Annotated in this window: 57 protein-coding genes and 3 riboswitches (2 of these 60 running past the window's edge); of the genes, 41 read left to right on the top strand and 16 right to left on the bottom strand. The window is 54.2% G+C overall.

From position 1 onward, the window contains the following. The 6 genes from V3851_RS09225 to V3851_RS09200 form a co-directional block, all read left to right on the top strand. Positions 1–1,644, top strand: partial view of a glycoside hydrolase family 13 protein gene (locus V3851_RS09225; protein ID WP_331846233.1) — the 3' portion only. It extends 45 nt beyond the left edge of the window; 1,644 of the gene's 1,689 nt are visible here — the last part of the coding sequence; the start codon falls outside the window, past its left edge; its stop codon occupies positions 1,642–1,644. 103 nt (positions 1,645–1,747) lie between these two features. Then, positions 1,748–2,677 (top strand): DUF7916 family protein, encoded by a 930-nt coding sequence (locus V3851_RS09220; protein ID WP_331846232.1) that lies wholly within the window; start codon positions 1,748–1,750, stop codon positions 2,675–2,677. Between the two features lie 6 nt (positions 2,678–2,683). Continuing rightward, positions 2,684–3,196, top strand: a complete 513-nt coding sequence (locus V3851_RS09215; protein ID WP_331846231.1) for a metallophosphoesterase family protein — start codon at positions 2,684–2,686, stop codon at positions 3,194–3,196. A gap of 230 nt (positions 3,197–3,426) precedes the next feature. Further along, on the top strand, positions 3,427–4,473 hold the full coding sequence (locus V3851_RS09210; protein ID WP_331846319.1) for an ABC transporter substrate-binding protein: 1,047 nt from the start codon (positions 3,427–3,429) through the stop codon (positions 4,471–4,473). Between the two features lie 40 nt (positions 4,474–4,513). Next, complete coding sequence (locus V3851_RS09205; protein ID WP_331846230.1) at positions 4,514–5,428, top strand: ABC transporter permease; 915 nt, start codon at positions 4,514–4,516, stop codon at positions 5,426–5,428. Next, positions 5,428–6,225 (top strand): ABC transporter ATP-binding protein, encoded by a 798-nt coding sequence (locus V3851_RS09200; protein WP_331846229.1) that lies wholly within the window; start codon positions 5,428–5,430, stop codon positions 6,223–6,225. The genes V3851_RS09205 and V3851_RS09200 overlap by 1 nt, the downstream gene beginning before the upstream one ends. 366 nt (positions 6,226–6,591) lie before the next feature. Here the strand turns inward: V3851_RS09200 and V3851_RS09195 are convergent, their stop codons facing one another. Then, entirely contained in the window at positions 6,592–6,948 is a 357-nt protein-coding gene (locus tag V3851_RS09195; protein ID WP_331846228.1) for a DUF2512 family protein, read from the bottom strand. 172 nt (positions 6,949–7,120) lie between these two features. On the opposite strand from V3851_RS09195, the gene V3851_RS09190 reads away from it, so the two are divergent. The 5 genes from V3851_RS09190 (at position 7,121) to V3851_RS09170 (ending at position 11,979) form a co-directional block, all read left to right on the top strand. Next, a complete protein-coding gene (locus tag V3851_RS09190; protein ID WP_331846227.1) occupies positions 7,121–7,414 on the top strand; it encodes an antibiotic biosynthesis monooxygenase family protein in 294 nt (97 codons plus the stop codon). After that, positions 7,395–7,940 (top strand): GNAT family N-acetyltransferase, encoded by a 546-nt coding sequence (locus tag V3851_RS09185; protein WP_331846226.1) that lies wholly within the window; start codon positions 7,395–7,397, stop codon positions 7,938–7,940. Before V3851_RS09190 ends, V3851_RS09185 begins: the two co-directional genes overlap by 20 nt. Then, positions 7,937–8,545 carry a TVP38/TMEM64 family protein gene (locus tag V3851_RS09180; RefSeq protein ID WP_331846225.1) on the top strand — a complete coding sequence of 203 codons (609 nt, stop codon included), beginning with the start codon at positions 7,937–7,939 and terminating at the stop codon, positions 8,543–8,545. Before V3851_RS09185 ends, V3851_RS09180 begins: the two co-directional genes overlap by 4 nt. Positions 8,546–8,657: 112 nt before the next feature. Continuing rightward, positions 8,658–10,631: a type I pullulanase gene (gene pulA, locus V3851_RS09175; protein ID WP_331846224.1), complete on the top strand. Its 1,974-nt coding sequence runs from the start codon at positions 8,658–8,660 to the stop codon at positions 10,629–10,631. Positions 10,632–10,752: 121 nt separating this feature from the next. Continuing rightward, a complete protein-coding gene (locus tag V3851_RS09170) occupies positions 10,753–11,979 on the top strand; it encodes an MFS transporter (RefSeq protein ID WP_331846223.1) in 1,227 nt (408 codons plus the stop codon). Positions 11,980–12,054: 75 nt separating this feature from the next. Here the strand turns inward: V3851_RS09170 and V3851_RS09165 are convergent, their stop codons facing one another. Then, positions 12,055–12,750, bottom strand: a complete 696-nt coding sequence (locus V3851_RS09165) for a metal-dependent hydrolase (protein WP_331846222.1) — start codon at positions 12,748–12,750, stop codon at positions 12,055–12,057. A gap of 122 nt (positions 12,751–12,872) precedes the next feature. Between V3851_RS09165 and V3851_RS09160 the strand changes: the two genes are divergently transcribed. The 7 genes from V3851_RS09160 (at position 12,873) to V3851_RS09135 (ending at position 21,683) form a co-directional block, all read left to right on the top strand. Next, positions 12,873–13,523 (top strand): bifunctional 4-hydroxy-2-oxoglutarate aldolase/2-dehydro-3-deoxy-phosphogluconate aldolase, encoded by a 651-nt coding sequence (locus V3851_RS09160; protein ID WP_331846221.1) that lies wholly within the window; start codon positions 12,873–12,875, stop codon positions 13,521–13,523. 174 nt (positions 13,524–13,697) lie between these two features. Beyond that, positions 13,698–13,945: riboswitch (cyclic di-AMP (ydaO/yuaA leader) on the top strand. A 104-nt stretch (positions 13,946–14,049) separates the two neighbouring features. Next, a riboswitch (cyclic di-AMP (ydaO/yuaA leader) is annotated at positions 14,050–14,232 on the top strand. A gap of 116 nt (positions 14,233–14,348) precedes the next feature. Continuing rightward, positions 14,349–14,765: a hypothetical protein gene (locus tag V3851_RS09155; protein ID WP_331846220.1), complete on the top strand. Its 417-nt coding sequence runs from the start codon at positions 14,349–14,351 to the stop codon at positions 14,763–14,765. Positions 14,766–14,819: 54 nt separating this feature from the next. Beyond that, complete coding sequence (kdpF, locus tag V3851_RS26955; RefSeq protein WP_414859287.1) at positions 14,820–14,897, top strand: K(+)-transporting ATPase subunit F; 78 nt, start codon at positions 14,820–14,822, stop codon at positions 14,895–14,897. Between the two features lie 36 nt (positions 14,898–14,933). Beyond that, complete coding sequence (kdpA, locus tag V3851_RS09150) at positions 14,934–16,613, top strand: potassium-transporting ATPase subunit KdpA (RefSeq protein WP_331846219.1); 1,680 nt, start codon at positions 14,934–14,936, stop codon at positions 16,611–16,613. 18 nt (positions 16,614–16,631) lie between these two features. After that, the gene (gene kdpB, locus V3851_RS09145; protein ID WP_331846218.1) at positions 16,632–18,662 is read left to right on the top strand and encodes a potassium-transporting ATPase subunit KdpB; all 2,031 of its coding nucleotides are present in this window, start codon (positions 16,632–16,634) and stop codon (positions 18,660–18,662) included. A 58-nt stretch (positions 18,663–18,720) separates the two neighbouring features. Next, positions 18,721–19,350: a potassium-transporting ATPase subunit KdpC gene (kdpC, locus tag V3851_RS09140; RefSeq protein WP_331846217.1), complete on the top strand. Its 630-nt coding sequence runs from the start codon at positions 18,721–18,723 to the stop codon at positions 19,348–19,350. A gap of 17 nt (positions 19,351–19,367) precedes the next feature. Then, positions 19,368–21,683, top strand: coding sequence for a histidine kinase (locus V3851_RS09135; RefSeq protein ID WP_331846216.1), 2,316 nt, complete (start codon positions 19,368–19,370; stop codon positions 21,681–21,683). A 61-nt stretch (positions 21,684–21,744) separates the two neighbouring features. On the opposite strand, the gene V3851_RS09130 is transcribed toward V3851_RS09135, so the two are convergent. Continuing rightward, positions 21,745–22,659: a hypothetical protein gene (locus tag V3851_RS09130; protein WP_331846215.1), complete on the bottom strand. Its 915-nt coding sequence runs from the start codon at positions 22,657–22,659 to the stop codon at positions 21,745–21,747. 352 nt (positions 22,660–23,011) lie between these two features. On the opposite strand from V3851_RS09130, the gene V3851_RS09125 reads away from it, so the two are divergent. The 3 genes from V3851_RS09125 to rpoD all read left to right on the top strand — a co-directional run bounded on the left by V3851_RS09125 (position 23,012) and on the right by rpoD (position 25,001). Further along, the gene (locus V3851_RS09125) at positions 23,012–23,167 is read left to right on the top strand and encodes a hypothetical protein (protein WP_331846214.1); all 156 of its coding nucleotides are present in this window, start codon (positions 23,012–23,014) and stop codon (positions 23,165–23,167) included. A gap of 40 nt (positions 23,168–23,207) precedes the next feature. Next, positions 23,208–23,846, top strand: a complete 639-nt coding sequence (locus V3851_RS09120; RefSeq protein WP_331846213.1) for a DsbA family oxidoreductase — start codon at positions 23,208–23,210, stop codon at positions 23,844–23,846. A 258-nt stretch (positions 23,847–24,104) separates the two neighbouring features. Continuing rightward, positions 24,105–25,001 (top strand): RNA polymerase sigma factor RpoD, encoded by an 897-nt coding sequence (gene rpoD, locus V3851_RS09115; RefSeq protein ID WP_331846212.1) that lies wholly within the window; start codon positions 24,105–24,107, stop codon positions 24,999–25,001. A gap of 87 nt (positions 25,002–25,088) precedes the next feature. Here rpoD and V3851_RS09110 read toward each other — a convergent pair whose 3' ends face one another. Then, a complete protein-coding gene (locus tag V3851_RS09110) occupies positions 25,089–26,168 on the bottom strand; it encodes a hypothetical protein (RefSeq protein ID WP_331846211.1) in 1,080 nt (359 codons plus the stop codon). 128 nt (positions 26,169–26,296) lie between these two features. Further along, on the bottom strand, positions 26,297–26,710 hold the full coding sequence (locus tag V3851_RS09105; protein ID WP_331846210.1) for a DUF4183 domain-containing protein: 414 nt from the start codon (positions 26,708–26,710) through the stop codon (positions 26,297–26,299). Positions 26,711–26,904: 194 nt separating this feature from the next. Between V3851_RS09105 and V3851_RS09100 the strand changes: the two genes are divergently transcribed. The 3 genes from V3851_RS09100 to V3851_RS09090 all read left to right on the top strand — a co-directional run bounded on the left by V3851_RS09100 (position 26,905) and on the right by V3851_RS09090 (position 29,443). Continuing rightward, the gene (locus tag V3851_RS09100; RefSeq protein ID WP_331846209.1) at positions 26,905–27,975 is read left to right on the top strand and encodes a DUF4183 domain-containing protein; all 1,071 of its coding nucleotides are present in this window, start codon (positions 26,905–26,907) and stop codon (positions 27,973–27,975) included. Between the two features lie 78 nt (positions 27,976–28,053). After that, entirely contained in the window at positions 28,054–28,473 is a 420-nt protein-coding gene (gene fosB, locus V3851_RS09095; RefSeq protein ID WP_331846208.1) for a metallothiol transferase FosB, read from the top strand. A gap of 85 nt (positions 28,474–28,558) precedes the next feature. Beyond that, positions 28,559–29,443 (top strand): radical SAM/SPASM domain-containing protein, encoded by an 885-nt coding sequence (locus tag V3851_RS09090; protein ID WP_331846207.1) that lies wholly within the window; start codon positions 28,559–28,561, stop codon positions 29,441–29,443. Between the two features lie 296 nt (positions 29,444–29,739). Here V3851_RS09090 and V3851_RS09085 read toward each other — a convergent pair whose 3' ends face one another. The 3 genes from V3851_RS09085 to namA form a co-directional block, all read right to left on the bottom strand. Further along, positions 29,740–30,573 carry a 1,4-dihydroxy-6-naphthoate synthase gene (locus V3851_RS09085; protein WP_331846206.1) on the bottom strand — a complete coding sequence of 278 codons (834 nt, stop codon included), beginning with the start codon at positions 30,571–30,573 and terminating at the stop codon, positions 29,740–29,742. Beyond that, on the bottom strand, positions 30,570–31,319 hold the full coding sequence (locus tag V3851_RS09080; RefSeq protein ID WP_331846205.1) for a futalosine hydrolase: 750 nt from the start codon (positions 31,317–31,319) through the stop codon (positions 30,570–30,572). Before V3851_RS09080 ends, V3851_RS09085 begins: the two co-directional genes overlap by 4 nt. Before the next feature lie 157 nt (positions 31,320–31,476). Beyond that, positions 31,477–32,484: an NADPH dehydrogenase NamA gene (gene namA, locus V3851_RS09075; RefSeq protein ID WP_331846204.1), complete on the bottom strand. Its 1,008-nt coding sequence runs from the start codon at positions 32,482–32,484 to the stop codon at positions 31,477–31,479. A 176-nt stretch (positions 32,485–32,660) separates the two neighbouring features. After that, positions 32,661–32,767: riboswitch (guanidine-I (ykkC/yxkD leader) on the top strand. 111 nt (positions 32,768–32,878) lie between these two features. On the opposite strand from namA, the gene V3851_RS09070 reads away from it, so the two are divergent. After that, positions 32,879–33,217, top strand: a complete 339-nt coding sequence (locus V3851_RS09070; protein WP_331846203.1) for a DMT family transporter — start codon at positions 32,879–32,881, stop codon at positions 33,215–33,217. Between the two features lies 1 nt (position 33,218). Then, positions 33,219–33,533: a DMT family transporter gene (locus tag V3851_RS09065; RefSeq protein ID WP_331846202.1), complete on the top strand. Its 315-nt coding sequence runs from the start codon at positions 33,219–33,221 to the stop codon at positions 33,531–33,533. A gap of 80 nt (positions 33,534–33,613) precedes the next feature. On the opposite strand, the gene V3851_RS09060 is transcribed toward V3851_RS09065, so the two are convergent. Beyond that, a complete protein-coding gene (locus tag V3851_RS09060; protein ID WP_331846201.1) occupies positions 33,614–33,805 on the bottom strand; it encodes a hypothetical protein in 192 nt (63 codons plus the stop codon). Continuing rightward, positions 33,802–34,956: a DUF4062 domain-containing protein gene (locus tag V3851_RS09055; RefSeq protein WP_331846200.1), complete on the bottom strand. Its 1,155-nt coding sequence runs from the start codon at positions 34,954–34,956 to the stop codon at positions 33,802–33,804. The genes V3851_RS09060 and V3851_RS09055 overlap by 4 nt, the downstream gene beginning before the upstream one ends. A gap of 219 nt (positions 34,957–35,175) precedes the next feature. Here V3851_RS09055 and V3851_RS09050 point away from each other — a divergent pair, with 219 nt between their 5' ends. Then, complete coding sequence (locus V3851_RS09050; RefSeq protein WP_331846199.1) at positions 35,176–35,772, top strand: nitroreductase family protein; 597 nt, start codon at positions 35,176–35,178, stop codon at positions 35,770–35,772. A 39-nt stretch (positions 35,773–35,811) separates the two neighbouring features. On the opposite strand, the gene V3851_RS09045 is transcribed toward V3851_RS09050, so the two are convergent. Both V3851_RS09045 and V3851_RS09040 read right to left on the bottom strand, forming a co-directional pair. Beyond that, complete coding sequence (locus V3851_RS09045) at positions 35,812–36,624, bottom strand: ABC transporter substrate-binding protein (RefSeq protein WP_331846198.1); 813 nt, start codon at positions 36,622–36,624, stop codon at positions 35,812–35,814. Further along, positions 36,549–37,469 carry an ABC transporter substrate-binding protein gene (locus V3851_RS09040; protein ID WP_331846197.1) on the bottom strand — a complete coding sequence of 307 codons (921 nt, stop codon included), beginning with the start codon at positions 37,467–37,469 and terminating at the stop codon, positions 36,549–36,551. The genes V3851_RS09045 and V3851_RS09040 overlap by 76 nt, the downstream gene beginning before the upstream one ends. A 159-nt stretch (positions 37,470–37,628) precedes the next feature. On the opposite strand from V3851_RS09040, the gene V3851_RS09035 reads away from it, so the two are divergent. The 7 genes from V3851_RS09035 (at position 37,629) to V3851_RS09005 (ending at position 44,556) form a co-directional block, all read left to right on the top strand. After that, positions 37,629–37,805 (top strand): hypothetical protein, encoded by a 177-nt coding sequence (locus V3851_RS09035; RefSeq protein ID WP_331846196.1) that lies wholly within the window; start codon positions 37,629–37,631, stop codon positions 37,803–37,805. A gap of 35 nt (positions 37,806–37,840) precedes the next feature. Next, the gene (locus tag V3851_RS09030) at positions 37,841–39,292 is read left to right on the top strand and encodes a spore germination protein (RefSeq protein ID WP_331846195.1); all 1,452 of its coding nucleotides are present in this window, start codon (positions 37,841–37,843) and stop codon (positions 39,290–39,292) included. After that, the gene (locus V3851_RS09025) at positions 39,292–40,512 is read left to right on the top strand and encodes a Ger(x)C family spore germination protein (RefSeq protein ID WP_331846194.1); all 1,221 of its coding nucleotides are present in this window, start codon (positions 39,292–39,294) and stop codon (positions 40,510–40,512) included. Before V3851_RS09030 ends, V3851_RS09025 begins: the two co-directional genes overlap by 1 nt. Positions 40,513–40,768: 256 nt before the next feature. After that, a complete protein-coding gene (locus tag V3851_RS09020; protein ID WP_331846193.1) occupies positions 40,769–41,866 on the top strand; it encodes a GerAB/ArcD/ProY family transporter in 1,098 nt (365 codons plus the stop codon). Positions 41,867–41,952: 86 nt separating this feature from the next. Then, positions 41,953–42,411: a MarR family winged helix-turn-helix transcriptional regulator gene (locus V3851_RS09015; RefSeq protein ID WP_331846192.1), complete on the top strand. Its 459-nt coding sequence runs from the start codon at positions 41,953–41,955 to the stop codon at positions 42,409–42,411. 22 nt (positions 42,412–42,433) lie between these two features. Then, positions 42,434–43,678, top strand: a complete 1,245-nt coding sequence (locus V3851_RS09010) for an MFS transporter (RefSeq protein WP_331846191.1) — start codon at positions 42,434–42,436, stop codon at positions 43,676–43,678. Between the two features lie 200 nt (positions 43,679–43,878). Then, on the top strand, positions 43,879–44,556 hold the full coding sequence (locus V3851_RS09005; protein WP_331846190.1) for a succinylglutamate desuccinylase/aspartoacylase family protein: 678 nt from the start codon (positions 43,879–43,881) through the stop codon (positions 44,554–44,556). A gap of 290 nt (positions 44,557–44,846) precedes the next feature. Here V3851_RS09005 and V3851_RS09000 read toward each other — a convergent pair whose 3' ends face one another. The 3 genes from V3851_RS09000 to V3851_RS08990 form a co-directional block, all read right to left on the bottom strand. Continuing rightward, positions 44,847–45,023 (bottom strand): hypothetical protein, encoded by a 177-nt coding sequence (locus tag V3851_RS09000; protein WP_331846189.1) that lies wholly within the window; start codon positions 45,021–45,023, stop codon positions 44,847–44,849. 66 nt (positions 45,024–45,089) lie between these two features. Then, positions 45,090–45,929: an AraC family transcriptional regulator gene (locus tag V3851_RS08995; protein WP_331846188.1), complete on the bottom strand. Its 840-nt coding sequence runs from the start codon at positions 45,927–45,929 to the stop codon at positions 45,090–45,092. Positions 45,930–46,098: 169 nt separating this feature from the next. Continuing rightward, a complete protein-coding gene (locus V3851_RS08990; protein WP_331846187.1) occupies positions 46,099–49,446 on the bottom strand; it encodes a DEAD/DEAH box helicase in 3,348 nt (1,115 codons plus the stop codon). Between the two features lie 177 nt (positions 49,447–49,623). On the opposite strand from V3851_RS08990, the gene V3851_RS08985 reads away from it, so the two are divergent. Then, positions 49,624–50,607, top strand: a complete 984-nt coding sequence (locus tag V3851_RS08985) for an aldo/keto reductase (RefSeq protein ID WP_331846186.1) — start codon at positions 49,624–49,626, stop codon at positions 50,605–50,607. Positions 50,608–50,707: 100 nt separating this feature from the next. Here the strand turns inward: V3851_RS08985 and V3851_RS08980 are convergent, their stop codons facing one another. Next, positions 50,708–51,199 (bottom strand): AAA family ATPase, encoded by a 492-nt coding sequence (locus V3851_RS08980; RefSeq protein WP_331846185.1) that lies wholly within the window; start codon positions 51,197–51,199, stop codon positions 50,708–50,710. 225 nt (positions 51,200–51,424) lie between these two features. Between V3851_RS08980 and V3851_RS08975 the strand changes: the two genes are divergently transcribed. The 6 genes from V3851_RS08975 to V3851_RS08950 form a co-directional block, all read left to right on the top strand. Beyond that, complete coding sequence (locus V3851_RS08975) at positions 51,425–52,183, top strand: MerR family transcriptional regulator (protein ID WP_331846184.1); 759 nt, start codon at positions 51,425–51,427, stop codon at positions 52,181–52,183. Between the two features lie 252 nt (positions 52,184–52,435). Continuing rightward, positions 52,436–53,830: a protoporphyrinogen oxidase gene (gene hemG, locus V3851_RS08970; RefSeq protein WP_331846183.1), complete on the top strand. Its 1,395-nt coding sequence runs from the start codon at positions 52,436–52,438 to the stop codon at positions 53,828–53,830. A gap of 249 nt (positions 53,831–54,079) precedes the next feature. Further along, positions 54,080–55,042 (top strand): glycosyltransferase family 4 protein, encoded by a 963-nt coding sequence (locus V3851_RS08965; RefSeq protein ID WP_331846182.1) that lies wholly within the window; start codon positions 54,080–54,082, stop codon positions 55,040–55,042. A 3-nt stretch (positions 55,043–55,045) separates the two neighbouring features. Next, positions 55,046–55,609, top strand: a complete 564-nt coding sequence (locus V3851_RS08960) for a methyltransferase domain-containing protein (RefSeq protein ID WP_331846181.1) — start codon at positions 55,046–55,048, stop codon at positions 55,607–55,609. A 25-nt stretch (positions 55,610–55,634) separates the two neighbouring features. Further along, on the top strand, positions 55,635–56,756 hold the full coding sequence (locus V3851_RS08955; RefSeq protein ID WP_331846180.1) for a class I SAM-dependent methyltransferase: 1,122 nt from the start codon (positions 55,635–55,637) through the stop codon (positions 56,754–56,756). Between the two features lie 23 nt (positions 56,757–56,779). Continuing rightward, positions 56,780–56,804 carry the start of a galactosyltransferase-related protein gene (locus V3851_RS08950; protein WP_331846179.1) on the top strand. 671 nt of this gene lie beyond the right edge of the window, so only the first 25 of its 696 coding nucleotides appear in the window; it begins with the start codon at positions 56,780–56,782; the stop codon falls past the right edge of the window.

Below are 56,804 nucleotides of genomic sequence, written 5' to 3'. Positions count from 1 at the left end.
CCGATCAGCTTCATGGACTCGAACGGGGACGGCATCGGCGATCTGCGCGGAATTATATCCAAGCTGGATTACCTGAAGGATCTCGGCGTCGATGTGATTTGGGTATGCCCGATATACAAGTCACCGAATCATGACAACGGTTATGACATCAGCGATTACTGCGACATTATGGCGGAGTTCGGCACGATGGAGGACTTTGATCTCATGCTGAAGGAGATCCATCTGCGGGGCATGAAGCTTGTTATGGATCTTGTCCTGAATCATACCTCGCACAAGCATCCGTGGTTTCTCGAGTCGAGGCGGTCGAAGGACGATCCCAAGCGGGACTTCTACATATGGCGCAAAGGCAAAAACGGCGGTCCGCCGAACAACTGGGAATCGTATTTCAGCGGCTCGGTCTGGGAGTATGACGAGCAAACCGACGAATATTATCTTCATCTATACTCCAAATACCAGCCCGATTTGAACTGGGAAAATCCGCAGGTGGTCGAGAAGCTGCACGAAATGGTCGCCTGGTGGCTGAAAAAAGGGGTGGACGGCTTCCGCTTCGACGCCATCGCCCATATCGTCAAGCAAAAAGGGCTGCCCGACGCCGATAATCCGCATCGGGCGCCGACGGTGCGCGCCTATGAGATGTTTTCCAACCTGGAAGATGTTCACACCATGCTGCAAAACTTGTACGATAAGGTGCTGTATTTTTACGATATTATGACCGTTGGCGAAACCTCGGGCCTGGGGCCGGAGCAGGCGCTGGATTACGTGGGCGACGGGCGGCGCGAACTCAATATGACGTTTCAGTTCGAGCACATGTTTCTGGATGCCGCTTCCGCCGGCAGCGGAAAATGGGATGTCGTCCCGTGGAGCTTGATCGAGCTTAAGAAAATTATGACTAACTGGCAGACCGTTCTGCACAACCGGGGGTGGAACGCCAACTATTTATGCAACCACGATCAGCCCCGCTCGGTATCGCGTTTCGGCAATGACATGGTTTGCCGCGTCCCGTCCGCCAAGATGCTGGCGACATTCATTCATACGCTGGAGGGTACCCCGTATATTTACCAGGGCGAAGAGATCGGCATGACCAACGTCGCGTTCGATTCGATCGACGATTACCGGGATGTCGAAACGTTGAATTATTATGAGGAGCAGCGGATGAACGGCGTCCCGGAAGAGGAAATCATGAAGGCGATCCACAAAAAAAGCCGGGACAACGCCCGGACGCCGATGCAGTGGGACGGGACCGAGCACGCCGGATTTACGACGGGAACTCCCTGGCTCAGGGTCAATTCCAACCACATGGAGATCAATGTAGTCAACGCGGTCAAGGATCCTGACTCGATCTTCCATTATTACAAAAAGCTGATCGCGCTGCGCAAACAGCATAAGGTGATCGTTTACGGCGAGTATAAGCTATTGCTGCCGGAACACGAGGAAATTTACGCCTATACCCGAACGCTGGAGAACGAGCGGCTGCTGGTCATCTTGAACTTCTTCGGCAAAGAGCCGATGTTGGAATTGCCGGATGAATTCAATCCCGACGGGATTGAACTGCTGATATCCAACTACGAGCCCCGGAAAGGCGAAGATTTCCGGAAGCTGAAGCTTCGGCCGTATGAGGCGCGCGTCTATTTGCAGCGGCTGTGAGGCCTAAACCTACGGAAAGCCCAAGCCTTAGGCGGTTTCGGTAGCCACCGCGCTTTTCCTGGTGATAAAATGAAGTTACTGGAAAAGAATGTGAGGTGACCTTATGAAAAGAGTGCTGGACTGCCGGGCCTCGGATTTCCGGCAGATGGGCCGGGAGCAGCTCAAAGGGGCCATACTCGCGGCGGAAGGCCGCACGGTCATGGCCGAGACGGTCGTCGTCTCGCAGCCCTTGCTGCCGGAAATTACGAACGCGGAGCTGGCGAAGGCGTTCGGCGCCGACCTGATTTTGCTGAATGTGTTTGACGTCTTTCGGCCCGAGGTGAAAGGAATCGTCCCGTTCAATATGTTTATGCCTGGCAGCGGGGAGCAAACGATCGCGAATCCGATTGCCGAGATCAAACGGCTGACCGGATTGCCGGTCGGGATCAATCTGGAGCCGGTGGACGACTCGGCGGACGCGGTGGAAGCGCTCGCCGCGCTGCCGGAAGGACGCCGCGCCACGGCCCGAAGTCTCGCCAAGGCGCGGGAACTGGGCTGCGATTTCGTCTGCCTGACCGGCAATCCGAAGACCGGGGTGACGTATGCGCAAATCCTGCAGGCGATTGACACCGCGCAGCGGGAGTTCGGCGGCCTGATCATCGCCGGGAAGATGCACGGGGCGGGGACGCGCGGCTCCGTCCTCGACCGGGAGGCGGCTGTTGCTTTCGCCGAGGCGGGCGCCGACGCCGTGCTGCTGCCGGCGCCGGGAACCGTGCCGGGCGCAAGGGAGGCGGAGCTTGCGGACATCATCGCCGAGGTCAAGAATAAAGACGCTTTGGTGCTGGCCGCGATCGGCACGAGCCAGGAGGGAGCCGACGAGGACACCGTGCGTTCCATCGCGCTCAGCGCCAAGCGGGCGGGCGCCGATATGCTGCATATCGGCGATGCCGGATACGCCGGAATGGCCAATCCGGAGAACATTATGGCCCTGTCCGTGGCGATCCGGGGACGCAGACATACGTACGTCCGCATGGCCGCTTCGCCATTGAGGTAGCGGAAGATGAAGATCGGGGTATTATCGGATACGCATATGCCGCGAAAGGCAAAGACGCTTCCGCCGCCTTTGGTCAAGGCTTTTCGCCGGGCCGATTTGATCATCCATTTGGGCGACTGGACCTCGCTCGAAGTGCTTGATCAGCTTGTCGCCCTGGCTCCGGTAGAGGGGGTGGCGGGAAATAACGACCCCGCGGACATCGTCCGCCGGTTTGGCTATCACAAGGTGCTTACGCTCGGATCGGGCCGCTTGCAAATCGGCCTGACCCACGGCTTTTTGCCGGAAGGCCGGGGAACCGCCAAGGACAAGGCGCTGCGCACTTTCGAAGGCCGGCCGCTTCATGCCGTATTGTTCGGCCATTCGCACCAGCCGCTGCTGGAGAAGAAGGATGGCCTGCTGCTGTTTAATCCGGGCTCGCCGACGGACAGACGAAGGGCGCCGAAATATTCCTTCGGAATACTGGAGGTCAGCGCCTCCGACATTAAGGCTAAACATTACTTTTTCGACTCGAAGACTTGAGAGCCCGATTTTGGGCTCTTTTTTCATGCTTACAGCGGATAAACCGATTGACGGATAATTGACCACCATTTAATATAGGAATAATACAGCCGCTGAGCGGGTGAAGGAGATTGGCGCCTTCTCGCTTTAATACTTTTATCGATAAAAGCGGTAACAGGTTTATGCTTTCATGGTTTAAATGACCATACGACAATGTTTTCATGATGAGAGAGGGGTTATGCAAAATGAAAATGGGGAAAAAAATGAGCATGTTGTTGGCGGTGACCGCATTGCTGATCGGCGTTATCGGCTGCGGAAACAATGGAAACGGAGCGGGGAACGAAGGCTCCGCGAGCGGAGGAAACAATGCTTCCGGGGACTCGGCTTCTTACAAAATCGCGATTTCGCAGTACGTTGAGCATCCTTCCTTGGACGCTACCCGCCAAGGGTTCATGGACGCGCTGATCGATGCGGGACTCGTGGAAGGCCAGAACCTCACGGTTGACTATAGCAACGCGCAAGCGGATTCAACGAACAATATGTCGATCGCGCAAAAAATCGCCGGCGAGAAGTACGACCTCGTCCTCGCGATCGCGACGCCTCCGGCGCAAGCCATCGTAGGCCAAGTCAAAGAATCGCCGATTCTGTTTGCGGCGGTTACGGACCCGCTCGACGCCAAGCTCGTCGATAATCTCGATCATCCGGGCGGCAATGTATCCGGCGCCTCCGACACGAATCCGGAGGCGATTACGAAGCTGATGGACTTCATCGCCGGGAACTTCCCGGATGTGAAAAATGTCGGCGTCGTGCTCAATCAAGGCGAGCCGAACGCTGTCGTCATGACCGGGATTGCCGAAGAGGCGCTGGCCAAACACGGTATTAAGGTAGTCAAAGCATCGGTAACCAATACTTCGGAAGTGAAGCAGGCCGCCGAATCGCTGGTCGGCCGCGTGGATGCGCTCTATATCACGCTGGATAACACTGTCGTCGAGGCCGTAAATACGGTTATTAAAGTGGCGAACGATAACGATCTTCCTTTCTTCTCCGCCGACCGGGATACGGTGGAAGCCGGGGCGTTCGCAACGGTCGGGTTCAAATACTATGACCACGGTTACCAAGTCGGTCAAATGGCGGTGGATGTGCTGAAGAACGGCAAAAAAGTCGGCGACATGAAAATTACGGTTCCCGACAAGCTGGATTTCATCCTGAACCTGAAGGCTGCCGCGGAGCAAGGCATCGAAGTGACCGATGCGATGAAAGACCAGGTGCAGGACAAGGAAAACAATCTGATCGAATAGTGATTGGAGGGTTTGGCTTAATTTTAGGAGGTTAATCAACATGATGAACTCATTACTCGGGGCCCTGGAATCCGGTCTGATCTACGCGGTCATGGCGCTTGGCGTCTACATTACGTTCCGCATTCTCGATTTCCCCGATTTGACCGTGGACGGAAGCTTCACGACCGGCGGCGCGATCGCGGCGGTGATGATCACGGGAGGCTCCTCCCCCTGGATCGCCACGCTCGCCGCGTTCGCAGGCGGGTTGATTGCCGGAGCGGTGACGGGGCTCCTTCATACTAAAGGAAAGATCAACGGACTGTTATCCGGCATTCTGATGATGATCGCGCTCTATTCCATTAATATGCGGATTATGGGCAAGCCGAATGTCGGGCTGCTCGGCGAGGATACGGTATTCAGTTCGGTTTCGCCGCTGCTGATCATGCCGTTTATCGTTATCCTCGTGAAATTGCTGCTCGATCTGTTTCTGCACACCGATTTGGGGCTGGCGCTCCGGGCTACCGGCGACAACCAGCGGATGATCCGCAGCTTCGGCACCCATACGGACAATACGATCATTCTTGGACTTAGTTTGTCCAACGGTCTGGTGGCGCTCTCGGGAGCGTTGATCGCCCAGCAATCCGGCTTTGCCGACATTTCCTCGGGGATCGGGATGATCGTGATCGGGCTTGCTTCGGTCATTATCGGGGAAGCGATCTTTGGGGCGAGAACGGTGTTCTTCGCCACCTTGGCCGCCGTGCTCGGCTCCATCGTCTACCGGATCGTCGTCGCGCTCGCGCTGCGGATCGAATGGCTGGAGCAAACCGACTTGAAGCTGATTACGGCCGTCATCGTCGTCTTCGCACTCGTTCTGCCATCCATCCGCAGGACCTATAAACAGAAGAGCCTCGCCAAGAAGCGCTCGCTGGAATTGGTCTCGCCGCCCGGACAACAAAATGTGGGAGGTGAGCTCTAATGCTGCAGCTATCCCATGTGTCCAAACTGTTTCATCCCGGTTCACCCGACGAGAAGATCGCGCTGGTCGACGTGAACCTGCACCTTCGCCCCGGCGACTTCGTCACAGTCATCGGGAGCAACGGGGCGGGCAAGTCGACGCTGATGAATATGATCTCCGGCGTCTTGAAGCCGGATACGGGTCAAATCCTCATCGACGGCAACGATATTACTGAGCTGCCGGAATACCGGCGCAGCCGCTGGATCGGCCGCGTGTTCCAGGACCCGATGGCCGGCACCGCGCCGCATATGACGATCGAGGAAAACCTCGCCATGGCTTACAAGCGGGGGAAATCGCGGGGCCTAAGCATCGGAGTGAACGCGGGGCGCCGCGGTATGTTCCGCGAGCAGCTCAGCCGCCTTGGCATCGGCCTGGAAGACCGGCTGAAAGCGAAGGTCGGGACGCTGTCCGGCGGGGAACGGCAGGCGCTCAGCCTGCTGATGGCGACGTTTACGGAGCCGCAGATCCTGCTGCTCGATGAGCATACGGCCGCGCTTGATCCGGCGCGTGCGGAGCTGGTTACCCGGCTCACGCAAAATATCGTCAGCGAACTCAAGCTGACAACGCTCATGGTGACGCATAATATGGAGCAGGCGATCCGCCTCGGCAACCGCCTGATTATGATGGACGGCGGACGCATTATTCTCGATGTGGATGACGAAACCAAGCGGGATTTGACGATGGAGCGCCTGATCGGCGAGTTCGAGCGGATTAGCGGCCATAAGCTGTCCGACGACCGCGTGGTTCTCGGCTCCTGATGAAACACCGAAGCCTATTGCCTGAACGGATGAACCCTTACCGTTCGGCAATAGGCTTTTATAATCCGATTTGGTCAAAATAAGGGCCCAAAATGCCCTTATTTTGCTGCCCCGGGTACTTTTTACGGAAATAGCGGTGAAAAAGACTCTTATTTCTGCTGAATCGCGGTAAATTGCTGCATTTTAGTCTCATTTGGTTCAAATAAGGGCGTAAAATACCCCTATTTTGAAGTCGGGGGCATTTTTTGGGGTAATAGGGGTGTTTTAGGCCGCTATTTCTCGCTATATGAACAAAAGAACACCGCCGATTGATTTCGGTTGGTGCTCTTTTCCTGGCTTGTCTCCCCGTCGATGTGAAATTTATTCTTATCGTACCCGGACACTTGGGTCGCGGCGAATTCCGTCTCTCAGCATCCAGGAGTGCAGCGCGTATTCAAATACGCCTAATATGATTACGGTCGACAGGATTTCACCCAGCGACATCGTCCATCCGGCATTGGCGGAGATGGCCCAAATCAGCGCAAAGGCGAGTACGGCGTCGGTCAGCGTCGCGACGATATTGCTTGTCCTTGGCAAAACGAACAGATCGCCGAACAAATACGCCACGGCCGTCAAGGCGATCGCGGTCAGAAGCGAACCGATAAAACTGGCATTGCTCAGCATCAGCAACATAGCCATGACAATGACTCCGTTACCCAGAAGCTTTACCAAAATTTTATCCATCTTTTCACCTCCCCCCGGGCTTGCAAATGCAAATGAACTTATAAATAGGTTCTCCCCGATCTTTAACGCGTATGCATCCGAACGAAACCGCCAATCCGGAAAAACGCCTCTTCGATATGATTCATTAAGCGCCCGGTCCATGCTATAATCAGAAAACGGAGGGGATGATCCAATGATTCTAGAGGTAGCCGAACTGCGGGTAAAACCCGGTTGTATCAATGATTTTGAAAGCAATTTCCGTAAAGCTTCCAAAATTATTGCGCAAATGCCGGGGTATATCGGTCACGAGCTGCATAAATGCGTGGAGACGGCCGATAAATATATGCTGTTTGTAAAATGGGATTCAATCAAGGATCATGAGATCGGCTTTAGAACATCGCCCCAATATGAAGAGTGGAAAGCGTTATTGCATCATTTTTATGATCCTTTCCCGAAGGTGGAACATTATGTCCAAATCAGAAATTAAAGACTACACGATCGAAGACGCGAAGCCGGAAGACTTAAGCGAGATCGTGGCGATTTATAATGAAACGATCGCCGGCCGGATGGTCACGGCCGATTTGGAACCGATCACCGTCGAAAGCCGGCTTGGATGGTTCGAGGAGCATTCCCCGGATTATCGTCCGCTGTGGGTGATGCGGTCCGGAGGGAAGATCGTCGCCTGGTTAAGCTTTCAGTCTTTCTACGGCAGACCCGCCTATCGGGCCACGGCGGAAATCAGCATTTATATTTCAAGCGACTATCGATCCAAGGGAATCGGAAGCATTTTACTGAAGCATGCTCTTGAGGCTTGCCCGGCGATCGGGGTACAAACGCTGCTCGGTTTCGTCTTTGCCCATAATGAGCCCAGCCTGTTTCTGCTGCGCAAATTCGGTTTTGAAGAATGGGCGTTTCTGCCGCGGGTGGCGAACCTGGACGGCGTGGAGCGAGACTTGGTCATTTTGGGGAAACGGGTATCCGAGAACGTAACGGATGGAGAAGAGCTTCATTGAACGAATGGATTGAACAAATAACCGGGTGGCTGCTCGCGGTCACCGGCATCGAGGGTTTCGGGATCCTGCTCATTACGATTCCGCTTGCCTTATTGCAGGGTACGATCGGATTTTTTCCCTTCGCCACGATCGTCATGCTGAACATCTCCGTACTGGGCGTGATGAACGGGCTGCTCGCCAGTTGGATTGCCGGATCGGTCGCCGGGATGGCCGTCTATTTGCTTTGCAAATTTATGTTTGCGGACTGGTTTAACCGCAGATGGCTGTCCAAGCTGCAAAAATACGAACGCTGGCAGCAGAGCCTGAACCGTTACGGCGTGTGGGCCGTAATCTTTTTGCGGACGGTTCCGATTATGCCGAATAATCTGATCTCATTCATGTCGGCGGTATCCAACCTAAAGACGCATTCCTATACCTGGTCCAATATCGTCGGCAACCTGTCGAGCATTTGGCTGTTCGGGATTCTCAGCGCATCGATTATATTTCCGGGGGAAGACCTGCGTTTGCTGATTTTGTCGTATGTCTTGTTCCTGCTGATGCTGCTCGTTTTGTTCTTTGTGAGACAACGGTCCATGATGAAAAAAGACGGCGGTATGACCGCCTAAGTTCCGTCATTAGGTTTCTCCGACAGACGGCCATGCATAACCTGCCTGCTCAGGGTTCATGTTAGAAAATGAGTTTTCGTGACCATGATTTTACCTTGAGGGAGGAGCCGCTTTGGCAGTTCAGCAGGAAAGAAAGATGGAAACAGACTACGGAGATCCTGCCGTAACCGGGGGGATCTCCGTTTTTTCACAAGAATTTGACGAAGTGTACCGTTATGACGGCGACGATCTCGGCGCGCTCTATACCCCGGAGCGCACCTCGTTCCGGCTGTGGGCTCCTACCGCCTCCGAGGCGAGGCTCCGATTGTATCCGGCCTGGGACAGCCCCGATTACGAGGAGTTACCCATGACGAGGGAGCGGTGCGGGACTTGGGCGGCCGAGGTGGAGCATGATCTGCAAAATACGTTCTATACGTATTATGTGCGGGTGGGGAGGAGCTGGAACGAGGCGGTGGACCCGTATGCCAAGGCGGTGGGCGTCAACGGGGACCGAGGGGTAATTGTGGATTTGACGAAGACGAATCCGGAGCGGTGGACGGTGGAGAAGCCGCAGCTTGCCGCTCCTACGGACGCGGTGATTTACGAGCTGCATGTCGGCGATTTCTCGGTCCATCCCGAGAGCGGAATCCGCTACAAAGGACAATACCTGGGCCTGGCCGAAACCGGAACCCGAGGCCCTGGGAATCTCCCTACGGGACTTGATTATTTAAAGCAGCTGGGGATTACTCATGTTCAATTGCTGCCTGTCCAGGATTACGCCAAGGCGAGCGTGGACGAAATCCGCACCGCGACCGGTGTAGGGAAGGATCAGTACAATTGGGGCTACGATCCCAAAAATTATAATGTGCCCGAGGGTTCCTATGCGAGCGATCCTTTCCTCCCGGCGCTGCGCATCACCGAACTGAAGCGGGCCATCCAAGCCATGCACGACCACGGTCTGCGGGTCATTCTGGACGTGGTATACAACCATATCTATGATGGATATATCGCTAATTTGTCCAGGCTTGTCCCGGGTTATTATTTGCGGTACAAGCCGGACGGAACGTTCTCGAACGGGTCGGGCTGCGGCAACGACTGCGCGTCGGAGCGGCCGATGATGTCGAAACTGATCGCCGATTCCGTCGTCTATTGGGCGGCCGAGTACCATGTGGACGGGTTCCGCTTCGATTTGATGGGTTTGCTGGATGTGGACACGATGAATGAAATCCGCCGCCGATTGGATGCTATCGATCCTTCGATTCTCCTGCTCGGCGAGGGCTGGATCATGGACACCGAATTGCCCGCGGAACGCCGGGCGAATCTTCTGCAGGCGGCGCGGATGCCGGGGATCGCCCATTTCAACGGCGAGCTGCGCAATGCGCTGAAAGGGGAAGTGTTCACTCCCGAGCAGCCGGGATTTATAAGCGGCCGGGCGGGGCTGGAGAGGGAAATTCAAACCGGCGCGGCCGGCAGCATTCATTTTAACGCGAACATTCGCGGCTTTGCGCGAGAGCCGGCGCAGACCGTTAATTTTGCCGAATGCCACGACAATCACACGCTCTGGGACAAGCTGGCTTATTCGGCACCGAAGGCGGGCGATGCCGAACGGAGGCGGATGCACCGTCTGGCTACGGCCATCGTCTTGACCAGCCAGGGAATCCCGTTTCTTCATGCCGGGCAGGAGTTTCTCCGCACTAAGGGCGGTCTCGACAACAGCTTTCGCGCTCAGGCCGAGGTAAACCGCCTGGACTGGGGCCGCCGCGCCGAATATCGGGATGAAGTGGAGTATGTAAGGAGTCTGATTGTCCTCCGCAAGGAGCATCCCGCATTCCGGCTCAGGACGGCGGAAGCGATCCAAAGGCATCTCAAGTTCGAGCCCGCGGCGGAACGCGCGGTGGCGTACACGCTTAGGGATCATGCCGGCGGGGATCGGGCGCGGCATCTTTATGTTCTGTATCATGCCGCAGCAGATAAGTGCATTTTCCCCTTGCCGGAGTTAGGGGAATGGCAGATTATTTTCGGAGAGGATTTGACGGATGGCGTGAATTGTTCGTCCGGGAAGCTCGTCGTAAACGGGATCGGCATGATCGTACTGGCCGTTTGGTAAACCCGTGATCACAGATCGACAGGATCTGTGATTTTTTGTGAGAAAAGACTAGCATTTTTGCTAAAATAAGATGCAAGCTATTGCATAAAGAGAATATATCAGGATGAGTGGGGGAGTACAGATGTCTACTGCAGAAGCGGCGACAAAGCCGAAGCAGCGCAAGCTGCTGGTGAGCGCCGGCCTCAGCTGGATGTTCGACGCGATGGATGTCGGCATCATTTCGTTTATCGCAGCCGCGCTCGCGGCGGAATGGAGTCTTACGCCGCAGCAAACCGGCTTTTTTACGAGCATTAATTCGGTCGGCATGGCGTTCGGAGCGGCGATCGCCGGGATCATGGCCGACAGGTACGGCCGCAAGGCGGTACTGCTTTGGACGCTGCTGATTTTTTCCATCGCCAGCGGATTATCCGCGGTCGCCACCGGCTTTGCCATGCTGTGCGTGCTGCGTTTTATCGCCGGCTTCGGTCTCGGCGGTGAACTGCCGGTGGCTTCGACACTGGTTTCCGAGTCCGTGGCGGCCAAAGACCGGGGAAGAATGGTCGTATTGCTTGAAAGCTTCTGGGCCGCCGGGTGGATTCTTTCCGCCTTGATCGCCTACTTTGTCATTCCGGATTACGGTTGGCAGGCCGCCTTTCTGATTTGTGCGATTCCTGCGCTGTACGCACTCTATTTGCGCAAATCGATTCAAGATCCGCCGCGTTATCTCGAGAAGATGGCGAAAAGCCGGGAGAAGAAGCTGACCGTCCGCGAACGGTTCGTCTCGGTATGGAGCCGCCCGCACAGACGCTCGACGATCATGCTGTGGATCCTATGGTTTACGGTCGTATTTTCCTATTACGGCATGTTTCTGTGGCTGCCCAACGTGATGATGCTCAAAGGCTTCAGCTTGGTAAAGAGCTTCGAATATGTGCTGATCATGACGCTGGCTCAGCTGCCGGGGTATTTCACGGCCGCCTATTTTATCGAGAAATTCGGCCGCAAATTCGTCCTGGTGGTGTACTTGCTCCTGACGGCGGCCAGCGCCGCCTGGTTCGGCAACGCCACCACCGAAGGCATGCTGATTCTGGCCGGGATCTGCCTCTCCTTCTTCAATTTGGGGGCTTGGGGCGGCATGTACGCGTACACACCGGAATTGTATCCGACCCGGGTCCGTTCCACGGGCGTGGGGCTTGCCGCTTCCTTCGGCCGGGTCGGCGGCATCATCGGGCCTTATTTGGTCGGTATGCTCGTGGCCCGCGAGGTGTCGATCGGCGCGATCTTTTGGATCTTCTTCATTACGGTCCTGATCGGCGCTGTGGCCGTTCTGCTGCTGGGCACCGAAACGAAGGGCAAGGAATTAATCGACTAAATCAGGGACGAATGAGCAAAAATAAAACTCCACGGCGCTTCCCGCAGCAGGGAAACCGTGGAGTTTTGCGTTTATTTATTTCAAATCGGCCGTATCCAGGCTTTCTCCCGGTTTAAGCGCATGCCCGACGATTCCCGATTTTTGCAGCGCGGCGGCAAAGGCGTCGCCGTTCTGGGCAATGCCGCCGAAAGTATTGTAATGGACGGGAACGACATGCTTCGGATGGAGCCATTCCGCGGCGGTCAGCGCGTCTTCGGGCCCCATGGTGAAGAAATCGCCGATCGGCAGGAAGGCGAGGTCGATCGGGCGGCGGTCTCCGATCAGCTTCATATCGCTGAACAAGGCGGTATCCCCGGCATGGTATACGACGAACCCGCCAAGGTCGAGCACGATTCCGGCGGCCACGCCCAGATAGATGTTCGTTCCGTCAACCTGTACCGAAGAGCTGTGCAGCGCGGGGGTGAACGTCAATTTGCCGAACGGGAAATTGAACGATCCGCCCAAATTCATGCCGACGGTCTTCAGGCCCTTGGCGGCGAAAAAGTCGGCCAGCTCCACGATCGCGACGATCGTAGCCCCGGTCCGCCGGGCGATCGCTTCGGCATCGCCGATATGATCGGAATGTCCATGGGTGAGCAAAATGTAATCCGCCCGGATGTCTTCGGCTTGAACCGCGGCCGCCGGATTTCCCGTCAGAAACGGGTCGATGATCAGCCTGACATCGCCGGTATCGATGTGCACGGAAGCATGTCCCAAAAAAGTAAGCTTCATTAATGATCACTCCTATGGCAATTTATGCGTTTCCATTCTATTATATCGGTATAGACTCCTTAAGTCATATGTTGATGGGTTGAAAAGAAAGTGAAAATAATCACGTACCAAGGAGGAAAGGTATGACATCTGCATTATTGGACCGACTTAAAGAAGAGAAGATCGTCGCCATTTTGCGCGGCGTACCGAAGGAACGGGGGGATGCCGTCGCCGGGGCGCTGTCGAGAGGCGGTATCGTTTTCACGGAAGTTACAATGAATACGGAAGGCGCTCTGGACATGATCTACAGCTGGCGCGAGAAATTCGGCGAGCGGATGCGGATCGGAGCTGGAACGGTTCTCGACCTCGGGGCGGCGAAAGAGGCGGTCAGAGCGGGGGCAGAGTATCTGATTTCTCCTCACCTCGACGAGAAAGTCGTGGATTACGCGCTTGCGCAGGGCATCGGCGTGTTTCCCGGGGCGATGACGCCCACGGAAATCATCGCGGCCTGGAAGGCGGGAGCGACGGCCGTCAAGCTGTTCCCGATGGCGACGCTGGGGGTTGGATATTTGCGGGAGGTCCGCGCCTCTCTGAGCCATATCCCTATGCTCGCAACAGGCGGCGTACGTCTGGATAACATCCGCGAGTTTCTGTCCGCCGGAGCGACGGCCGTAGGACTCGGCGGGTACTTGGTGAACCCGGCCCTGGTTAGAGAAGGGCGGTACGAGACGATCGTGCAGAATGCGGCGGATTTGGTTCGGGCCGTAAAATCGTATAATGAAGTGACAGCCTAAAGCGAAATGAAATTCAAAGTATCAACGAGCTATATCGCGATTTAAAGAGATCGAATTCCATGAAAGCGCAATGAATTCGATTTATCGGCCATCGGGTGCGGCTTTTTGACGGTGGTATGACTTTACAGTAACTCCGGCCGGAGTTATGATTCAATCCATGATAACAAATAAACACCATCTGGATCGCTGAATTTCCCGGTAAGGGAAAACGGGGGAACCACCAAACACGATGCCTGCGGTTGGATGAACATTTTCACCATAAGCGGCCGTGTATTTCGTTCACTTCTTCAATGTGAGAGTTGAAGCGGGGACGAAATTGGGGTGAATCCCGGACGGAAAGCCATGGATCTTTCGTCCGGGTAGGGCGACTCTCACCGCCCGAATCCGACAGCTAACTTCGTAAGCGTGGATGGAGAGAGGATGAGTGACTGCGACCGCAACCATTACCGGCCACAGAGCGCTTCTATGCCTCTGTGGTTTCTTATTGCCTAAAATGAAAATAAAATGAAACATTTTTGCAATAACAAGCATTTTTTCGCTGAATTCCGAGTTTTTCGGAAACGGGGGAACCACCGAAACCAGGGGCCCGAACATATGGGCCAAGATGTTTCATTGGGGTGAATCGCCGGGAAGGCTATCGTCTTCCGGCGTAGGGCGACTCTCACGCCCGAATCCGGCAGCTAACCTCGCAAGCGTAAGGAGAGAAGCAACCGCCATAAAGCTGACCACGGCTTATTTTGCCGTGCGTCGAAGCCGCTTGGAAGGGTTCTTCCTTTCCTGCGGCTTTTTTTGCGCCTTGCTCTCCACATTGAAGGAGGAAGAATCGTGGAGGATGATTGTATACTCGTGGCCGCTCCGAACAGGGCCGGCCGGAATTTTGCACTGCTGCTTGTTTCCCGTGGGCGGAAGGTTGTCGTTCTGGTCAACAACAAAGCCGACGAACAGCAGGCCGGGAAGCTTGGCGCAACCGGAATCATCCGGGTAAAAACGGATGAGGAAAAAACTTGGGTGATCCCTGAATATGCGTTTAAATGCGCCTTTATTTTTGAAACGAGCTTGACTTTGACCTGCAGGTATTTGCAATTATGCCGCCGGTGGACGACCGGGCCGGTAATCGTCATTTCGCCGCACCGCCATCCGCGGATGATATACAAGGGGCTGGGAGCCACCTATATCATCCACTCCGCCACAGGCGAGGTGGGATTTCTGGCGAACGGCCTTCCGGATAACGAAGAGGAGTAGGGAGAACTGTCATGCTGAAAATCTATATGATTTCGGAAAGAGAGGGAACACGCCATGATGGTGGTCGGCATCGTTATACTGTTTTTGTTTCTGTATCTCGTCTATGCCTTGCTTCATCCGGAGAAATTTTGACTTAACCTTTTAGTCCAATACTTGAGGGGGATCCCGATGGATTTTTTGCAAATGCTCATAGTAATCGGAGTGATCGTCCTACTGGTGAAGCCGGTAGGCACTTATTTATATTATGTTTTTTCAGGAGAACCGAATCGGACCGACAAAATATTCGGCGGAATTGAACGATTTATTTATAAAGTGGCGGGATACAAACGCCTCGAAGGAATGAGCTGGAAAAAATACGGATTCAGTCTGATAGCGACCAACCTCGCGCTGATCGCGGTCAGTTATTTGATTTTGCGGATACAGCAGGTTCTGCCGCTGAATTCGAACAAGATGGAAGCGATGGAGCCGACGCTGGCGTTCAATACGGTCATCAGCTTTATGACGAATACGAACCTGCAGCATTACAGCGGGGAATCGGCGCTGTCCTATTTCTCGCAAATGGCGGTCATCACGATGATGATGTTTACCTCGGCCGCGACCGGCTTGTCCGCGGCGATGGCTTTCATCCGCGGGTTGACCCGGCGGGGGAGCACGGTCGGCAATTTTTTTGAGGATTTGGTTAAAGCGCATGTTCGCGTCTTTCTGCCCGCCGCTTTACTCGTCACTTTAGTACTCGTGGCGCTGCAGGTCCCGCAGACGCTGGACCCGACGCTGACGGTGCAAACGCTGGAAGGCGCTGTGCAGAAGATTGCGGTGGGGCCGGTCGCTTCATTGGAATCGATCAAGCATCTCGGCACGAACGGCGGCGGATTTTTCGGCGTCAACTCGGCCCATCCGTTTGAGAATCCGAACGGGCTGACCAACGCCGTCGAAATATGGTCGATGTGGGTTTTTGGCGCCGCCCTGCCGTATACGTTCGGGCTGTTCGCCAAGAACAAAAAACAAGGCTGGGTCATTTTCTCGGCGATGATGATTCTGTTCCTGGTCTTCCTATCCACGGTTTACTTCTCCGAAAAAGCGGGGAACCCGGCGCTGGAAGTGCTCGATATCGACGCCTCGCAGGGAAGCATGGAAGGGAAGGAAGTCCGTTTCGGCATCGCCGGCTCTTCATTGTTTACAACGGTCACGACGGCGGCCACGACAGGGTCGGTCAACAATATGCACGATACGCTGACGCCGCTCGGCGGGCTCGCCGCGCTGGCGCAAATGATGCTGAACGTCGTTTTCGGCGGCAAAGGCGTCGGGTTAATGAACATGATCATGTATGCCATCCTTGGCGTATTTATCTGCGGTCTGATGGTCGGGCGCACTCCGGAATTTATGGGGCGCAAGATCGAAGCGAAGGAAATGAAGCTGATTGCGATCGCGATTTTGGTCCACCCGTTTATCATTCTGGTGCCGACCGCGGTCAGTCTGATCACCGATTTGGGGTACAGCGCGGTTACAAACCCGGGATTCCACGGATTAACCCAGGTGCTGTACGAATATACTTCATCGGCCGCGAACAACGGGTCCGGCTTTGAAGGATTAGCCGACAATACGCCATTCTGGAATATAACTACCGGACTGGTCATGCTCTTCGGCCGATACGTATCGATCATCGCCCTGTTGGGAGTGGCGGGGTCTTTGATGAGCAAGGAACCGGTGCCGGAAACGATCGGGACGCTGAAAACCGACAATAAGCTGTTCGCCGGCATATTGATCGGAACCGTGCTGCTGATCGGCGCGCTGACATTTCTGCCGGCGATCGCGATGGGGCCTGTAGCTGAATTCTTGACATTAGGATAGCGAAAAGAGGGGTTTAGAATGTCCGACAAACGAAAAGGAAAGTTATCAGGGCCGATTATACGCAAGGCGATGCTGGATAGCCTGGTCAAATTGAACCCGGTCACAATGATGAAAAATCCCGTGATGTTCGTGGTGGAAATCGGCATGGTGCTCGTGCTGCTGCTCCTGCTGTTTCCGGGATTCTTTGGCTCGCGGAGCGGATTCGGCTTTAATTTATCGGTATTTTTGATTCTGCTGGTTACGATGCTGTTCGCCAACTTTGCCGAAGCGCTCGCCGAGGGCCGGGGCAAAGCGCAGGCCGATTCTTTGAAAAAAACGAAAAAGGACGTGACCGCGAATAAGCTTGTCGGCGGCCATGTCAAGTCCGTTGCCGCAAGCGAGCTGCGCAAGGGCGATATCGTCGTCGTCGCGCAAGGAGAGATGATCCCCGGCGACGGGGAAATCATCGAAGGGATCGCGTCCGTCGATGAATCCGCGATCACGGGGGAATCCGCCCCGGTCATCAAAGAGGCCGGCGGCGACTTCAGCTCGGTGACCGGCGGTACGCTCGTCGTGAGCGACCGGATCGTCGTGCGGATTTCAAGCGATCCCGGCGAGTCGTTCATCGACCGCATGATCGCGCTCGTGGAAGGGGCGCAGCGGCAAAAAACGCCGAACGAAATCGCGCTAAGCACGCTTCTTACCGTGCTGACGCTGATCTTCCTGATCGTGGTCGTCACCCTGAAGCCGATGGCGGATTATTTGAACATTCATCTGGAAATTCCCGTGCTCGTGTCGCTTCTGGTCTGCCTGATTCCGACGACGATCGGCGGGCTGCTGTCGGCGATCGGGATCGCGGGGATGGACCGGATTACCCGGTTCAACGTGCTCGCCATGTCCGGTAAGGCGGTGGAAGCGGCGGGGGACATCAATACGATGATCCTCGATAAGACCGGTACGATCACTTACGGAAACCGGATGGCTTCCGAATTTATTGCAGTCGGTCAAGAGAAGGAAAGCGATCTGGCCGCATGGGCCGCGGTTTCATCGCTGCAGGACGATACGCCGGAAGGGCGCTCCGTCATCGACTATGCGAAAACGAAAGGATTCGGATTCGATAGGGGTTTAGCCGATGGCGGCGGGATTGTTCCGTTCCAGGCGGAGACCCGGATGAGCGGGATCGATCTTAAGGACGGCCGGCGGGTGCGAAAAGGCGCGGTGGATGCCGTCCGGGAATGGGTTCTCTCCGATGGCGGCGTCATTCCCGCCGATTTGGAGCAAAAGGCGAGCCGCGTCGCCTCCGAGGGCGGTACGCCGCTTGCGGTGGCGGTCGATAACCGCATTCTCGGGGTTATTTATTTGAAGGATACGGTGAAGCCGGGAATGAAGGAACGTTTTGAGCAGCTGCGGAAAATGGGGATCAAGACGATTATGTGTACGGGCGACAATCCGCTGACCGCCGCAACGATCGCCCGGGAAGCCGGCGTCGACGATTATATCGCGGAGAGCAAGCCGGAGGACAAAATCGCCGTCATCCGCCGCGAGCAGGCGCAGGGCAAGCTGGTGGCGATGACCGGCGACGGCACGAACGACGCGCCGGCACTGGCCCAAGCCGATGTCGGCTTGGCGATGAACAGCGGCACCGTCTCGGCCAAAGAAGCGGCCAACATGGTCGATCTGGACTCCGATCCGTCGAAGATCATCGAGGTGGTCGCGATCGGCAAGCAGCTCCTGATGACGCGCGGGGCGCTGACCACGTTCAGTATCGCCAACGATATCGCCAAATACTTTGCCATTATTCCGGCCATGTTTATGCTGGCCGTTCCCGAAATGAACGCTCTAAATATTATGGGGCTCGGGTCGCCGTTGTCGGCGGTGTTGTCGGCGCTGATCTTCAACGCGGTCATCATCCCGCTGCTGATCCCGCTGGCGATGCGCGGCGTTACGTATAAACCGATGAGCTCGCAGCGGCTGTTGTCGCGGAATTTGCTGGTTTACGGTCTTGGCGGCGTCATCGCGCCCTTTATCGGAATCAAGCTGATCGATCTGATCGTTCATTTATGGATTTAATCGTTACTAGACCGGCCAAAAGGCCGATTATCCCAATCACCGAAAGGAAGTTGTTTTCATGACTCAGGACACAGATACAAAAAGCGATTCTTTGCTGGTGTTCACCGGTTCCACTCTTTGGGCCGCGCTGCGGTTCAGCCTGATTCTGATCCTGCTTTGCGGCATTATATATCCGCTGGCCAGCACGGGCCTGGCTCAGCTGTTGTTCCCTTCTCAGGCTAATGGCAGTCTGGTGAAGGACGATGAGGGGATCATCGTGGGCTCCGAGCTCATCGGCCAGTCCTTCACCGATCCGAAGCTGTTTCAGGGGCGCGTATCGAGCATCGACTACAATGCCGATGCCTCCGGCTCCAACAACTACGCGCCCTCCTATCCCGAGTTGATCGAGCGGATGCAGGAATCGGCGAACAGTTGGACGGCGAACAATCCCGAGGTGCCCGTCGGCTCACTGCCCGTCGATTTGATCACCAATTCCGGTTCCGGGCTTGATCCGCATATCTCGCCGAAATCCGCCGCAGTGCAGATTCCGCGGATCAGCAGCCTTACCGGACTTCCGGAAGCCGAGCTGCAAGCCTTGGTCGGGGACGCTACGGAAGGCCGAGATTGGGGTGTGTTCGGCGAGCCGCGGATCAATGTGCTCAAGCTTAACTTGGCTTTGCAACAAAAAATCGCCGAACTGAATCCATGATTGGAGAAGCTTCATAAATGACGACCTATCGAAGAAAAACGCCGGAGGAACTGCTCGAATCGATCGAACGGCTCCGGCGGGGAAAATTCAAAATACTGGTCGGCGCAGCCAGCGGAACAGGCAAGACGTATCATATGCTGCTGGAGGGGCAGCTGCTTAAGGCGCGCGGCATCGATGTCGTGATCTGTGCGGTCACGACATCGCGGCGCCCGGAAACGGTGCAGCAGCTGGAGGGGCTGGAGAGAATCCCCAGCATTCACTGGCAGAAAGACGGCCGGGAGAGGAAGGACCTGCCGCTAGAGGAGCTTATTAAGCGGGATCCCGAAGTATTGCTGGTCGACAATTTGGCTCACCGCAACCGGAAGGGGGCCAAATTTGCGACCCGGCTGGAAGATATTTTATTCTTGCTTAAACACGGCATCAGCGTGATCACCACCATAAACGCTTACGAGCTGGCGGGGGCGGATGAATTCGCGCTCCGGCGGGCCGGAATCATGGTAGAGGAGACCGTCCCTCCGCATACGCTGGATTTGGCCGACGAGGTCCGCCTGATCGACGTTGCGCCGGAGACGGTCATGAAGCGGATCGAGGACGGATCGCTGGGCGACGCGGTCCATCCCTCGATCTGCAGGCGGGACAATCTTGCCGTATTGCGCGAGCTGTCGCTTCGGCTGGTGGCGGAAGGCGTCAACGATCTGCTCAACCGCCACCGCGAAGCGGAAGGCCTGCTCGGGCCATCGGGCGCGACGGAACGGATTCTTGTCGCGGTGCAATACCATTGGAACGCGTCGGTATACATCCGGAGGGGCCAGCAGATTGCCAAGCGGCTGGGCGGCGATTTGTTCGTCGCCAGCTTCACGAGGCCCGGATCCAAATTAACGAAGGAGCAGGAATCCTTTAAGCGCTCGGTCGTCAAATTATGCCGGAAAATCGGCGCCGAATTTCATGAATGGCCGCTGACCGGGCGGCGGAGCTTGCCGGATAAGCTGGCCGGTCTGGCCTCCAGGCTTGGGGTCACGCGGATTGTGATGGGGCATTCCAAGATGAGCCGGATGCAGCAATGGCGGAAAGGCTCGGTCATCGACGGTCTTTTACGGAAGCTGACCCATACCGACCTGTTCCTTATGGCCGATTCGGCCGATGCGGAAGGGGAGCGGATCATGCCGGTCCGCAGAAGAGCCGATGAAGGAGAAGCGGGGAAAACGTTCCGCAGATCTTCCGCGGCGGAAATGACGCAGCAAGCCGAACGAATGAGAGGGGGCAGCTTCAAGGTCTATATCGGAGCCGCCCCGGGGGTCGGCAAGACGTACACGATGCTGCGGGAAGGAAACGTGCTCAAAGGCAAAGGTGTGGATGTGGTGGTCGGACTGATTGAAACTCACGGGCGCAAGGAGACGTTGGAGCAGCTCGGCGGGCTTGAGGTTGTTCCTCGGCGGAACGTGGAATATAAGGGGGTGCTGCTGGAAGAAATGGACACGGAGGCTATCCTCCGTCGCGGTCCGGAGCTTGTATTGGTCGATGAGCTGGCGCATACGAATATTCCGGGCAGTCCGCACAGGAAGCGCTACGAGGATATTTTGCGGATATTGCAGGCCGGGATTTCGGTCATCACAACGGTAAACGTACAGCATTTGGAGAGTCTGAATGATGCGGTGGAGCAGGTTACGGGGGTGAGAGTCAGGGAAACGGTACCCGATGAGCTGCTCCGGCGGGCCGATGAGGTGGAGCTGATCGACGTAACACCGCAAATGCTGCAGCAGAGACTCAGTGAGGGCAAGATCTACGCTTCGGCCAAAGTGGAACAGGCGCTGCAATCCTTCTTCAAGATCGGCAATCTGATCGCGCTTCGCGAGCTGGCGCTGAGAGAAATCGCCGACGATGTCGACGAGCGCCTGGAATCGTGGGACAGAAGCAATTCGCTGCGCGGACCGTGGCGAAGAAAAGAACTGATCTTCGTTTGCGTGGACCTGGGGCCGAGCGCCGAACGGATCATCCGTCACGGATTCCGGCTGGCCTATAGACTGAAGGCGGAATGGCATGTCGCCTTCGTTGGGACCTCCGGGGGTGAGGCCGGCGAACGGCCGGACGTGCAAAAACTGAAAAAATTGACCGAGCGGCTCGGCGGACAATTCGATTTGCTGTACTGCAAGGCGCGGCGGGAGATTGCCGATAAGCTGCTGGCCAGAGCGGAGGAGCTTGGCGCGACCCAGCTCATTATGGGGCAGCCGCGAAAATTACGCCTTCGCCGTTTGGGCTATTCCCGTTCCGTCACGCCGCGACTCATTTACAATTCCACATTGCGGGATTGTCTGATTGTGTCCCGTGCCCAATAAATAACCCCGCAAAGGGTGGCTAGGCTCTTAAAGCCTGACCGAACCTTTGCGGGGACTTTTATTACAGCGAGTCTCCCCGTTTCACCAGATCCATCCACCCTACGAGGTCATGGACGGCAATGCCTCCGAAGGAGGAGTGCGCGGAAGCCAGCTGCTCCAACTGGGCGAGCTGTTCATTCAATACTTCGCTGCCTTCTTCATAGAAGGTGATGAAATCGCCCTCCGAGGACGGTTTTGTTTCCACCCCGGTATGGACCTTCTTACCCAGCCGTTCGCCGTCGAGGAGTTCGCTCTTGGCCGCGTTGTAGATGGCGGCGGCATTGTCGCGGTAGGACATCAGGGTCACGGAATCGAAACGCGAAATCATCCAGGTGCTCAAGGTCTGATCGCCTTCGGGGACCTTATAATTGTCGAGCCAGAACGGAAGCGCGGCGGAAAGCGGAAGATCCAGAGGCTCCGCAAGCCCCTTCAGAAACTCGACATTTTCCTGCCACTGGCGGACTGTGCCGTTCATATCGGATTTCCACTCCGGAAGCAGGTATGGCTCGATATCGACTTGGATGCCATGGAATTGTTCTGCGGGTGCCGCCGTTCCTTGATAATCCGCCACCCATTTAATGAACGATTCCAGCTTCGGTTTCCCGTAGGACAGCGCCCAGTCGGGTGCTCCGTTCAGCGCGTGAACTTCAATTCCTTTCGCACTGGCTTCGGAAATGAAGCTTTTATAGGAATCAAGCCCGACTTTTGTGCTGATTTGCAAATAAATAATATCGATTCCCTGGGATGCGGAGAAATCCAGCAGTTCGTCGGGCTGGGTTTGAATAAGCTGCGTATGCCAAAGCCAGGTGCTTCTGACCGAGTCCGGATACGTAGTTCCGTTATCCTGGGCATGGACGGCAAGGCTTCCGAATAAGGAGAAAGTTATCAAGCAAGCAATGAGAACAAGAGATTGGCGGAGATGGGTGCCGGTTTTCACTAAGAAGTACACTCCTTTAGATAGTTAGGTATAAAAATTGGGTAAATACAAACAAAAGGGGACTAGGAACAGCGAATGACTAAAAAACGAGGAGTCTCAAACTTTGGCCGCATCTCTTCCTTCCTGGAAACAAAAAATAATTATGACTAAAGAATGGGTTACAATCATTTATTCGTCATTAATGACGAAACATGACATAGGACTATGGAACCATTTATTAAAGAATTTAAAATTCCCGTTTCGGACACGCTAATAAAACTCCGAGGTTACAGTGTCTGTACGTAAGGAAGCCAAATCTGTTAAAATGGAATCCGGCTGGTACCCAATAGGGGAGGAGGTCTTACCCTAGGATATGAAGATCATCATTACCCAGAGTGAAGCGGTCGAAAAAGGAATCTGGACCAAGGTTATGAGCATGTTCGGAATTTCGGCCGATGACGAGGTTTGGGAAACGGAGCAGTTCATATTGACGGAGCAGCAAGCAAGGGAGCTCGGACTAATCCGTTAAAGCCATCATTTAGGATTTTTCGTTAGGAGGCTATTAATTGATGAAAGTGGAAATTTGGTCGGATTATGCCTGTCCTTTTTGCTATATCGGAAAAAGACGGTTTGAGAAAGCGTTGGAGCAGCTTCCGTTTAAAGAGGAGATTGAAGTGGTGTTCCGCAGCTTTGAACTGGATCCTTCCTCCCCGAAGGAAGTCAAATCCAGTATGCATGAAATTTTGGCGGCTAAATACGGGATGTCGATCGAGGAGGCCAAGGCCGCTAATGAACGCGTCTCGGAGCAGGCCGCGGGTGAAGGGCTCGTTTACAGGTTCGATACAATGATTCCGACCAATACGTTTGACGCGCACCGGATTACCCGCTATGCGGAGAAACAGGGAAAAGCGGCGGAGATGACCGAGCGGCTGTTTAAAGCTTATTTTACCGATTCCTTGCATATCGGCGATCCGGATACGCTCATTTTTCTTGCACAGGGCGTCGGTTTGGACGGTGAAGAGATCCGCAGTATGCTTGCCTCGGACGCCTTCGGCGAGGAAGTGCGGCAGGACGAGCAATTCGCAGCGGAACTGGGGATTCGCAGTGTACCTTTCTTTGTGCTGGATCGGAAATACGCGATTTCCGGGGCCCAACCGCTCGAGGTTTTCCAAAACGGGCTCCAGCAGGCCTGGGATCAACAAAAGTAATATTTTTTGACAGAATGGCAACAATAACAAACTAAAAAACGCTGGTCCATTACGGATCAGCGTTAATTTCCAGTTGATAAAGGTCTTGAAAAATCACATTATATATGTTAAAATGACGGATAGTCAAATCAAAGGGCTAACCATTTCAACATTGATTTTATAATAGCATAATAGCACTAATTTGTCAAATAGAGTAATGCCGTCGTTAGAGAAAAATCAGGATATTGTTTTCCATTTATTAGGGTGGGGGTCTAAGCCATGACAGAAGATTTGACAAAGCGCGATGAACTTGATTTTACGGACGACCTGACGTTGCCTCCTGGCGTCAAGATCGATGATCCGGTCCGGATGTATTTGAAAGAGATCGGGCGTGTGCCGCTCCTGTCCGCCGATGAGGAAATCGAGCTGGCGCAACGAATCGAGAAAGGTGATGAAGAAGCCAAGCGGAGATTGGCCGAAGCCAACCTGCGGCTCGTTGTCAGCATCGCCCGCCGGTATGTCGGACGCGGGATGGTTTTCCTTGATTTGATCCAGGAAGGCAATATGGGTCTGATCAAAGCGGTTGAGAAATTCGACTACTCCAAGGGCTTCAAGTTCAGTACTTATGCTACTTGGTGGATTCGCCAAGCGATTACAAGAGCGATCGCCGATCAGGCCAGAACGATCCGGATTCCCGTGCATATGGTGGAGACGATCAACAAGCTGATCCGGGTATCCCGGCAACTGCTGCAGGAAATCGGCCGTGAGCCGACGCCTGAAGAGATTGCCAAAGAAATGGATCTTACCCCGGAAAAAGTGCGTGAAATTATGAAAATCGCGCAAGAACCGGTTTCCTTGGAGACGCCGATCGGCGAGGAAAACGATTCGAATCTGGGCGATTTTATTGAGGATCATGATGCGCCGGCTCCGGCCGAAGCGGCCGCTTACGAGCTGCTCAAGGAACAGCTTGAAGAAGTGCTCGATACGCTGACCGAACGCGAGGAGAATGTACTTCGCCTGCGCTTCGGGATGGATGACGGGCGAACCCGGACCTTGGAGGAAGTGGGCAAGGAGTTCGGAGTCACCCGCGAACGGATTCGGCAAATTGAAGCCAAGGCCTTGCGGAAGCTCAGACATCCGAGCCGCAGTAAACGGCTGAAGGATTTTATGGAATAAAACGAGGCATGTTTTAAAATAGAGAGAGAACCTTCCCGTCAGGCCGGTCGCCTGTTACGCGGGGAAGGTTCTCTTTTTATTTTCGCCCTAAGCGCGCGATCGGCATTTGCGGGGACGGAGCATTTTCACCGTCTTTGCGGACAACGGATGCACGCAGTGGAATTTTCTTTTGCTCCCGCGACCGGGCGACGCGAGAGAGCATTTGCCGGCACGGGCGACCCGGGTGCCGAACACTTTCATGAACCACTCGACCGGGTAAGCGATGGACAGGTGCCCTCCGTCGGAACCGGCAAAGTTGACGGCCGCCGCCAAGTTTCCGCGGCGGGTCAGCCAGACGGAGCCGGAATCGCCGGAGAGCGAAACGGGGCGTTTGCCGCGGATAACGCTCTGATTCTTGAAGGTGATCGTCCCGAGATTGCCGTAATCGCCGTAATCGACTTGAATATCGGTATGAAGCGATTCTACCTTCCCCGTCACGATTCCCGATGTCCGGCCTACCTTTTTGAACCGGTCCCCGATTTTATAGGTGCGGACGAAGCCGGGTACTTTACCGTATACAGCGTAAGCGGGGAAGAGCAGGTTGCGGCGAAGCGGCTTTGAAATGGCCGCGTCCAGAAAGTTGGGGCGGTTCTTCCGCAGCTTGACAAAACGGTTTACAAAGCCGACCGTATCCCGCTTGACCGTTCCGCCGTCGGCTCCGCCCGGCTGCAGTGTCACGGAGGGCCTTGCGGAATTGTTATTGACGAGCACGTGGTTGTTGCTCAGAATGTACCGGCTGTTCGGCCGCTTTTTGTCGCTGATGATTAATCCAGCGGTGCCTGAGACATCGGGCGTGCCGACGCTGTATCCGGCGATGACCGGACGGATCCGCCTTTGGAAACGGGTGGTTTCCAGCCCGTTCTTGCGAAATTTGCAGGAACGGATCACCCGGACGGGCACTTTTGATTTTAATGCTGTGGGAATAGGGACGGTTTGGGGTCTTACCTTGCGGCGCACTTTTGAGGATGCGGTGGAGACGGCTTTATCGGCATATACAATGACGGCCGCGCCTTTATACGGTTTGGCCGGATCTTTATAGCCTACTCCCACGCCGTGAATACCCCGCTGCTTCAGCATGCGGGCAGCGTAACGCTGCTTGAGCAAATACGCTTTGCGAAAACTCGCCAAGTGGCATCACCTTTTCCATGGATTTGCTTTATTCTATGCTGAGCGGGAAAAGGTTGCAAAAGCCGAGCCGGATGAAATCTCTCCGGACATGGCAAGACCCGGCCCTTGCCGGGCCGGATCTTTGGCGATTACATAACGATAGTGATTGTGGGAGCGGAAATCGTCGGCTGCGTCGTAATGTCGGAGGTTACCCCCGCAAAGCTGGAAACTTCCAATTGAACCGGAACTCCCGGGATAAGATCGACCGTGGCCAATACCAAGCTGGCGGTTGACAACGTCGATAACGAAGCTTGTTGGAGAACACCATTAATATAGACGTTGAAATAGTCGCTGGCGCCCAAAGCCGGAAGCGCGGCAATCGTGGCATCGGCGTCGTCCACAAAGCTTCCCGCCGGGATCGTGGTTGTCGTAGCCCCGATCATGCCGCCATCGATGGTGGCGAAATAACGGGTAGTCGCCGGAGTGATCGCGGTAGTGATTGTCCCGCCGGTGGCGACGGGCGCAGAAGCGGTGGCGGAAATAAACGGTTTGATAACAGGCATTAATATCACCTCCTAAGGCTAAGGTATCGAGGCGATTCTCGATTCTATAACATATAATGATTGTTTTATTTCATATGAAACGGCGGTCCTTCCCTCTAAAAACGGATTTGCGGAAAATGGGGAGTTCGTCTATTACATAGCCGGATGACCGACATATGATATTGCAGGCAATCTAAGCGCATGGAGGTGAAGATGTGCCCAGACGGAAAACCAGAAGTGCTGCAAAGAAGAAATCCAAGCGGCTCTCCTGCCGCTATCCCCGCCGCAGATACCGTACCCGGCGAATCCGCCGGGCCGGGGGCAAGCGGCGGATCATCACGGCCCCTCGCGGTCCGAAGGGCGAGGGGGGACAGCCCGGGCTTCCGGGAATCCCGGGCATTCCGGGTCTACCCGGCGTGCCCGGAAGCCGGGGGCCACAAGGCCCGCAGGGATTAGACGGCCTGCCGGGGGCGGACGGATGGCAAGGCCCGGCAGGCCATCAGGGAGCGAACGGAGAGCGTGGCGAACAAGGTCCGCCCGGAACGCAGGGCCTGCAAGGGCCGCAAGGAACTCAAGGAGCGCAAGGCCTGCAGGGGCTCCAAGGATTTCCAGGGCTCAAGGGGCCCATGGGGGAGCAAGGGTTGCATGGTCCGGCTGGAGAGGCTGGCCGGGAGGGAGCGCCGGGCTCCGCCGGGCCGCAAGGAGCGGAGGGTCCGCAAGGCCTCCGAGGGATGCAAGGCGTGCCGGGCCCGATGGGACCGGCTGGGCCGGAGGGCCCGCAAGGAGAGCAAGGAGAGCAAGGAGAGCAAGGTGTGCCGGGCCTCATGGGGCCGGCGGGACCTGCAGGGGCACAAGGACCCCAAGGGGAGCAGGGCGTGCAGGGTCCAATGGGACCGGAGGGGCCTGCAGGGGCACAAGGACCCCAAGGGGAGCAGGGCGTGCAGGGTCCAATGGGACCCGAAGGGCCTCCCGGACCGCCGGGGCCCGTCGATTTTATGATTGTGCCGACCGCTTATCGCTATTTTTATATAACGGATGAAGATCTACAGTCAGTCGTTGTCCTCGAAGCGAGCCAGTTTACGGATGACGAGGGCAACCCGGTAATGGCTTATGAAGGGTTATCCCCAAGCGGCTATTCAAATTTGTATTTGAACGGCATGATGCAGGAGGGCAGTCTGTATAAGATCAGCCCGACCGCTTTGACGATGGATCTCGGCTCGGATATCATATACGCAGGGACTCCCATCATTATCGAAAATGTAGAAATGAGTGTAGTGGCGTCATAGAAACTAGATTACGGCCGGAGAAGCCGGGATTAAGCTCCCGGTTTTACCGGCCTTGAAAGACACGGAGGAAACTACCGCATGAAGCTTCAAGGAATCAACCATTTTTGCTTTTCCGTATCGGATTTGGACAGGTCGATCGCTTTCTACGAGCATGTCTTTGGCGCCAAATTACTGGTCAAGGGCAGGGCATTGGCTTATTTTGATCTGGACGGTCTTTGGCTCGCTTTGAACACGGAGAATATCGACCGCAGTCAGCAAGCCCGTACATATACCCATATCGCCTTTTCGGTCGAAGAAGAAGCGTGGGATCACTGGGTCGAGCGGCTTAAAGAAGCCGGCGCGGAGATTCTGCCGGGACGGACGCGGGATGAACGGGATCGGAAGTCCGTTTATTTCCTGGACCCCGACGGCCATATGTTCGAATTTCACACCGGAACCCTGCAAGACCGCATGCAATACTATAAGGCGGACAAGCCGCATATGCAATTTTTCGATTGAATTAGCGGTTGGGAGTTTCGCGAAAATAAGATACAATTATTTTAAATCTAAAATAAATTTGTAGAAAAGCAGGTTTACCGCATTCATGAAAAAGTTCAAAAAGTTTTATATCGAAACCACCAGCATTTGCAATCTGGCATGCAGCTTCTGCCCGCCGACTCAGCGACAGGCCAAGTTTATTCAAATCGACGATTTTCGTAAAATTCTCGACGATATCAAGCCTCATACCGATTACATCTATTTTCACGTCAAAGGGGAGCCCCTGCTCCATCCCAAAATCGATCAGCTTCTGGACATCAGCCATGAGAAAGGGTTTAAGGTCAATATTACGACGAACGGCACCTTGATCAGCAAAAATGCGCATAAGCTGCTCGGCAAGCCGGCGCTTCGGCAGATGAATTTTTCCTTGCACAGTTTTGACGGTCACGAGGGTTCCACGGACAGGGAGGGGTATATCGGCAATATTTTGTCTTTTGTCAGGGAAGCGACGGCGGTCTCCGAAATGATCGTGTCGTTCCGCCTCTGGAATCTGACGAAGGACAATGAGACGAACCAGGAACGGAGCCGCAACCGGGCGACGCTGGCGATGATCGAGCGGGAATTCGGACTGGATTACCGGATTGAAGAAAAAGTCGTGCCGGGCAGCGGAGTCAAACTGGCTGAACGGATCTACCTGAATCAGGATCACGAGTTCGATTGGCCGGATTTAAAAGCGCCGGAGGACGATGGCCATGGGTTTTGCCATGCGCTGCGCAATCAGGCCGGAATCCTCGTCGACGGCACGGTCATTCCGTGCTGCCTGGACGGTGAAGGGGTGATCAATCTGGGCAACGTGTACGAGACGCCGTTCTCGGAGATCGTCGAGGGCGAGCGGGCCAACCGGCTGTACGACGGATTTTCCCGGCGGGTGGCGGTCGAGGAGCTGTGCCGCAAATGCGGGTATCGCCAGCGGTTCGGCGGCGGAGCGTGAAGTAGGGTAGGCGTTTGCATACGAAAGCGGAATCGCAGTGGACATCAGAGCCGTTATTAGGAGAAATCCTGTGTTTTACAAGACATATCGGACACCGGTGCCGCTATTTAGCACGAATCCCCATTTTACGCCGAAAACCGGCCAAATAAGGGCGTTTATGTCCGTTAGTTCACATATACCGCGATCTATTACGAAATAACGGCCTATATGTCCGCTAAAATTCCATTTTCATAATCAAAAACAACCTGCGTCCGATCACGTCAGACGCAGGTTGTTTGTTTTTTTGGTATCCAAAGTTACTTTCTTAAAAGCGACAGGTCGAATTCCGGCACCAGGCCCTCGCGGGCGGCCCGGTCCAGCAGCGCCGTGATCGCGGCATACCCGTCGTCGCCGAGGTCGGCGGTGTAATCGTTGACGTACAGGTCAATATGCGCCTTCGTCACGTCCGGGGACATTTCCTGGGCATGCTCGAGGACGTATTCCGCCGATGCTTCCGGATGGGCCCAGGCGTATTCCACGGAGGCGCGAATCCAGCGGGAAATAGCCTCCAGGTCAAGGGAACGGCGGGCGATAATCGCGCCGAGCGGGATGGGAAGCCCGGTGTCCGCTTCCCACCAATTGCCGAGATCGGCGAGCATGTGCAGCCCGTAGGACTGGTAAGTGAAGCGGGCTTCATGGATGACCAGCCCGGCGTCAATGGAGCCGGCGCGTACGGCCGGCATGATTTCGTCGAACGGCATGACGACGATTTCTCCGACGCCGCCGGGCACATTCTGTGCCGCCCAAAGGCGGAACAGCAGATAGGCGGTGGAGCGTTCGCTCGGCACCGCGACCCGCTTGCCGGCGAGCGATTCGGCCCCGCCCGCGCCGTCCGCCGTCAGGACGAGCGGACCGCAGCCGCGGCCGAGCGCGCCGCCGCAAGGCAGCAGGGCGTACCGGTCAAGCACCCAGGGAAGGGCGGCGTAAGAGATTTTCAGGATATCGGGACCGTTCTCTCCGGCCGCCAGGCCGTTCGTAATGTCGATATCCGCGTAAGTGACCTCAAAGTCCGGAGCACCGGGAATCAACCCGTGCACCAGGGCATGGAATACAAAAGTGTCATTGGGACAAGGCGAAAAAGCGATATTCATGATTGCAGCACCTCCGGTAGTAATGAGCAGGCGGTCGTGAGCGCCTGCAAAGCTTCGCCGATCTTCCATTTCTCGCGTTCGCGGGGGCCGACGATATTGGAAATCGCCCGGATTTCCAAAACGGGGAGCCCCAGCCGGTGGGCCGCCGCGGCCACGCCGTAGCCTTCCATCGCCTCGGCGGCCGCGCCGGGCACGCGCGCGGCCAGCCGCGCGGCGGTAGCGGCGGTGCCGGTGGCGGTGGCCAGCGTCAGCACCGGCCCGCAGCAGGCCGGGAGCCCGGCGGCTTGAAGCGCCGCCGTCCAGCGCCCGGCAAGGCGGGCGGCGGCCGGTATGCGCGCGGAGCCGAAGCCGAGCTCGTCCACGCCGGAGAAGCCGTTCGGCGTATCCGGCGTCTCGGCGCCGAGGTCGGCGGCGATGAGCTCGCTCGCGACGACGAGCGAGCCGACCGGCGCGACCGGTGCGAAGCCGCCGCCGATGCCGGCGCTGATCACGAGGCCGTACGCGCCGCCGGCCGCCGCGAGCTCCGCCGCCGTGGACGCCGCCGCGAGCACAGGCCCGACGCCGGCCAGCCGCACGTCGACGGCCAGCGGTTCCCGCGGCCGGCCGCCCGAAGCGCCGCCGGCTTGTACGCGGCCCAGCTCAAGCCCGCGCAGCACGGTGTCCCGCTCGGCCTCGACCGCGGTCATGATCAGCACCCGCTTGTCCGATCCGAGCGTATTGTGTTTGTCGATTCTATCTGTCGTCATCTTGCCAACTCCTTAGCGGTTCCTTATCAAATTATAAAGTTCTCCGGGCGGATTTCCAACCCTTGGGGTAGAAAGAAGCCGCCGCCCAAACGAAAAGACACCTTCAAAGGTGTCTTTTCTCGAATATAAGCGTATTGCCGCTCCGATCTCATCGGAATCAAGCGCGTCCGTACTGCTTCGGCCGATCGATCTCGGCGCCGAGCTCCTTGGCGGCATTCAGCGCCCAATATGGGTTCCGCAGCAGCTCCCGCCCGAGAAATACCAGGTCGGCGCGTCCGTTGCCGAGAATTTCTTCCGCTTGGGCCGCGTTCGTGATCAGTCCTACGGCGCCGGTCGCGATCCCGGCTTGGCGGCGGATGCTTTCGGACAGCCCCACCTGATAGCCCGGGAATATATCGATTTTGGCAGGGACCACGGCGCCGGAGCTGGCGTCGATCAGATCGACGCCCTGCACTTTCATCTTGCGGGCGTAATCAATGTATTGTTCCAGCGAATTGCCGTTCTCGTTATATTCATTGGCGGAGACGCGGACGAAGATCGGACCGTCCCATACCGTCTTGACCGCGTCGATGATTTCCCCTAACAGACGATACCGGTTCTCAGCTCTGCCTCCGTATGAATCCTGCCGTTTATTGGCTAAAGGAGACAGGAATTGGTTAATCAGATAACCGTGCGCTCCGTGGAGTTCGATTATATCGAATCCGGCCGCCTTGGCCCGGCGGGCTCCTTCCTTGAACGCATTCACCACGCCGTTAATATAAGCCTCATCCGCTTCATTCGGCGTTTTCATCTCCGGGAACGGAATCGCCGAAGGGGCGAAAATATCTTCATTCAACTCGGCTTTCCGGCCGGCATGGGCCAACTGAATGGCCGCTTTGGCGCCGTTTTGGTGGATAAGGTCGGTAACCTCCTTCAAGCCGTCGATATGTTCATCGCTCCAAATGCCAAGATCGCGATAGGAGATCCGGCCTTCCGGCAGCACGGCTGTCGCTTCAACGACGATCAGCCCGACGCCGCCGACGGCGCGGGTGGCATAGTGAACCCGGTGCCAATCCGCTACTTTGCCGTCCTCATTAGGCGAGGAATACATGCACATCGGGGACATGACGATCCGGTTTTTCAAAGTGACGTTCTTTATGGTAAACGGCGAAAAAAGTTTGTTCATGTTCGTTTCTCTCCTTCTCTCACTATATTTTCATATTTTCTAACCCTAACCTCTATGTTAGATCAAACCATTTTCTGGCACAAGCCGGACCGGTGCAATCCACATAAACTTTTCACACTTTTTGAAATTGATTCCGCGATCTTGACCCCTGAAACCCGATCGTGTAGAATAAAAGGCACTTTGTTCCCTAGGGTTCCGCGGCGGAGTATCGCCGGTCCTGGTCCGAGAGGGGACGCGCGGATCATTGATTCCGTGTGCACGGAGGGATAAAAGCCCGGGAGGATATCGGCGTCGGATATCTTCCCGGGCATTTTGCTTTGCGGTCGTATTTCGTACGCGCCGCCGTGCGAAACTAGAGATAATTTTTCGGCTTAGAAACAAGGAGGAGAGAAACATGAACCGCAACTGGAATTACATCTGGATCGCCGGACTTTTGGAAATCGGCTGGGTTAGCGGGCTTAAGCATGCGCATAACGCCTGGACATGGGGCTTAACCGTAATTTCCCTTGTACTCAGTACTTATTTGCTCATTCGCTCGACAAAAAACCTGCCGGTCGGGACGGCTTATGCGGTGTTTACCGGAATCGGCACCGCCGGAACGGTGGCGGCGGAGATGCTGCTGTTCGGCGAACCGTTCCGCATCGTCAAATTGTTATTGATCCTGCTGCTGCTTGTAGGGGTCATCGGCTTGAAGATCGTCACCGCGGAGCCGGAAGCGAAGGAGGGGCATTAATATGGCATGGGTACTACTTGTGTTGGCCGGTTTGGGGGAAGTAATCGGGGTGGCCGGAATCAACCGGTTGAACCAGTCGAGGGATTTTGCCTCGTTTGCGATGCTGATCGGCGGGTTCGTCCTAAGCTTGGGGCTGTTGTCGGTCGCGATGAAATCCATATCCATGGGGACCGCTTACGCGGTTTGGACCGGCATGGGCACCGTAGGAAGCACGCTGGTCGGCATGTTTATATACGGGGAGTCCAAGGATAAGCGTCGGCTCTTGTTTATAGCTATTATCCTGGCCGCTTCCGTAGGGCTGAAATTAACGGCATAAAGGGAAAAGGGGAAGAAATGCAAAAGCCGCTCTTCCGGGTTTCGTACAGCATGAACCCGGAAGAGCGGCTTTATATTGACTCACGCCCGTTTGGTTGCCTGGGCGAAGCGGTCTTTGATTTGCTTGTTGTTGCGTTTCATCGCGCTGCGCTGCTCGCGCAGGATCTGTGCGGAATTTTTCGCCAAAGGGGCAAACAACAGCGCCTCCTTGGGCTGGTTCCCGACGGCTTTGGTCACGCGTCCGTTTTTGGATACGAATACTCCGGTACTCATGGCTGCATTCCTCCCAAGCACAATTTGAGCAATTCGATGATGAGCGGATTTTTACTCATTATAGCATGGTTGACGGCTTCTTTGTAGTGGATGAATTTCTTATAATTCCATTCCGGGTCGGCCGGATAATGCAGCGTCAGCACGTAGCGGCCCGACCTGATGCAGTGATAGAACATGCTCTTGACCTCTTTATAGAATACCTGCTCCGCGGGATCGCCGATATTGACCGTCAGCACGGCGTAGGAGCTTTTATCGTCCATGGCGAACCGGGAAACCGCGGCGGCGGCGCCCGCTTTGCCGACAAAATGGAGTGCTTGCTCCCGAAGTTCGTACAGCGTGGCGGCGCAGCAGTCGCCGTATTGTCCGACACATTCGTTCATATACTGCCCGTATTGCTGTTCGATCATGCCGCCGGTAAGCTGGTCCATAATCAGTTCCATAAACCGGTCGGGTTCGCGCATTCCGGCGATGCGCAAGCCGGGCATCAAATCGTTCAACAGCTCGAAAGCTTCGTCAAACTGCTCCAGCCGGCAGGCGTTCTGTTCAATGGAGTCCTCCAACGGCAGCAGCAGCGAACCCCTGCGCAACAGATCACTGAAATAAGCCTTCCAATCGATCGTGACCCCCAAGGACAGATCGTCGATGTATACTTTTCGAATGAGGATATCGTAAAGGAAATACCAGACATAAGGATCGATGTCCTGCGGGATCCGGTCGTCCCGCTTCAATGCTTCCATCATATGCGCAGGCGTGGGGAAACTCTCTTGTTTGGAGATATGGCTGTCGATATATTGCTCAAGAACAGGCTTGACTTGCCCAAAAAAAACGGCCTTGACCTCCGCGTCCGCGAATACGAGGATGGTCTTTCCCTGATCATGTGCTTTGATGAATTCCATATGGGTAATCGTTCGCTCCGCTTTCGCATCATATGTACCGGCTTTGCTGCCGATAAACAGCAGGTAGATATCGCACTCTTCGACGGCTTCCAGACAGCGGACTACGGGGTCGGCGTGCGCCGGCCAGGGGCCCAGATTCTCTTCCCACATGACGGGTTCGTGACCCAGGGAAGCCAGCTCCCGGAAAACGCCCCGGCGGAGAGGCTTCAGTCCGTCTTCATTGACGGAGCTGATAAATATTTTCGTTCTCGCCACAAAGCGGTCCTCCCATGGACATTTTCTTCCATTATAACCCAGAATCAACGGCAGGGAAGCTGTAAAAAATAATTCCGGAGGCAGGCTTGTCAATGTCATTTCATTAATGTAACATACTATTTGCAGTTGATGAATAAAAGTTAGCATCTAATTTTTATACATAGCTGCATTTATGCAACATTTACAGATACTTCATTCCGGATAAGGAGAGGTTACAACATGAACCAATTTTTAGATGCGGTTAAAACAAGACGCAGTATTTACGGAATCAACAAGGAAACGAAGATTTCCGTCGACAGAATCGAAAAAATCGTGAAAGAAGCGGTGCTTCATACCCCGTCTTCCTTCAACTCGCAAAGCGCAAGAGTCGTCGTACTGTTCGACGAACAGCATGACAAGCTGTGGGATCTCACAAAAGAAACGTTGCGCAAAGTCGTTCCGGCCGGCAATTTCGCTCCGACCGAAGAGAAAATGGCTTCTTTCCGCAGTGGACGCGGAACCGTTCTGTTCTTTGAGGATCAAGACGTGATTAAAGGGTTGCAAGAACAATTCGCCCTTTATGCCGACAACTTCCCGGTGTGGTCCGAACAAGCCTCCGGAATGCTGCAATTTGTCATTTGGACCGCGCTTGCGGCAGAAGGCGTTGGCGCCTCCCTTCAGCACTATAACCCGCTGATCGACGAGCAGGTAGCCAAGGAATGGAATGTACCGGCAAGCTGGAAGCTGATCGCTCAGCTGCCGTTCGGCGGGATTGCCGCCGAGCCCGGCGAGAAGCAATTTGCCCCGCTGGAAAGCCGCCTGAAAGTTTTTAAATAATACGAAAGCTTGAACAAAAAAGCGTTTGACCGATTGCGGTCAAACGCTTTTTGCTTTTATAGGCTCGATCGTTTGCTTCTCCTGTCCTTGGCCCGAAGTCAGCCAAATGTCCTTGAAATCCATCCAGCCCAGATTGTTGATGACCAGTCCCCGGACGGAGGGATGGATAAAGGTATTTAATTTCTGGTGAACGAGAAACAGCACCTGGGCCTCGTCCTGCAGCCGGTACTCGATTTGCTTGAGCAACGCCCGACGTTTCTCTTTGGATTTGGTGGCGTAAATTTGATCCGTAAGCCGGAAGATCCATTGACGCAGCCCCGGTTCAAGGTGCTGATGAATCATGCTGTCCTCCTGCAAGTAGCTCTCCAATTCGCAAACCTCGTCATCCGAGAACACGAGACAGCTGAGCAAAGCGTCGGCTTGCCGGATCGTGTCTTTGCGGGCGATGGAGCTTTTACTTTCATAACGGATTTCAACCGGAATACCGATAGAAGCGCACTGCCGTTTGATCCATTCGGCATCCACGCGTTCGGTTTCCTTGCAAATCAGCAAAAAAGGAGTACCGTCATATCCGGATTCCTCGAGCAATTGCTTCGCGGCTTCGGCATCATGCCAATTTATGTTGAGCTCGGTATCTTCTCGAGGCAAAAAGCTGCGAGCGGGATAACCCAATTTGCCGGACTGCCGGATCATGTCGGCCCGGTCGATCACAAGATTGACAGCCTGACGGAAGGACAAGGATTGCTGCGGACCGCCTTTGTTGCGGTTCCAGGTGATCAGGCTGCAGCCGTTGCTGAGCGTTTCGATCCGCCGCCAATCTCCGCCGACCCGGTCCCGCTGGGCAGCTTCCAAAAGGCTTTGTCATCCTGTCCGGCCCAATCGGAGGGCAGAATGGAAGCGCACGAGGAGCACATCAACCGGGGGAAAATCCAGTTCGGCTGGCGCAGGCTGATTTTCACCGTGATGGCGTCGACCGCTTCGGCTCGTTCCATCGTCCCAAGCAGCCAGGAATTTGTCTTTTCCGACCGAAGACGCTCCAAAGTAAAAACGACATCCTCCGCGTTCAGAATTTTGCCGTGATGAAAACGAACCCCTTTACGCAAATAGAAGATCCATTCGGTTCCGGCATCATTGCTTTCCCAGTGATGGGCAAGGAGCGGCTCGATCGTGTCCGCTTCCGTATCGTACCGGACGAGACGGTCAAACACTTGGCGGATCAGATGCGAGTCAAAGCCGTAGTATAGCTCGGCGGGATCGAGCGAGACCGGGGTGTGATAAACCGGGAGGGTGCAAACATCTTTGCATGAATTGTCGCCGCTCCACTTTTCAAGACCGAATTGGGTATTGAGCCACTGGATAAACCGGTCCAAAATCGGCTTATCTTCCTCGAATTGATGCAGGAATTCGAAAGCGGTCCGATATTCCCCTTTTTGCGCCAGCCGTTTGGCGAACTCCAGCATAAACGGCTCGCGTTTCGCCAGAAGGCGGATACGGGAACGGTTGCCCCAGCCTCGCCCGGGAATCCACCCGATCAACTCTTCCTCCTGAAGCTTGCGGACAATCAGCTTGACGTTGCGCTCCGTACAGTGGAACAGTTCCGTCAAATCCTCAAGCGTCACTTCAAATTCATCCCGGTCCCCCGCCGCGGGTCCGGCAAAATGGTTAAGCAATACGATGTAACGTTCCGCCGTAAGCATAAGTCACCTCCCAAAACCGCCGTTCCCCGCAATGTGATCCGCTGCATATTAAAAAAGGAGAAACGTGTTTTTCATAGTGTACACTTTTTCTTCCTGATTTTAAAGCAAATAATGGATATAGATGACGCCGGACATTCCGGCATACGGGAAGGGGAACCGATGATGTCGAATTACGAAGAGCTTTACAGGAGAGAGCTGGAGCTGCAGGCCTTTCATGATCCTAAGAAACAGAGCCGCTTTATGCAACACGAATGCCGGACGAGAAAAATGACCTACCGCTGCAAGCGCGGCAAGAAAACCTGGTTCTCGAGGGTAATTTCCACATTATTTCTATAACGGATGGAAATAGTAAGGGTGGAGGAGGAAGCATAATGACCGACACCCAGCGGACTTCGGGATTTGCCATGAAATTGGACCAAACAATCGGCACGATACGCTCCCTAATGGGACATAGCTCGGATCTTATCGTTCGCGAGCTGGTCATATGCCGTCATATCCATACCGCATTGATCTATCTGGACGGGATGACCGATGTGGAAACAATTCAGGGTTACATCATTTCCCCCTTATTGCAATGTCGGGAGGAAGAAGTCTCGCTCACCATGCTGGGCGAGCAGGTCATTCAGGCAAGCGAAGTCCATATTGCCGCCTCATTAGAAATCGCCGTGGATCAGATTTTGGCGGGAAGCCTGCTCATTCTTATGGACGGGGAGGCTGCGGGTTTGGTGGTTTCCGCCGCTAAATGGGAAGACCGGGCCGTGGAAGATTCGAAAACGCAGCCTGTCATACAGGGGCCGCATAATGCTTTTACGGAAAAACTCCGGACCAACACAACGCTCGTCCGGCGAAGAGTCAAAGATACCAGATTACGACTGGCCGGGATTCAGGTCGGAAAGCTGTCGAAAACCGAAATCGCGATTATGTACCTGGAGGGGCCGGCCAATGATCAGCTTGTGGCCAAGCTGATCGGGAGCCTGAACAATATTACCGAGGATCACATCCTGGGAGGAGAGAATCTGGAGGAAATCTTGCACGGCAACAATGCGTTTACCGTCTTCCCCCGTTTCTACAATACCGATCGGCCGGATACGATCGCCGCCGGCATCATGGAAGGGAGAGTCGCCATTTTTATCGACGGGTCGCCGTTTGTTCTGATCGCGCCCACGATATTTACCGACTTTCTCCAATCGGCCGAAGACTATTATCAACCCTATGTATATAGCAGCGCCATCCGGGTTTTGCGTTATATCTCATTATTTATTTGTCTCTTTGCGCCCTCCATTTATATCGCTTTAACAACCTTTCATCAGGAGATGATTCCGACCCAACTGCTTCTGAGCCTGGCCGGCCAGCGGGAGGGAACGCCGTTCCCGGCCTTTATGGAAGCGGTTCTGATGGAAATCACCTTTGAAATCCTGCGGGAAGCGGGGGTCCGCATGCCGCGCCCGATCGGACAAGCGATTTCCATCGTCGGTACGCTAGTGGTTGGACAAGCCGCCGTAGATGCGGGCATCGTTTCCGCGGCGATGGTGATCGTCGTATCCTTAACGGCGATCGCAAGCTTTGTCATTCCGTCTTATGCCATGTCGATCCCGGTCCGTCTCATCCGCTTCATCTTCATGGCGCTGGCCGCATCGTTCGGCGCCTACGGGATCACAATCGGGCTGATTCTGCTTGTCGTTCATCTCTGCTATTTGCAATCCTTCGGGGTTCCTTATTTTACACCGTTTGCCCCTTATCAAAAGCGGATATTCAAGGATTCCTTGTTCCGCTTTCCGTATCGGGATTCCAAAGTCAACAATTCGGGGCAGGGTGAAAAGTAATGGCAGCGAAGGCAATGTTGAAAAAAGCAAGCCGTCTCGTACTTTCGCTTATCTTGACGGTTTCTCTATCCGGATGCTGGAATCGTAATGAATTGAACGCACTTGCGATCGTGCTTGCGCTTGGCGTAGACATGGTCGGTGACCAGTATGAAGTCACGGTTCAGTACATCGATCCTTCCGCCGCTTCCCGGAGCAAAACTACCGATCGTGCGCCGACGATCGTATTGTCCGAGAACGAGAAAACGATATTTGAAGCGCTGCGCAAGCTTACGTCGAAAACATCCCGCAGATTGTATGTATCCCATATGAGGTTTATCGTCATAGGTGAACAAATCGCCAAGCGCGGGATTTACGAACCTCTGGACCTCCTGTTTCGGGATCATGAGGTCAGACCCGATTTTTACGTGGCCGTGGCCAAAAATTGCCGGGTTAAGGATGTAATCGGATTCGTCAGCCCGACGGAGCTGATTCCGGGGATCGATATGTACAGATCGCTCAAAACGTCCGAAAAGATATGGTCGCCGACTTCGGCGGCGAATGTGAAGGATATTATGATGAAGTTATCCAAGGACGGAGTGGACCCCGCCATAACCGGAATTTCGTTAATCGGAGACCTTGAAAGAGGGAAGCTGGAGGACAATGTTAAAAGGCCAATTCCCTATGCGGAATTCAAATACGAGGGAATCGGCGCATTTCACGAAGATCGTTTGCTCGGCTGGATGAACGAGGACGAGAGCAAGGCTTACACTTATTTGACGAACCACATCCAAAGTACGGTTGGCAGGGTGAGATGTCCGGATGGAAAAGGGTGGTTCGTTACGGAAGTGACAAACTCCAAAACGAAAGTTACTCCGGTCATACGCGAGGGCGAGCCGCATCTCAAATTGAAAGTAGAGGTTGAGGGGAATATCGGTGAAATGGAGTGTGCTATCGATTTGATGGATCCGCATGAAATCGGCTTATTGGAAAAATTGGCCGAGGAGCGCCAGATTGATATTTTGAATAGCGGCCTAAAAAAGGCTCAGCAATACGGCTCCGATATATTCGGTTTCGGGGAAGCTTTTCACCGGAAGTACCCGAAGCGGTGGCGGTCGTGGAGAGAGAACTGGAACGAGAAATTCCGCAGCGATTTGACTTACGAGCTCGAGGTCAAATATAAGCTGCGGCGTCACGGGAAGATCAACAATCCGTTCGGAAAGGATACGACCCGGAAGGAGTAAGGGAGAAATGTTCACGTTGATTCTTGTCATAGCTTTGATCACATCACTTGTAGAATATGCAAAACTGAGGAAGTCGGGAAAAATTCGCGAGCTTGCCGTAAGCGCGAGTTTTCTAGGCATCGGGTTGATTCTATCGGTTCTTCGCATGGCCGGAGTAAAGCTTCCCAGTCCGTTTTTGCTCGTTCGTTTGGTTGCCCGGCCCATCGGGCAATTCGTATCCGCTATACTGTCTTGAATAACCAGGGGTGAGCCTAACATGGAACAGACGGAGAAACTGACTTTCAGACAAGCGACACAGTGGTTTGCAATGGCTCAATTGGGGAGTGTCTATTTGAATCTTCCCGGTTATTTAACGGGGATTGTCAATCAAGATGCTTGGATTTCCATTCTGCTGGCGCTTGTCATCCATTTTGTGCTGGTTGTCCCGCTGTTCCTTGCCATGAGCAAGCAAGTAAGAGGAATGAGATTTGGCGATTACATCGAAACCCTGCTGGGGAAGGTGTGCGGCAAAGCGTTTATGTTCGGCTTTTCCATTCTGTGGCCGATGCTGGGTTTTACGTTTACCTTATGGGCCTTGAGTGATTTCCTGCTCCTGACCGTACTTCCCGAGACCCCTTCGGATGCGGTCGCCGTCTTGATGCTGTTTGCCGTTATTTGTGTGGTTCGATCGGGAGTTAGTGTGATTGGCCGAACCGTGGAAATATTATTCTGGTCTTTAATTTTGTTTTTCGTCATTGGAGTTTTAACATTGTCGCCAATTTTTCATATTGAAAATTTGCTTCCGGTATTTGAGCACGGAATGAAACCGATCCTGCACGGATCGATTCTGGTGACCGCGTTTCCGTATCTCGACAGTTTTTTAATGATGTTTTTTGCGAGAAATATGGAGCCGAAGAAGTGGAAAAAGGCCGTATTCGCGAGCAGCGCAATAAGCGGGTTGGTGTTAGTCGGCACAACGATATACGTCATCGCGGTGCTCAGTGCGGAGGTGACCGGAAATTTGACTTACAGCGCCTATTTTCTTATTCGCACAATCACTTTGGCCGAATTTGTCGAGCGGTTTGAAGTATTGTTCTCAACGCTATATTACATAACCATTTTTTACCGGATGGCCCTGTTCCTTTATGTAACCGCAGACGGTTTGGCCAGCGCATTCCGGATGAAGGACCATCGACCGCTGCTGCTGCCATTAAGCTTAATTGCGCTCACGCTTCAAACCTTTCTCATCCCGAATACGACAAGTTACCAGAGAAGCTATGACTATACCCCTTTCTATCCGATGATCTTCGGCTTGTTGATCCCGCTTATATTATGGATTATCGGAAGAATTAGACGGGTGAATAGATCCGATTAATCCGTAAAGGTCAATTCCTTGACAATAATAGTTGTTTATTATATAGTTGTTTAGGCAACTAAAATTGGAGCAGAGGAGTCCATGCCATGACATCGCAGGTCACGAAGGGATTAGCCGTAGGGTTTATTATGGGCGTTACATACCGGAAAATCTCCTCTCTTTTGCAAAGCAGATTAAGAGAATATGATATCACTCCCGAACAATGGTCGGTGCTGCGCCAGATTGATCAATCGGAAGGGTTGATTCAGCGGGAAATCGCCGAAAGGACGGGAAAAGACAAGCCGACAACGACGCGTATTCTGGATCATCTGGAGAGCAAGGGCCTTGTGTACAAGCAAACGGGACCGCAGGACCGGAGATCGTACTTGGTTTACAGCTCGGAACGCGGTAAGGCATTGATCCGGGACACCTTGCCGATTGAAGAAGGAGTGACGGAAGACGTCAAACAATGCTTATCCGCGGAGGAATACGACTTGCTGGTGGAGCTCCTGCTTCGGATAAACGATCATGTTGACCAAATTATAGAGAATAAAGACAGAGATTAGAGTAGGAGTTGGAGAGGAATTTATGCAGCTTAGAGAAAAGGCGGAAGCCTTATGGACAAAATCGTTTGTTTCCTTAACCATTTGCGCGTTATTGTTGTTTTTGAATTTGCATATGCTGCTGTCGTCGTTTTCCGCTTATGTCAAAAACGAGTTTCAAGCCAGCGATTTACAGGTGAGCCTGGTTACCAGCGTGTTTGCCGTTGCGGCCATTCTCACCCGTTTCTTGACCGCGGCTTTGCTAAAAAAGGTATCGCGTAATGTTCTGTTGTTTATCGGGTTGATTATCGCCACCATCATGACGGGCTTGAACAGTTTTGCCGATTCGATAGGAATACTGCTTATCGTTCGGGCCGGTTACGGGGTCGGCTTCGGGATTGCGAGCACGATTTTGCCGACGCTCGTATCCCAGATTATCCCGTTAAAACGGATGGGGGAGGGCATTGGGTATTTCGGGTTGTCTTCGAGCCTGGCGATGTCGATCGGGCCGATGATCGGTCTCAACGTGATGGAACTGTCCGGGTTCGTAACGCTTACGATGATCGGAGCGATCACAGTTCTCCTCATCGTTCCGATTCTGCTGCTGACCCGTTCCGTTCCCTCGGTTCCGGCGGTGAAAGAAGAAGAGAAGACCGCGCAGCCGAAAGAGCGCGCCAAATTCAATCGCCAGCTGTTATTTCCGGCCTTGCTCAACACGGTACTATCGATCACTTACAGCGGATTGCTCAGCTTTATCGCGCTGTTCGGCGAATTCGTGCATTTGGAGCAAGTCGGCCTGTTCTTCTTGTTCAATGCCGTCACGATCATAATTATCCGGCCGGTTTCCGGGCGGATCTTTGACCGCAGAGGCCATGCCGCCGTATTGATCCCGGCGGCGGTTCTCGTCGTAGCCAGCATGACGGCACTGTCTTATACCACTTCGCTGCCGCTGCTTATTCTGTCGGCCTTGCTGTACGGCCTCGGCTTCGGGGCGATCCAGCCGACGATTCAGGCCTGGATGATCCGAACCTCGACGCCGGAGCAATACGGCGCGGCCAACAGCATGTTTTACAACTCGACCGACTTCGGGGTCGCGATCGGAGCGATTCTGCTCGGCGCGATCGCATCGGCTACGGACTATGCGGTCATGTACCGCTATTCGGCGGGTTTTATGGTGCTGTTTATTGTGCTGTACCTGGTATTGTTCTTCTTCACCCGCAAACCCGGGAAACCGGTTATGCAAGAGCAGGCGAAACAGGAGGCACAAGCTTCCGTACCTGCGGAAATGTAAACATATAAGCCAAACAGGCTATGGCGCTATTAGCGCCATAGCCTGTTTTTCTGTTCCGTCTGGTCTGGCGATCCCCTGGCGAAGTCCTTGTACCGGACAGAGGTCCAAGCTTTAAGTACCCGCGATGCATACGATGTTTCACCACCGAATGATATAAAGCGGAAGTCATACTTTCGGAATCAATAACGGAGGTGGAGAATATGTCGGTGCAGCAAAAGCGGCTTGGGGCCGGGACAACGTATGCGACGCCATATTATGAAATCCTGTCCGGCCGTAAGGGACCGTCGGTCATGATTGTGGCCGGTATTCACGGGAACGAAACGGCAAGTATCGGGGCCGCCAAGAAGCTGGCGGCGAAGTTTTCTGCGTACGAGTTGGCGCTAAAAAAAGGCAGCTTGGTCATTGTACCGATCGCCAATCAGCAGGCTTATCGGGCAAGAGTCCGGGGCAAGCCAGACCTGAACCGCCAATTCCCGCGGAAAGCCGGCAAACCGGCCCGTCATCCGTTGGCGGCGGCGCTATTCGAACTGGCGAAGCGTTGGCAGCCTGCATGGTATCTTGATTTGCATGAAGCCAACGGCTTATCCCAGATCAATCCGCACAGATTGGGCCAAACCCTGATAACCCATTCCGGTAGCCGGGCCATTCCGGCCGCACGGAAGATTATGCGCAACGTCAACCGCCAAGTTTCAGCGAAATCGCGGCGCTTCAACTTACGGCAGCACGCTCTGCCCGGCTCTTCGCGCACTGCCGCCGCGCGGATCTTGAAATCGCGGGCGGTCACGGTGGAAACCTGCTGGAGCTTGAAGAAATCGGAGCGGGTGAACTACCAACTGGAAATTGCAACACGGTTTCTGCGCGAGGCTGGGTTGCTGTAAATGGTGAAGAGAAGAAGTCCCTTACAAATGCATCGGAATATCGGAACTTTCCAAGATGCATTTTTGGGGACTTCTTTGTGTACAGCATATACTATTTGGACTTTATCGGAATGCAGATATCCATTTCCATAGCGGTTTTATCCGCTCATCTATCGTCGTAGACTTCGATTTCATAAGTTCCCGCATGCTGCGGTGAAGTCCGGGGAAACAATTCTTAAAAGATATAACGCCTAAAGGTTCCAGCAAAGCAAAAAAAGCCGCCCGGGTACCGAGCGGCTTGCGGAATAAGCTTATTTTTTGGAGTCCGTATCCGTGAACGATACCGGTTTGGCGACCCATTCGTCGGCTTCCGGTTCGATGTCAACGCCGTTCTCCATCTTTTTCTTCTCGGCCAGGGAATCGCCTTCATGAGGTTCATTTCGCAGCTCGGCCTCATCGCGGTATTGGTTATCTTTTTCATGTGGCATGGTTGCATCCTCCTTCTGTGACTGATCTGTGGTAATACTTTATTTATAGTTACCCGTTCTCGCGGTTTACAAACATTCCGTTTTCTTACGGATGCCGCCGGGAGGCTCTTGCAGGGAGTTACGATAATGCGTCGGAGACAGGCCCGTAACTTTCTTGAACATTTTGGAAAAAAGCAGCGGATCACTGTAACCGATCGAGCGTGAAACGTCGGCCACGGAAAGATTGCGAAGCTCCAGCAATTCGCGTGCCTTGTTCATGCGAAACTGGAGCAGGTAAGCTTGCGGCGAAATGTTCATCTTTTCTTTGAATATCGTGGACAGATATACGCGGTCGATGCCGATCATACGGGCAAGCTCGGAAATGCCGATGTGGCTGAAATAGTTCATCGCGATATATTCAAGCGTTTGATTCACGTAACGTTCTTTAGCGGAGGACGATTTGTCGGGATTCCGGTTTTCCAGCATGCCGCCGAGCCAATCCGTGAAAAACCGGTATAAAATGCTTTTAAGCGCGAGCCCGCGGACAAGTTTATTATTGCCTGCGGCGTCAAATTCATGCAGATAGGCATCAAACCAGGCGGGCTGATCGCAACGAAATACGGGAGCGTCTATGTCCAAACCGGCAAGATTCAACAGTTCACCTGCATCCTCACCTTCAAAAGCGATCCAGGAATAGACCCATGGCTCGGTCTCATCCGCCTTCATGCAGCATCTCATATCGGGGTAGACGGCAAAGCCCTGGCCTTTACCCAATTCATATTCTCTGCCGTTTAAACTGTAGCGGCCTTTTCCCTCATGAATAAACATCAGCTTGTACTGCTCTTTGATTCCGGGTCCCCAGCAGAAGCCCGGTGGGCAATTCTGTTTGCCGTGATAACAATAGGCGATATTATATTGCGTCTCCATCGGAAAAGCTCCTTAGCTTCATAAATAAATTACATAATGACATAAAGAAATAACATGCGGACATTCAGTATTCCAATCATCTGGATGTATAATCGGGAAGAAAAGTAAATTATATACCCATTATTATAACATGCCTTAAGTCGAACTAAAAAAGCCCTCCTGGGAGGGCTTAAATCATCAAAATTTCGCGAATTTCTTGCTCCGTTAAAGTGGACAAGGCTTCTTGGTCCGGCTGGATCACTTCGTCAATCAGATCCTTCTTCTTCTGCTGCAGCTCGTACATCTTCTCTTCGACCGTGCCCTCGGTGACCAGACGGATAACGTGGACGATGTTTTTCTGCCCGATCCGGTGCGCCCGGTCTGCTGCCTGCTGTTCGACGGCGGGGTTCCACCACAGGTCATAGAGAATGACGGTGTCGGCCCCGGTCAGGTTTAGTCCGGTTCCGCCGGCCTTGAGGGATATCAGGAACAGATCGCGCGCTCCGTCGTTATATCTGTCGCATAATTCGACGCGTTCGTTCGGCGGCGTCTTGCCGTCTAGGTAGAAGAAGGGGATGCCCCGGTATCCCAGCTCTTTGCCGATCAGGCCGAGCATTTCGGTAAACTGGGAGAAGATCAGCACCCGTTTGCCGGAGCTAAGGCATTCCTCGAGAATTTCCAGGAGTTGCTCAAATTTGGCCGAGCTTCCGCCATAGCCGTCCACAAACAGGGCTGGATGGCAGCAAAGCTGGCGCAGCCGGGTCAATCCGGCCAATATCCGGATCTTGTTTTTCTCAAAGCTGTCTTCATTCAAATGCTTCAGCGTTTCCTGCTGCAATTGCGCCAGGTAAGCGGCGTAGAGCTTCTTCTGCTCCGGCTGCAGTTCGGAAGCCTGCACGGATTCGATCTTCTCGGGAAGTTCCTTCAATACGTCCGTCTTCAAACGGCGGAGCAGGAACGGGCGAATCCGTTTGGCGACCTGCTCCCGGCTGAGTTCATTGAATTGATTGCGGTTGTGAAACAGTGCCGGGAATACGGCGTCAAAGATCGACCACAATTCCTCCAGCCGGTTCTCCACCGGGGTGCCCGTCAGCGCGAAGCGGTGCTTCGCCTGGAGCATTTTGACGGATTGCGCGGTCTGCGTCGTATGGTTCTTGAAGGTTTGCGCCTCGTCCAGGAAAAGAGAGTGAAATTCCATGCCCTGAAACTGCTCGATATCCATCCGCAGGAGCGGGTAGGAGGTGATCAGCACGTCGGCCTCGGATTTCTTCGCTGTTTGCAAAGCCCTCAGGCGCTCCGTTTTGGTTCCGTCGGCAATCACGGACTTTATTTCCGGAGCGAATTTCTTCAGCTCGTTGCGCCAGTTATATACGAGCGAAGCGGGGGCCACGATGATCGCCGGGAGCCGTTGCTCGCGGATTTCCGGCAGCATCGAGACGAGAAAGGCGATGCTTTGCAGCGTCTTTCCGAGGCCCATATCGTCGGCCAGAATGCCGCCGAACCGGTAACCCGCGAGCATCTTCATCCATTGGAAGCCGTAAACCTGGTAATCGCGCAGCACCGGTGCGAGCCGCTGGGGCACGGGGAAATCCAGGTTATCCGGATTTTTAATATGGTGGAGCAGCAGGCGGAAGCTTTTGCCGAGCCGGAGCGTGCCTCCATAGGACTGCTCGTCCAGCAAATGCAGGCCGCTGGTCACCGGCACGCGCAACCCTGTCCCAGACTCGTTCAGCAGATGGGGGCTCAGATCGTTCATCAAAGCGACGATTTGTTTGAACTCCTCGTTATCAAGCGGCAGCAGCGCGCCTTCGGGAAGCCGGTAATATTTGCGCTTGACCTCCAGCGCCTGAATCACGCCGCGGATGTCCTGCTCGGAAATGCCGTCCAGTTCGAATTTCAGCTCCAGCCAATCCGTCCTTTCGTCCATGTGAACGGACACCCGCGGAGGCGCAGAGACCGGCCGGATTCGTACCTTGACGGCCGATGTGGCGTAGACATCGAGCAGCTTCTCCAATCTCGGGACGGTATGAACCAGGAAGTCGTACTCGGCATCTTCATCATCGAGGAAATATCCGCTTTCCGTTCTGGTGAAGGAGCTGTCCTCCATCAGGTCGAGAATGCTCCGTTCGAGCTGATCGTCGCGCATCAGAATCAGCTCGCTGCCGCGCACAGGGCCTGCTTCAAGCGGATTGAGCACAATGTCGCCGTACTGGAATTCAAGTCCGGCCAGCAGCCGGTTTCTGATCCGGTCCAAATAAAGCCGGGCTTTAAGCGGGGTTCGTATCATACGAGCGGCTACCGCGTCCGCGATTTGCACGCTGCCGAGCTTCTGTAGGCCGGGAAGCACCTTTTGCATAAAAGGCTCGATTTGTCCCGACGGAATCTGCACATGGTGTCTTCGCGAAGCGTCGAGCATGTTCTTCAATTCGCTCAAGCGGCGGCATCCGTCTTCCGGCAGTTGGATCAGCGCCCCGTCCGGCAGCAATACCAGCCCGTACGCATCGAGAATCACAAGCTCGTCCAGGCCATCGATATCCAGCCGGTAATCGGTAACGCCGGCTTGGTCAAACGCGTATTGCACGGGCAGAGATTGGTCGGACAGCGTTAAGCGGCTGGTCACACCGGCGCCGGAATCCAGTTTGACGTTATCCGCCGCCAGCAGCTTGGGAAACAGTTCGTTCCAGGCGTAAGGGGGGAGCATCAGGGTTCGTTCGTCGCGCGATCGGGTACCTGAATAGGCGCGGGAAGGAGAAGCATCCCGGTAAAGCCGCTCATTATACGTGACCTCGATCAGCCGCCGGATAATCTCGTCATCGCTCCGCGTAAAACTGTAAGATCCGGGTTCATAAGTGAAATGTTCGGAAAATTCAAACGCCATGCCTTGATCGACCGTTCGCAGAAATTCCCGGATTTGCTTCACGATATAAAGCCGCTTGTCGCCAATCTTCATTTCCAGGCCGAACAGATGCTTGCCCGCGCCATGGCTCAGCGGTTTTAAGATATATTCCGTCTGCAGGCGAGCGCGGGAATCAAAGGCGGTTTCCCCGCGGTTACGCCGCCGGCTTCCGGGATCAAACAAGCCCATCAGATCGCGGGTCAGCCAGACATCCCGCGTCGAGCCGTTGCCGCTTGTTCTGTACGGGATCGCCGCCATTCCGGTCTGGCCGCGGGGGCCGGCATAAAGCCCGCCCGTAGGCCGCTCCTCCGGATGGCGCAAGGAATACGAAGGCGCCGGAGGTTCGGAGTCATCCGTTTGGATATTAAGAATGCCGAGCAGAGCGGCGGCTATATGCTTGCAGTAATTGTTGTAAGAGACGTAAGCCGAGCAATTGCATTCCGCATCGATATTACCGTTAGGGTCGATGTGTACGTTGACGCGGTAAGTATCACTTTCGCGGACGAGGGCCTGGTATTGACCGGAAGTGTGATCGGCATGCGTAAAGCTGACCTTCTTTTGCCGGAAATAGGCCTCTCCCCGGTCGTAAGAGATGCGTCCGCAGAGCAATATGATCAGCCGTTGCGATAAAGTTGAACTCATAGGCGGCTACCTTTCTGAATAAAAAAATCTTGGATCTATTTTATGATACCAGAATGCGCGCGAGATGGAAGGGAGGTGAATTTGCGGCAAGGGCCGCTTGCATCGCGAACCAAGAGAGTTACAATGAAGAAGTAGGTAATAATACCACCCTATTCCATGAAGAGGAGTGACGGACTGATGCAATACAGTTATTTGGGACGTTCGGGTTTAAAGGTAAGCAAGCTTTGCCTGGGGACGATGAATTTCGGCGTGCAGACGGACGAGAGCGAAGCGTTCAAGATCATGGATGCCGCGCTTGATGCCGGGATCAATTTTTTTGATACCGCCAACGTTTACGGTAAGGCGGATCACGCTGGCAGAACGGAAGAGATCATCGGCAAATGGTTCGCGCAAGGCGGCGGCCGCCGGGAAAAGGTCGTGCTCGCCACCAAATTCAACGGGGACATGTTCGATGAGAACGACGGGCCGAACCGGGCGGGCGGACTCTCCTCCTTCAAAATGCGCCGCCATTTGGAAGGATCGCTCCGCCGGCTGCAAACCGACCATATCGAGCTGTACCAAATGCACCATATCGACCGGAACGTAACTTGGGACGAGCTGTGGGAAGGCTTCGACATCGCGCTTCATCAAGGCAAAATCGGGTATGTCGGCTCCAGCAATTTCGCCGCCCGCGATTTGGTGAAGGCTCAATACGAGGCGAAGGCCAAAGGCATGTTCGGGCTCGTTTCGGAGCAGCACAAGTTCAGCCTGCTGTGCAGACTGCCCGAGCTTGAAGTACTGCCGGCCGCCGAGGAGCACGGCATCGGCGTGATCGCCTGGAGCCCGCTGGACGGCGGCCTGCTGAGCGGGCACGCGCTGCGTCCGATTCCGGGCTCGAAACGAGCCGCCAACAATCCGGAACGCGTGGAGCAGTACCGCGCCCAATTGGAAGCGTTTGAAGGCTTATGCCGCGAACTCGGCGAGAGCGAAGCGAACGTCGCCTTGGCCTGGACGCTGACCCGTCCGGGGATGACGGCGCCGATTATCGGGCCGCGGACGCTCGAGCAGCTTGAAACCGCGCTGCGCGTGGTCGACATCCAGCTGGGCGAACCGGAGCTGAAGAAGCTCGACGAGATCTTCCCGGGCCCTGGCGGAGAAGCACCGCAAGCTTATGCGTGGTAAGCCGCCGAAAATTCCCGGCATAATATAAACTTATACCCCTTCTGCTTTGTTGTCGGAAGGGGTTTTGTATTGTGAATCGACAGAAGATTAAACTCGATTACTATCCTTTCTGCTTCAATAATAACCATCCCTTAATTTGATTCGCAACCTGCACAACTGGTGTATTCGTAGTGTCTATTATCGGTAAGTTGGAGGAAACATAATTGTTATAAAGTTCTTTTGCGTAAATATTAGTGCTCTGTATCCCCTGTTCCGTCCAATTTCCGCGTTCCCTCAACCGTGAAGTTCTGCTGGCGCTATTGCAATGGAGGAGCAAGTAGTGAATGGGTTGAAAATAATGAAAATGATCGCACAAATTGACATTGTATGGAAGAGGGACTGCACCGAATAAAATGGTGGTATTCCCGCTTAATGAGTTTGCATATGCAATCCTGAGCCAGTTTTGGCAAGTCAGCTGGAAATTACCGTCTATAATAATACTGTCCATATCATATATATTGAAGCCAGGCCCCATTATTTTTCTGACTTCTTTGGAAGCTGTCGATTTCCCGGAACCGCTAGTCCCCGTAACAATATAAAGAGGCGTCGTCATACATTCATCTACCTCCCAATCTTTTTAATGATTAGTTCTAGAATTATATTATTCAAATCTAGTGGTGCATGTACTAAACAAATGAGGTTCTTTTTCAATTTGTAATTTATTTATTCGATCCATATAGGTGAAAAAATTATAGTTGAGAATAAATGAATTGAAAAAGAAGAGTTGACCTTTACGCAACGTAAAGGTGTACATTTTGAATGTCAGGAGGTGAGCAGCATGGAATATACGGTTCAGAAGCTGGGGCGCCTTGCCGGGGTCAGCGGCAGAACGCTAAGGTACTACGATGAGATCGGCATTCTCAAGCCGGCGAGAATGAGCTCATCGGGCTACCGGATCTACGGGCAGGCGGAGGTGGATCTGCTGCAGCAGATTTTATTTTATCGCGAGCTGGGTTTATCCCTGGAACAGATCAAATCGATCATCACCGATCCGTCGTTTGACGGCGCCAAAGCGCTGATGAAACACCGTAAACATCTCCTGGACAGAAGAAGGCAGCTCGATGTCCTGATCGCGAATGTGGAGAAGACGATCGCCATGAAGGAAGGGAGAATGAAAATGACCGATCGAGAAAAATTTGAAGGGTTCAAGCAGCGGCTCATCGATGAGAACGAAGTGAAATACGGCGCTGAAATCCGCGAACAGTATGGTGAGGAGACAGTGGATCGCTCGAATGCGAAGCTGAAAAATATGAGCGAGGCGGAGTACGAGGAAGTGCAGCGGTTGGAAAAGGCGATGTTCACGGCTTTGGAGGAAGGAATGTGGTCCGGTGACCCGGCGGGGGAGGCGGCGCAGAGAGCGGCCGATTTGCATAAGCGGTGGCTGACCTTCTACTGGGACCAGTACTCAAAGGAGGCGCACGCGGGGCTCGCGCAAATGTACGTGGCGGATGAGCGGTTCAAGGCTTATTACGATCAGGCCCGGCCGGGAACGGCGGAATTCCTGCGCGACGCGGTTCTGATTTATACGGGTGAATAAGTAATTTTCGTAAAACTCAAGAAGCCCCCCGAAATTGCATTTCGGGCGGGCTTTTGATTTACGCAAGTAGTGGCTGAATCATGAAATGTTCGCAATTTCGCGAATTTGTTATTACCGTCACATATGTTACCGGTTTGAACCCATATGCTTATTGTTGGGGATGGCGGATTTCGTAATGTTTATTTGTTTCCGCTTCAAGATTTGGGTTATCATGTTAGGTATGTGAAATAGTTCTCTGATGGGGTGAAAAGATTGAAAACAGTCGTTGTTGTCGGCGGAGGAATTACGGGCATATCCGCGGCTTATTACTTGAACCGCCAAGCCAAGGAGCGGAATTTGGACGTCCGGATCACGGTCGTGGAATCGTATAGGAAATTGGGCGGGAAGATCAATACGATCGCCCAGGACGGCTTTGTCATGGAAGCGGGGGCGGACTCGATCGTGACCCGGAAGCCGAACATGGATCAGTTGATCGATGAGCTGGGGCTGCGCGATGAAGTGGTTTACAATGCAACGGGGAAATCGTACATATACACGGACGGTCAGTTGAAGCTGATTCCGGAAGAGGCGGTGTTCGGCATCCCGCTCAGTCTGGAATCGCTCGCGAACAGTGAACTGATCTCGGCGGAGGGCAAAGTGGCGGCACTGAAGGATTTCTATTCAACCAATGACGGCAAGTTTACCGAAAACGATTCGGTCGGTCTGTTTCTCGAAGAATTTCTCGGCAAGGAAATCGTGGAAAAGCAAATCGCTCCCGTTCTGTCCGGGGTATATTCCGGCAAGCTGAACGAGCTGACGATCGCGTCCACGCTGCCTTATTTGCTGGAATACAAAAACAAGTACGGCAGCATCATCAAAGGTCTGGCCGAAAACCGCCAAACGTTCAAAGGAAAAGGGGACCGTAAATTTTTCTCCTTCCATAACGGGGTGTTGGCCTTGGTCGACAAGATGGTCGGGGAGCTTCCCGAGGCGGAATTCATCGTCGGTGTCGGAGCCGATAGAATAACCAAGGCCGATGACCGGCGGTACAAGGTAACCTTATCCGATCAAAGGGAGCTTGACGCCGATTTTGTGGTGCTGGCTACATCGCATGCCGTGGCGCAATCGGTGCTGGGCGACCGCGAGATGGATGAAGATTTTCAAGATCTGACCAGCAATTCCATGATCAGCGTATATCTTGGCTTCGATATTCCCGATGAGAAGCTGCCTGCGGACGGAACGGGCTTCATCGTCTCACAATCGGACGATGTGGTATGCGATGCCTGCACCTGGACCAGCCGGAAATGGAAGCATACGTCGACGGATAGCCGCTTGCTCGTCCGGATGTTCTACAAAAGCACAAGTCCGTCCTTTGCCGAACTTAAAGGGATGACCAAGGATGAGCTTCTGCAGGTGGCGCTTAAAGATATCCGCAGCAGTTTGGGGATAGATGCCGCGCCGGTTACGCATCTGGTGACGAAATGGCTGGATGACATGCCGAAGTACCATATCCGGCACCATGAGCTGGTGCAATCGCTCGAGAAGAAAATGGCTGCCTCCTATCCAGGTGTTTATTTGGCCGGATGCTCATATTACGGCGTGGGAATTCCCGACTGCATCGCGAACGGGGAGAAGACCGCACAGCGGATTGCGGAACAATTATCGTAATTTCCGATTCATCTCCATCAGGGCGGGTATATATTACACTAGCCATTGGAAAATTGCTTAATCTTAAATAAATATCGCTTCCCACATATAAAGAAGGCTCCAGCGGTTTTTTAAACGCGGGGGCCTTCTTTCTTTTTGCGCGCGGATGGACAAATTCATCAATCTTCGCCGCTCCCGTAACTTGGGGGAGAAGATTCGAATATGATCAATTAAGACATGAGTCGGGATGAGGGCGAGGGGGGCGTCACCTTGAAAAAAGATTTGATGATCTATGATGTGGATTGGTGGATTCTGGGCAAAACGGCCAAAATGCTCCGACTGCACCATCCCGATATGGACACGATGTCCGCGCGGCAGCTGGATGAGTTACTCCTCGCCGAGGGCAGCGGGGCGTTGAACGCCAAGTACCGTACGATTTCCGCAATGTGCCTAGGAATGGCGGCGTACGCCTTGTTTAAGGGTGTCCGCATCGATTCGTCGGCGGCGGTATCCTATTATTATTTTAGCCGGAACTATGAAAGCTTTCGAGAATGGGCCGATCCCTTGACGCCGGACGAAGAGTTTCTGAGGCTGGTCATTCCCCGCATCGGCACCATCGGCGGGATGAGCCAAAGGCTGACCGGCAAGCTCAAGGAGATTGCACCCTCGGCATCCGTCGAATATATCGGTCATTTTGTCGACCACCGCTTATTTCGGCCTTCCGCCGAAGCCCGAATCCAAGAAGGACCGCTGATTATAGGCTGGGCCGGAGACACCGGCAAAAAATCGAAAAACTACGCCACGCTCTACGAACCGCTGAAAAACCATTTTGCCTCGGACCCCGAGGTCTCATTCCGCGATACCCCGGGGCATTACGCCCACGAACAAATGCCGCAATTTTACCGCTCGATCGATCTGCTGCTCATCACCTCCGCAAACGAGGGAGGAGGGGCAACGGCTTTGGAAGCTTATGCCTGCGGCAAGCCGGTGCTCTCCACCGATGTAGGCTATGTGAAAGAGGCGGCGCATCCCGACGCTCATGGACTTATACTCCGAAGCGGCAAGGTTTCCGACTTCATTAATGCCATTAATTATTACAAAAACAAGCGGATTCTGCTTCATGAATTGGGGCTTAAATGCAGGGAACGGATAGAGGCGGATTGGACCGTCGAGCGCGGCGCCAAACGATGGCTGCAAGTGTTGTTCGGGTTTAAATCATGCACGGGAGGATGAGATATGGGAACTTCGAATTGGCAAAATCTTTCGCATTGCGTCGAATTGATCCGGCGGGCGGCCCCGTCCAGCGTGCTCGATGTCGGCGTCGGATTCGGGCGTTGGGGCATGATTTGCCGGGAGTTTCTGGACGTTTGGCAGGGAAGAGTTCATAGGGAGCAATGGTCGACGCGGATTGAAGGGATCGAGATTTTTCTGAAAAATGTGGACGAATACCATCCCTACTTCTATAACAAAATCCATATCGCCGATGCTTACGAGCTTTTGACCCGGCGAATATTGGGGCACTACGATTTAATAATTCTGGGGGATGTTTTGGAGCATTTCGACAAGGAGCGGGCGACGGCCTTATTAACGGCGTGCCTGGAATCCGGCCGTTATGTGCTGCTGAATATTCCGATCGGGACCGATTGGCCGCAAGGCAGCGAATACGGCAATGATTACGAAAGACACCGGAGCGAATGGACGATGGAGGAACTGGATCGGTATCCGTTCGTATCCAAGCAAAAGTTCAAAGATTATATCGAGCGGGATTTCGCCGTCTATTTATTTCAGGGTCGGCCTTGACATCAAGGGTAGAGGAGGGGAAGCTATGGCGGAATACCGTACGGGGGAGCCGCCGGAGCAAATGATTGTCGCAAATGTTCCCGTGGAACTGATCTTTACGGATATGGATGTCCGTACGGCTAAACGGGAACGGGGGATTCCATCCTTCACGGAAAAGTGGTATGCCCATCATTTGCTCCACTCCGATATTTCGATTCCGCGACTGGAGCCGCATCGGCTGCTGTTCCGCTATTTCATGGGAGATCCTGCCGCTTCCCCGTCGCCGTATCTGGACTGGTATGAAGCGATCCACTCGACCCGCGGGCTGGAGCCGCCCCTAAGCGGGTCCGGGCTGCTGCGGCAGCGGCAAAGTGAATTCCATAATATGCGGGATGCGCTGAAAAAGGGATTATCCTATTTCACCGAGCATCCGGTCGAAGCCCGCTACAACCTCCCCGGCCGCTTTAATATCCGGGACGGCCATCACCGCGCTTCCTTTCTCTATTGTTCCGGATTGAGAAGGATTCCCGTAAGGATGCCCCATAGCGATTATAAGCGCTGGACGGATGACGAAGCCTTGAAGCAAGCGGAAAATAAGATGGCCGACCCAAAGCGCAAACTCATCTACACGCCTATCCTTCATCCGGCGTTCTATCATATGCGCAGCGAACGGGACGAGGTCCACAAGACGAGGCTGGATTATATTCTGGAATACCTCGGGATGCGCAATCTCCGGGGATTGAAGGTACTGGACATCGGCTGCAATATCGGCTACTATTCGCGCCATTTTGTCAGAGAAGGCGCGCTTGTAACGGGGCTCGAGCCGGACAATTTCCATCATGAATTTTTGGTTGTTTTAAACCGACTGGAGCATGCCTCTTTCCGACTTATCACCGAACCTATGGAAGCTCTGGAAAATCTCGAAGAACATGATATCGGTTTGATGCTGACCGTTTTTTATCATCTGATGTCCGATCCGGCAAGGCGCGAGCCGTTCCTGTCTGCGCTTGACCGCAGCGTTCGCGGGATGCTGTTCTGGGAGTCCGGCGACCGGATTGCGGAGGAGAAGAGCCTGCTGCTTAACGGTACGGGGTTCAAGACTTATGTCAAGCTGGCGGATACGTTCGGGACCGGGAAATACCGCGAGCTTGGCGTCTTTCTGAAATGACCGACAATGGAGGGAGGGGACTTATGTTTCGGGATATTTCTGTACTGA

Source organism: Paenibacillus haidiansis (assembly GCF_036553665.1).
Taxonomy (GTDB): Bacteria; Bacillota; Bacilli; order Paenibacillales; family Paenibacillaceae; genus Fontibacillus; species Fontibacillus haidiansis.
Note: the sequence above shows the minus strand (reverse complement) of the source record. Positions and strands in the feature narration are given on the sequence as shown.

What these genes read in the sequence shown, in the direction of transcription:
- V3851_RS09220 (WP_331846232.1), top strand. Translation starts at nt 1,748, where the DNA reads ATGAAAAGAGTGCTGGACTGCCGGGCCTCGGATTTCCGGCAGATGGGC.
- V3851_RS09215 (WP_331846231.1), top strand. Translation starts at nt 2,684, where the DNA reads ATGAAGATCGGGGTATTATCGGATACGCATATGCCGCGAAAGGCAAAG.
- V3851_RS09210 (WP_331846319.1), top strand. Translation starts at nt 3,427, where the DNA reads ATGGGGAAAAAAATGAGCATGTTGTTGGCGGTGACCGCATTGCTGATC.
- V3851_RS09205 (WP_331846230.1), top strand. Translation starts at nt 4,514, where the DNA reads ATGATGAACTCATTACTCGGGGCCCTGGAATCCGGTCTGATCTACGCG.
- V3851_RS09200 (WP_331846229.1), top strand. Translation starts at nt 5,428, where the DNA reads ATGCTGCAGCTATCCCATGTGTCCAAACTGTTTCATCCCGGTTCACCC.
- V3851_RS09195 (WP_331846228.1), bottom strand. Translation starts at nt 6,948, where the DNA reads ATGGATAAAATTTTGGTAAAGCTTCTGGGTAACGGAGTCATTGTCATG.
- V3851_RS09190 (WP_331846227.1), top strand. Translation starts at nt 7,121, where the DNA reads ATGATTCTAGAGGTAGCCGAACTGCGGGTAAAACCCGGTTGTATCAAT.
- V3851_RS09185 (WP_331846226.1), top strand. Translation starts at nt 7,395, where the DNA reads ATGTCCAAATCAGAAATTAAAGACTACACGATCGAAGACGCGAAGCCG.
- V3851_RS09170 (WP_331846223.1), top strand. Translation starts at nt 10,753, where the DNA reads ATGTCTACTGCAGAAGCGGCGACAAAGCCGAAGCAGCGCAAGCTGCTG.
- V3851_RS09165 (WP_331846222.1), bottom strand. Translation starts at nt 12,750, where the DNA reads ATGAAGCTTACTTTTTTGGGACATGCTTCCGTGCACATCGATACCGGC.
- V3851_RS09160 (WP_331846221.1), top strand. Translation starts at nt 12,873, where the DNA reads ATGACATCTGCATTATTGGACCGACTTAAAGAAGAGAAGATCGTCGCC.
- kdpF (WP_414859287.1), top strand. Translation starts at nt 14,820, where the DNA reads ATGATGGTGGTCGGCATCGTTATACTGTTTTTGTTTCTGTATCTCGTC.
- kdpA (WP_331846219.1), top strand. Translation starts at nt 14,934, where the DNA reads ATGGATTTTTTGCAAATGCTCATAGTAATCGGAGTGATCGTCCTACTG.
- kdpB (WP_331846218.1), top strand. Translation starts at nt 16,632, where the DNA reads ATGTCCGACAAACGAAAAGGAAAGTTATCAGGGCCGATTATACGCAAG.
- kdpC (WP_331846217.1), top strand. Translation starts at nt 18,721, where the DNA reads ATGACTCAGGACACAGATACAAAAAGCGATTCTTTGCTGGTGTTCACC.
- V3851_RS09135 (WP_331846216.1), top strand. Translation starts at nt 19,368, where the DNA reads ATGACGACCTATCGAAGAAAAACGCCGGAGGAACTGCTCGAATCGATC.
- V3851_RS09125 (WP_331846214.1), top strand. Translation starts at nt 23,012, where the DNA reads ATGAAGATCATCATTACCCAGAGTGAAGCGGTCGAAAAAGGAATCTGG.
- V3851_RS09120 (WP_331846213.1), top strand. Translation starts at nt 23,208, where the DNA reads ATGAAAGTGGAAATTTGGTCGGATTATGCCTGTCCTTTTTGCTATATC.
- rpoD (WP_331846212.1), top strand. Translation starts at nt 24,105, where the DNA reads ATGACAGAAGATTTGACAAAGCGCGATGAACTTGATTTTACGGACGAC.
- V3851_RS09105 (WP_331846210.1), bottom strand. Translation starts at nt 26,710, where the DNA reads ATGCCTGTTATCAAACCGTTTATTTCCGCCACCGCTTCTGCGCCCGTC.
- fosB (WP_331846208.1), top strand. Translation starts at nt 28,054, where the DNA reads ATGAAGCTTCAAGGAATCAACCATTTTTGCTTTTCCGTATCGGATTTG.
- V3851_RS09090 (WP_331846207.1), top strand. Translation starts at nt 28,559, where the DNA reads ATGAAAAAGTTCAAAAAGTTTTATATCGAAACCACCAGCATTTGCAAT.
- V3851_RS09085 (WP_331846206.1), bottom strand. Translation starts at nt 30,573, where the DNA reads ATGAATATCGCTTTTTCGCCTTGTCCCAATGACACTTTTGTATTCCAT.
- V3851_RS09080 (WP_331846205.1), bottom strand. Translation starts at nt 31,319, where the DNA reads ATGACGACAGATAGAATCGACAAACACAATACGCTCGGATCGGACAAG.
- namA (WP_331846204.1), bottom strand. Translation starts at nt 32,484, where the DNA reads ATGAACAAACTTTTTTCGCCGTTTACCATAAAGAACGTCACTTTGAAA.
- V3851_RS09070 (WP_331846203.1), top strand. Translation starts at nt 32,879, where the DNA reads ATGAACCGCAACTGGAATTACATCTGGATCGCCGGACTTTTGGAAATC.
- V3851_RS09065 (WP_331846202.1), top strand. Translation starts at nt 33,219, where the DNA reads ATGGCATGGGTACTACTTGTGTTGGCCGGTTTGGGGGAAGTAATCGGG.
- V3851_RS09060 (WP_331846201.1), bottom strand. Translation starts at nt 33,805, where the DNA reads ATGAGTACCGGAGTATTCGTATCCAAAAACGGACGCGTGACCAAAGCC.
- V3851_RS09050 (WP_331846199.1), top strand. Translation starts at nt 35,176, where the DNA reads ATGAACCAATTTTTAGATGCGGTTAAAACAAGACGCAGTATTTACGGA.
- V3851_RS09040 (WP_331846197.1), bottom strand. Translation starts at nt 37,469, where the DNA reads ATGCTTACGGCGGAACGTTACATCGTATTGCTTAACCATTTTGCCGGA.
- V3851_RS09035 (WP_331846196.1), top strand. Translation starts at nt 37,629, where the DNA reads ATGATGTCGAATTACGAAGAGCTTTACAGGAGAGAGCTGGAGCTGCAG.
- V3851_RS09030 (WP_331846195.1), top strand. Translation starts at nt 37,841, where the DNA reads ATGACCGACACCCAGCGGACTTCGGGATTTGCCATGAAATTGGACCAA.
- V3851_RS09025 (WP_331846194.1), top strand. Translation starts at nt 39,292, where the DNA reads ATGGCAGCGAAGGCAATGTTGAAAAAAGCAAGCCGTCTCGTACTTTCG.
- V3851_RS09020 (WP_331846193.1), top strand. Translation starts at nt 40,769, where the DNA reads ATGGAACAGACGGAGAAACTGACTTTCAGACAAGCGACACAGTGGTTT.
- V3851_RS09015 (WP_331846192.1), top strand. Translation starts at nt 41,953, where the DNA reads ATGACATCGCAGGTCACGAAGGGATTAGCCGTAGGGTTTATTATGGGC.
- V3851_RS09010 (WP_331846191.1), top strand. Translation starts at nt 42,434, where the DNA reads ATGCAGCTTAGAGAAAAGGCGGAAGCCTTATGGACAAAATCGTTTGTT.
- V3851_RS09005 (WP_331846190.1), top strand. Translation starts at nt 43,879, where the DNA reads ATGTCGGTGCAGCAAAAGCGGCTTGGGGCCGGGACAACGTATGCGACG.
- V3851_RS09000 (WP_331846189.1), bottom strand. Translation starts at nt 45,023, where the DNA reads ATGCCACATGAAAAAGATAACCAATACCGCGATGAGGCCGAGCTGCGA.
- V3851_RS08995 (WP_331846188.1), bottom strand. Translation starts at nt 45,929, where the DNA reads ATGGAGACGCAATATAATATCGCCTATTGTTATCACGGCAAACAGAAT.
- V3851_RS08990 (WP_331846187.1), bottom strand. Translation starts at nt 49,446, where the DNA reads ATGAGTTCAACTTTATCGCAACGGCTGATCATATTGCTCTGCGGACGC.
- V3851_RS08985 (WP_331846186.1), top strand. Translation starts at nt 49,624, where the DNA reads ATGCAATACAGTTATTTGGGACGTTCGGGTTTAAAGGTAAGCAAGCTT.
- V3851_RS08980 (WP_331846185.1), bottom strand. Translation starts at nt 51,199, where the DNA reads ATGACGACGCCTCTTTATATTGTTACGGGGACTAGCGGTTCCGGGAAA.
- V3851_RS08975 (WP_331846184.1), top strand. Translation starts at nt 51,425, where the DNA reads ATGGAATATACGGTTCAGAAGCTGGGGCGCCTTGCCGGGGTCAGCGGC.
- V3851_RS08960 (WP_331846181.1), top strand. Translation starts at nt 55,046, where the DNA reads ATGGGAACTTCGAATTGGCAAAATCTTTCGCATTGCGTCGAATTGATC.
- V3851_RS08955 (WP_331846180.1), top strand. Translation starts at nt 55,635, where the DNA reads ATGGCGGAATACCGTACGGGGGAGCCGCCGGAGCAAATGATTGTCGCA.